This is a genomic window from Agromyces sp. NPDC058484 (assembly GCF_042720415.1).
Classification (GTDB): domain Bacteria; phylum Actinomycetota; class Actinomycetes; order Actinomycetales; family Microbacteriaceae; genus Agromyces.
The window spans coordinates 64,853-121,953 of the sequence record NZ_JBHXMP010000008.1 but is presented as its reverse complement, the minus strand read 5'-3'; the positions used below and the strand labels follow the sequence as shown (position 1 = coordinate 121,953).

Here is a 57,101-nt window from a genome sequence, read left to right as displayed (position 1 = left end):
CGCGAATCTTGCATGGTGCATGGGCGGGACGGAGGAATATTTACCGATCTGCAACCTTCGGCGCAACCGATGCGCGCAAAACGGAGCAGCGGGCGACGGATGCCGCTCAATCGCCCCTCAGGGCACGCCGCTCGGTCTCGAGCTCGACGAGGGCGCGCTGCAGGGTGCCGTACGTCGCCGTATCGGCCCGATCGGTGCGCTGCAGTCGACCGAGGAGCTCGGATTTCTGCCGCAGGAGCTCGCGGTCGATGAGGGCGCCCACGATGCCCTTGACGTACGCGGCGAGCTCCGCCTCGCTGCGCTGCGGCACGGGGGCGACGGCGAGCTGATGTACGACGCCGGCGAACGGCGCGGGCACCTCTTCGACGACGCGGTCGATGCGGATCGCCGCGTCGGTCGACGCCAGCACGGACGCGATGCCGTCGCGCACGACGGCGAGCGACCCATTGCCGAACCGGCAGTCGACGGCATGACGGAGCAATTCGGGGCCGATGGCGTCGGGGTACTGGAGCATCGCCTGAAGGGCGTCCCGCTCGAGCCGCGTCGACGGGTCGTTCGGCAGGTCGGCGATGGAGAACGGCCGCGTCGGGGCATGCGCTCCGGTCGCCTCGATCGCACCCCTTCCGCCGTCGGACCCGGGGCCGGCGTGCGTGCCGGACGACGACGGCGTGCCGCGATCGCCCGAGACCTTCGGCCGTGCCGCCGCCGATCGCACCGCTCGCGCGACCTCGCCGAGCTCCATGCCCAGCATCCGCGCGAGCTCGCGCGTGTAGCCCGGGCGCAGTGCCGGGTCGCGGATCTCGGCGACGACCGGTGCCGCGGAGCGCAACGCCGCGACCCGCCCCTCGACCGTCTCGAGGTCGAACCTGGCGAGCGAGGTGCGGATGACGAACTCGAACATCGGTGTGCGCGTCTCGACGAGCGATCGCACGGCGGCGTCTCCGCGCGCGAGCCGCAGGTCGCACGGGTCGAGGCCGTCGGGTGCGACGGCGACGAACGTCTGCGCGGCGAAGCGGTGCTCCTCGCCGAACGCCCGCATTGCGGCCTGCTGGCCGGCGGCATCGCCGTCGAACGTGAACACGACCTCGCCCACGCCGGAGTCGTCGCCGAGCACGCGACGCAGCACCTTGATGTGCTCGACGCCGAACGAGGTGCCGCACGTCGCGATCGCCGTGGTCACGCCGGCGAGGTGGCACGCCATGACGTCGGTGTACCCCTCGACCACCACCACGCGATGGGTCTTCGAGATGTCGCGCTTGGCGACGTCGAGCCCGTAGAGCACCTGGGCCTTGTGGTAGATCGCCGTCTCGGGGGTGTTCAGGTACTTCGGTCCCGTGTCGTCGTCGAGGAGTCGCCGGGCGCCGAACCCGACGGTCTGACCGGTGACGTCGCGGATCGGCCAGACGAGCCGGCCCCTGAACCGGTCGTACACGCCGCGATCGCCCTGCGAGACGAGGCCGGATGCCGCGAGCTCCTCGGTCGTGAACCCACGCCCCTCGAGGTGGTTCGTGAGCGCGTCCCAGCTCTTCGGCGCGAAGCCGACGCCGAATCGTGCCGCCGCGGCCGCATCGAATCCGCGCTCGCCGAGGAAACGCCGGCCGATCTCGGCGTCGGGCGAGCCGAGGCGCCCGACGAAGAACTCGGCCGCGGCCTGGTTCGCCGCGAGGAGTCGCGCCCGGTTGCCGTGGTCGGAGGCCTGCCCGCCGTCTTCGTAGTGGAGCTCGAACCCTATGCGCCCGGCGAGGCGCTCGACCGCCTCGGTGAACGAGACGTGGTCCATGCGCTGGAGAAACGTGTACACGTCGCCCGACTCGCCGCAACCGAAGCAGTGGTAGTAGCCGACGGCGGGACGCACGTTGAAGCTCGGGCTGCGCTCGTCGTGGAAGGGGCAGAGGCCCTTCATCGAGCCGACGCCGGCCGACTTGAGGCTCACGTGTTCACCGACGATGTCGGCGATGTTGGTGCGGGCCTTCACCTCATCGACATCGCTCTGTCGAATGCGGCCCGCCATGGCTCTCATCCTAGTTCTCGGATTCGGTCCCTGAGCCTGCCGAAGGGCCGCTTCGACGAGCTCAGCGAGCGGGCTGTCGAGCTCAGCGAGCGGGCTGTCGAGCTCAGCGAGCGGGCTGTCGAGCTCAGCGAGCGGGCCGTCGTCACCGCTGCACCAGGCGCTCGTGCCACGCCAGGGCGGACTGGTCGGTGAGGCTCGCGACCTGGTCGACGACGACGCGCTTGCGGGTCGCGTCGTCGCCCGCGGCTCTCCAGTCCTCGGCGAAGCCGGGATCGAGATGCCGCTCGCCGGACTCGTGCAGCACCTCGGCGAGCTGGGTGATCACCTCGCGCTGCTGCGCGTAGATCGGCTGCCTCGTGTTCTTCGACATGACGAACGCGGCGACGATGCCCTTCAGCACCGCGATCTCGGCCTGGATCTCGCGCGGCACCACGACGTCGGCGTCGAAGCGGATGAGACTCGCCAGTGGGAACGCCGAGCGCGTCGCATCCGTCGCGGCGTGCGCGAAGCGACCGATGAGCTGGCTCGTGAGGTTCTTCAGTCGTGCCTGTTCGCGGCGGCTGCCGCTCCACGAGTCCATCCATCCGTCGAGCGAGTCGAGGCGGTCGAACGCGGCGATGAGCTCGTCGTGCGTGATCGCGCCGCCGATCCATTCGTACATCGAGGAGACGAGCGCGTCATGGTCGACCCGTGCGCCGAGCGCTGCGACGTCGACGTAGCCTCCCACGATGGCGTCTTCGAAGTCGTGCACCGAGTAGGCGATGTCGTCGGAGAGGTCCATGACCTGCGCCTCGATGCAGAGACGACGCTCGGGGGCGCCGGCCCGCATCCATCGGAAGACGGCGAGGTCGTCGCGGTAGAACCCGAACTTGGCGCGGCCGCTCGGGTCGGCGACCGACGTCGCCTCGGGCCACGGGTACTTGCAGCTCGCGTCGAGGCTCGCGCGGGTGAGGTTGAGTCCGTAGGTGCGGCCGTCGCCGCCCAGCACCTTGGGCTCGAGCCGCGTGAGGATGCGCAGGGTCTGCGCGTTGCCCTCGAAGCCGCCGATGTCGGCAGCCCAGATGTTGAGCGCGCGCTCGCCGTTGTGACCGAACGGCGGGTGCCCGAGATCGTGCGCGAGGCACGCCGTGTCGACCACGTCGGGATCGAGCCCGAGGCTCGCCGCGAGCTCCCGGCCGACCTGCGCGACCTCGAGCGAATGGGTGAGCCGATTGCGGGCGAAGTCGAGCCCCGCCGTGGGACTCAGCACCTGCGTCTTCGCCGCGAGCCGCCGGAGGGCGCTCGAGTGCAGCAGCCGCGCCCGATCGCGGGCGAAGTCGCTGCGCCGTGACGTGTGCTTCTCGGGCAGCCGGCGCTCGGTGTCGGCCTCGCCGTACCCGCCGAAGAGCCGATCGCGCACGTCAGCCGCCGCTCGTGTCGAGTTCGGCGTCGACGAGGGTGGTGCGATCGTGCCCGACGAGCTCCTGCGAGTCGAGCCAGCCCTCGGGCAATGCCGGGTTCTTCGGAGTGCCGGCCCGGCCGCGCGGGCCTTCGGCGCCCTCGCCGGGATACGGCATCGACCAGTCGAGCGTGCCGAGCAGGTCGTCGAGCTGCGCGAGCGACTCCACGGTCGCGAGCCTGGCCCGCAGGTCGCCGCCGACCGGGTACCCCTTGAAGTACCACGCGACATGCTTTCGGATGTCGCGGCATCCGCGCTCCTCGCTGTCGAAGAAGTCGGTGAGGAGCTCCGCGTGACGCCGGAACGTCTGCGCGACCTCGCCGAGGCTCGGCTCGAACGTGCTGGTCCCTGAGCCTGTCGAAGGCTCGCCGCGGAATGCCGCGGCGAGGTCGCCGAAGAGCCACGGCCGGCCGAGGCATCCGCGACCTACGACGACGCCGTCGCAGCCGGTCTCGGCGACCATGCGCAGGGCGTCGTCGGCCGACCAGATGTCGCCGTTGCCGAGCACCGGCACGCTCGTGACGGTTTCTTTCAGCTTCGAGATGGCCGCCCAGTCGGCCTCGCCGGAGTAGAACTCGGCCGCAGTCCGCGCGTGCAGTGCGACGGATGCCACGCCCGCTCCCTCGGCGATGCGCCCGGCCTCGAGGTAGGTGAGGTGATCGGCGTCGATTCCCTTGCGCATCTTCACGGTGAGCGGGATGTCGCCCGCGGCGCGCACGGCGCCCTCGACGATGCCGCGGAACAGCTCGCGCTTCCACGGCAGCGCCGCTCCCCCGCCCTTGCGGGTGACCTTCGGCACGGGGCATCCGAAGTTCAGGTCGATGTGGTCGGCGCGGTCTTCGGCGACGAGCATCGTGACCGCCTCGGCCACCGTCTTCGGGTCGACGCCGTACAACTGGATGGACCGCGGCGTCTCGGACTCGTGGTGCGTGATCAGCCGCATCGACTCGGGCGTGCGCTCGACGAGCGCGCGCGAGGTGATCATCTCGGAGACGTAGAGGCCCGCGCCGAACTCGCGGCACAGCCGCCGGAACGCCGTGTTCGTGATTCCGGCCATCGGGGCCAGCACGACGGGGACATCGAGTTCGATCCCGCCGATCGAGAGCGGGCCCGCGGGGAGCGTGGAAGTGGAGGACATCACCGTCGATTCTCCCAGAGATCCGGCCGCGCTCGCCGCGCCGGGCGCGTGCGCGCCTAGGATTCCTTCGAGGACGAGGTGTGGAGGACGAGATGGCGGGCGACCGGCTCACTGGCGCTGATCGGGTGCGAGCGGATGCCGCGGCGCGCGGCCTGGACATCGAGATCATCGAACGCCCCGCTGCCCGAAGCCTCGAGGAGGCCGCCGAGCTGATGGGCATCACGCCCGGCGACATCGTGAAGTCGCTCGTGGTGAAGCGGAGCGACGACACCTACGTCTTCGCCCTCGTGCCCGGCGGGCGCAAGATCTCGTGGCCGAAGCTCCGGGCGCTGCTCGGCGTGAACAAGCTGCAGCTGCCGGATGCCTCGCTCGCGCTCGCCGCGACGGGCTACGAGCGTGGCACGATCACTCCGCTCGGTTCGACGACGGAGTGGCCCGTGGTCGTCGACGCCACGATCGCCGGGCGTCGTGTCTCGATGGGTGCGGGCGAGCACGGACGCAGCCTCTTCGTCGTCGCCGACCGGCTGATCGAGGCGTTCGACGCGACCGTCGCCGACATCAGCGACCCCGAGTAGGTCCTACTCCGCCGCCTCCGGCACGGCGCACACGTCGCCGTCGCAGACCGGCGCGGTCACGTCGCCCGGGAGCATCGTGAAGGGCGCGGGCGCGGCGGCATCCGTCATCTCGTCGGCCTCGCTCACGCTGCCGCCCCGTCCCGTTCGCCGGCGACCTGGGTGAGTACCTGGGCGAACACCTCGGCGGGCTGCGCGCCCGACACGCCGTACTTGCCGTCGAACACGAAGAACGGCACGCCGTTGATGCCGTAGGCGCCGGCCTGGGCGATGTCGGCCTGCACCGCCTCGGCGTAGCGGCCCGACTCGAGCGCCTCGCGCGCGGCATCCGCTTCGATCCCGATCTCGGCGGCGAGCTCCACGAGCTGATCGATGCGACCCACGTGCCGGCCCTCGGTGAAGTACGCGCGGAAGAGGCGCTCGGAGAGCTCGAGCTGGCGTCCCTGCTCCTTCGCGAAGTGCAGCAGCTCGTGCGCCTTCAGCGTCTTCGTGTGCTGGAGCGCGTCGAAGTCGTAGTCGAGTCCGGCGTTCGAGGCCACGCCGGTCACGTGCTGCAGCATCTGCTGCACGCGCTCCGCCGGCATGCGCTTGTGCCCGGCGAGGAAGTCGACCTCCGACCCCTCGAAGTCGACCGGCGTGTCGGGCGCCAGCTCGAACGAGTGGTACTCGATCTCGACCTCCGGCGCATCGTCGCCGAGTGCGGCGAGGCCGCCCTCGAGGTGCCGCTTGCCGATGTAGCACCAGGGGCAGGCGATGTCGGACCAGATGTCGATCTTGATGGGTTCGCTCACGATGTATGCAAACGGATGCTTCAGCCTCGGTATTCCCGGGCGGGTACTCCCCGGTCGGTCGATCCATACCAGCACCAGCTCGCGAATCCCGGTTTCCTGCGGGTGAACCCGCAAAAGTCCGGGATTCGAAGGGTGGCGAACGACCGGCGGGCCCCTGAACACGGTTGGGCGCGCTAGGACGCTGTCGGCGTGTCGATCGCGCCACCGAAGCGGCGGTTGCGGCCCGCGTAGAGCTCGATCGCCTGCCAGAGGTCGGTGCGCGAGAAGTCGGGCCAGAGCGTGTCGAGGAACACCATCTCGGCATATGCCGACTGCCAGAGCAGGAAGTTCGAGGTGCGCTGCTCCCCCGAGCTGCGCACGAAGAGGTCGACGTCTGGCAGCTCCGACACGTAGAGCCGCTTCGCGATGAGCTTCTCCGACACCGCCGACGGCCTGAGGCGACCGGATGCCACATCGTCGGCGATCGTGCGCACGGCGTCGACGATCTCGTTGCGGCCGCCGTAGTTCACGCACATCGTGAGCGTGAGCACGTCGTTACCCGCGGTCAGCCGCTCGGCGTACTGGAGTTCCTCGATGACGGACTTCCAGAGGCGCGGCGTTCGTCCCGCCCACCGGATGCGCACGCCCCACTCGTTGAGCTGGTCGCGGCGGCGGTGCAGCACGTCGCGGTTGTAGCCCATGAGGAAGCGCACCTCGTCGGGCGACCGCTTCCAGTTCTCGGTCGAGAACGCGTAGACCGAGAGATGTTTCACGCCCGCCTGGATCGCGCCCGCGACCACGTCGAGCAGCGCCGCCTCCCCCGCCTTGTGGCCCTCGATGCGCGTGAGCCCGCGGCGGTTCGCCCACCGGCCGTTGCCGTCCATCACGATCGCGACGTGGTTCGGCACGGCGCCCTTCGGCAGCTCGGGCGGGTACAGTCCGGTCCAGTCGATCGGCCGGTAGGGCACGGCGTCGCGATGCGTGTAGGGCTTCGGGGTCACGGAGTCGCCGTTTCTCTCGAGACGTGGAGCAGCGATCGCAGGCCGCGTTCGAGATGCCACTGCGCGTAGGCAGCGATGATGCCGCTCGCCTGGTTGCGATCGACCTGAGCGGATGCCTCTGCGAACGCCCAGTCGCCCGCGAGCAGCGCGCCGAGCAGCGCCACCGTCGACGGCGCGATGCGCGGCGTGCCGGGCGGGGCGTCGTCGTCGCAGACCACGCCGCCGAGCTGCACGACCACCGCGGTGTGCTCGCCGGCCTTGCCGCAGCGCGCGCAGTCCTGGAAGCTCGGCGCCCACCCGGCCAGCGCGAGCGAGCGCAACAGGTAGGAGTCGAGCGTGAGGCTCGCGCCGTGCTCGGCTCGCGCGAGGGAACGGAGCGCGCCGACGAGCAGCAGGTACTGCTGGAGGGAGCCTTCGGCCTCGGTGAGCTTGTCGGCCGCCTCGACCATCGCGTTCGCAGCCGTGTACGACGCGTAGTCCTGCGTGATCTCGGCGCCGTACGAGCCGAGCGACTCGGCCTGGGTCACGACGTCAAGGCTTCGGCCCTCGTAGAGCTGCAGGTCGGCGACCATGAACGGCTCGAGCCTGGCGCCGAACTTCGAGCCGGTTCGCCGCACCCCCTTCGCGACCGCGCGCACCTTTCCGTGCCGCCTCGTGAGGAGCGTGACGATGCGGTCGGCCTCGCCCAGCTTGTGGGTGCGCAGCACGACGGCTTCATCTCGGTAGACGGGCACCCTTCATCATCCCACCTCGCTCGGCCGCGTCGACCGGGACTGGCGGATGTCGCGGCCCGCGCCCCGACGACGAGGTGGTTCACTGGTGCCGTGGCATCCGCGCTCTTCGTCATCCCCCTCTGGCTCGACCTCACCGCCGTCGCCATCGGCGCCATCCAGGGCGCCATGTTCGCGGCCCGCCTCACCGAGCGGCGCATCGACCTGCTCGGGGTCGCGCTCATCGGCGTCATCGTCGGGCTCGGCGGCGGTCTCATGCGAGACCTGCTGTTGAACCAGCTCCCGGCGGCCATCTCCGACAACTGGTACCTGCCCGTCGCGACCGCGGCGGCCCTGCTCGGGATGCTGCTGCTGCGCGTCTTCGCCCGGCTCAACGGCCTCATCATCGCGCTCGACGCGGTGACGATCGGGCTGTTCGGAGCGATCGGCACGTCGAAGGCGCTCGCCTTCGGGGTGCCCGTCGTGCCCGCGGTGTTCGTCGGAGTGCTCTCGGCGGTGGGCGGCTCGATGATCCGCGACGTGGCGCTGAACCTGCCGATCGCGCTGATGCACGTGGGGTCGCTCTACGCCGTCGCGGCCACCGCCGGCACGGTGCTGCTCGTCGTGCTGGTCGCGTTCGACGTGAACATCGTCGTCGCCGGCACGGTGTGCGTGATCGTCACGACGCTCATCCGCCTGGGCTCGGTGCGGTTCGGCTGGAGCCTGCCCGAACAGCGGGCGCTCGGCAGCTGGAAGGTGTGGCGGCGCGCCTGATCGCACCATCCACCCTCACCGAGTTGCCCAACTGTGTGCAGAATCGGGCAACTCGATGAGGGTGAGGTCGCCGGGACGGATGCCGCTCGCACACGCGCGGCGTGCGGCACCCGACGCCGTCAGACGGTGACGGTCGCGGTCGCGAGCTCGGGCTCCGCGGCTGCCGTGACGCGCAGGGCGCGGTTCACGGCGGACACCACGGCCTTCAGCGACGCGGTGGAGATATCGGCGTCGATGCCCACGCCCCACAGCACCCGGCCGCCGACCTCGAGCTCCACGTACGCCGCCGCCTGCGAGTCGCCGCTCGCCGCCAGCGTGTGCTCCACGTAGTCGCGCAGCTTCACATCGACGCCCTCGGCGCCGAGCACCGCCAGGAACGCGGAGATCGGTCCGTTGCCGCTCGCATCGGCCTCGACGCGCTCGTCGCCGTCGCGCAGGCCGACGCGCACGCGCACCTCGCCCGTGAGCTCGCTCGCGGTGCGCAGCGACAGCAGCTCGAACCGTCCCCACTTCTCGTCGGGCCGGTCGGCGGGCGCCGGCAGGTACTCGTCGGTGAAGACACGCCAGATCTCGTCGCTCGTGACCTCCCCGCCCTCGGCGTCGGTCTTGGCCTGCACGACGCCCGAGAACTCGATCTGCAGCTTGCGCGGCAGGTCGAGCGCGTGGTCGGTCTTCAGCAGGTAGGCGACCCCACCCTTGCCCGACTGCGAATTGACCCTGATGACGGCCTCGTAGCTGCGGCCCAGATCCTTGGGGTCGACCGGCAGGTACGGCACGGCCCAGTGCAGCTGGTCGACCGGGATGCCACGGCGCCCGGCCTCGGCATCCATGGCCTCGAAGCCCTTCTTGATGGCGTCCTGGTGCGAGCCGCTGAAGGCGGTGTAGACCAGGTCGCCGGCCCACGGACTGCGCTCGCCGACCCGCAGCTGATTGCAGTACTCCGCAGTGCGCTTGACCTCGTCGACGTCGGAGAAGTCGATCTGCGGGTCGATGCCCTGCGTGAACAGGTTGATGCCGAGCGCCACCAGGTCGACGTTGCCGGTGCGCTCGCCGTTGCCGAAGAGGCAACCCTCGATGCGGTCGGCACCGGCCATGTAGCCGAGCTCGGCCGCCGCGATCGCCGTGCCGCGATCGTTGTGCGGGTGCAGCGACAGGATGACGTTCTCGCGGTGCAGCAGGTGCCGGCTCATCCACTCGATCGAGTCGGCGTAGACGTTCGGCGTGGCCATCTCCACCGTCGCAGGCAGGTTGACGATGACCTTGCGCTCGGGCGTGGGCTCGAAGACCTCGATCACCTGGTTGCAGACGTCGACCGCGAACTCGAGCTCGGTGCCGGTGTAGCTCTCGGGCGAGTACTCGTAGTAGACGGTGGTGCCGGGAACGGTCGCCTCCATCTCGCGGCACTTTCGCGCGCCGTGCAGGGCGATGTCGATGATGCCCTGCTTGTCGGTGCGGAACACGACCTCGCGCTGCAGCACGCTCGTGGAGTTGTAGAGGTGCACGATCGCCTGCTTGGCGCCTGCGATCGACTCGTAGGTGCGCTCGATGAGATGGTCGCGCGCCTGCGTGAGCACCTGGATGGTGACGTCGTCGGGGATCGCGCCCCCGTCGATGAGGCTGCGCACGAAGTCGAAGTCGGTCTGGCTGGCGCTCGGGAATCCGACCTCGATCTCCTTGTAGCCCATGCGCACGAGCAGGTCGAACATGATGCGCTTGCGCTCGGGGCTCATCGGGTCGATGAGGGCCTGGTTGCCGTCGCGCAGGTCGACGGCGCACCAGCGCGGCGCCTTCTCGATGCGCATCGACGGCCACGTGCGGTCTGGCAGGTCGACGCGGATCTGCTCGTGGAACGGACGGTACCGATGCACGGGCATCGGAGACGGCTTCTGCTGGTTCTGCATTGGGTGCTCTTCTCGCTTCTCGAGGGTTTCAGCCGACGACGAACTCCGCAGCGAGGGAGGCCTGTGAACTAGGACTCGCTGCGGCAGGTAAGGAGAAGCAGGCCGCGAAGCACCTGATAAGGCTAGCATCGCCCGCGCGAAAGGGGCGCATCCAATACGAGAACGAGCGGATGCCGCGTGGCTGCGGCATCCGCTCGTCGTCGGGTGTCGGCGTGGCTACTCCACCGCGAGGGCGACGACCGGCGACACGCGCGCGGCGCGACGCATCGGTGCGACGGATGCGACGAGCGTGAGCAGTGCCGCAGCCGCGACCACGATCGCGATGATCGGCCACGGAATCGACGGCGCCACGATCGACGGCGAAGCGCCGACGGATCCGAGCATGGACTGCGCCCCGGCCCACCCGTAGACGATGCCGAGCGCGAGCCCGGTGGCGGTCGCGGCGACGGTGAGCGCCGCGGCCTCGACGAGCACCATCGTGCGGATCTGCCGGCGGTCGAAGCCGAGCGCGCGCAGCAGGCCGAGCTCGCGGGTGCGCTGCATGACGCTGATCGACAGCGTGTTCACGAGCCCCACGGCGGCGATCACGGCGCTGAAGCCGATGAGCGCCGAGAACACCGCGACCGTCCCGTCGATCATCGGCCCGACCTCGCGCGCGAGCTCGGGCTGATCGGCGAAGGCGGCTGCGAGCATCGTGCGATACGACTCCATGGTCACGGCGAACGTCGTGACGAGCGTCACCCCGATCACGATGCCGATCGTCATTCGTGCCGACCGCTCAGGGTGGCGCACGGCGTTCTCGGCGGCGAGCCGCTCGGCGGGACGAGCGCCGAACACCCCGCCGACGGCACGCAACACGGGCGGCATCACGCGGTGCGCCGCGAGCACGATGCCGGTGAACGACAGGATGCCGCCGACCAGGCCGATGAGCACGCCCTCGGGCCGCACCAGCCCGACGAGCACGCCGAGCACGAGCAGCAGCGTTCCGAGAATGACGAACACCCATCCCGCGACGGCGCGTCCGACGCGCGAGGAGACTTCGTCGAGGTCGGCCTCGGCCGAGTTGCCGAGCGCCTGCACGGGACGCACGGCGAGCACCCGGCGCGACCCCGTCCACGCCGCGAGCCAGGTCGTGACGACGACCGCGCCCATCGGCAGCAGCACGACCGGGTCGAGCAGGGAGCGCTCGACGGGCGGGATGACGCCCTGCGCGACACCGATCTCACCGAGCACCCATGCCGCACCCGAGCCGAGCACACCGCCGAGCACCGCGCCGATCGCGCCGATCGCGAGGCCCTCGCGCGCGATCGCCCCCCGCTGGGCGCGCGCGCTCGACCCGATGAGGCGCAGCAACGCGATGTGCCGGGTGCGCCCGGCGACGATCGTCGCGACGGTGTTGGCCGTGACCACGGCGCTCACGTACACGGCGATCGTGATGAAGACACTCGCGACGATGCCGAGCATGAGACGCACGGTGCCGCTCGATCCGGTGACGTCGTTCTCGGTGAACACGGCCGCGAGGATTCCGGTCACCTGCAGGAGCGCGACGCCGAACGCCGCGGCGAGGGTCGCGACCAGCAGCGTCGGCGCCTGGTCGCGCATCCGGCCGTTCACGCCGCCGCCTCCATGCCGAGCATGAACGATGAGATCTCCTCGGGGCTGGAACGGCCGGCGTCGCGCACGATGCGCCCGTCGGCGAGGAACAGGATGCGGTCGGCATGACTCGCGGCGATCGGGTCGTGTGTGACCATGGCGATCGACTGGCCGGCGTTCGCACTCGCGTTTGCGAGGAGGCCGAGCACCTCCCTCCCCGTGCGGGAGTCGAGGTTGCCGGTCGGTTCGTCGGCGAAGACGAGGTCGGGGCGTGTCGCGAGCGCCCGTGCGATGGCCACGCGCTGCTGCTGCCCGCCCGAGAGTTCGTGCGGGCGGTGGCGCAGTCGCGCGCCGAGGCCGAGGGTCTCGACGAGTTCGTCGATCCACGCCTGCTCGTCGCGACTCGGGCGACGCCCGTCGAGCTCGAACGGCAGCAGCACGTTTCCCATCACGTCGAGGGTCGGCACGAGGTTGAACGACTGGAACACGAACCCGATCCGGCGTCGCCGCAGCACGGTGAGGGCGGAGTCGGAGAGATCGGTGATGTCGGTGTCGCCGAGCCAGACACGACCCGCCGTCGGCGAGTCGAGGCCCGCCATGATGTGCATGAGGGTGGACTTGCCCGAGCCGGACGGGCCCATGATGGCGGTGAACTCGCCGCGGCGAAGGCCGAGCGAGACGTCGTCGAGCGCCGTGACGGCGCTGGAGCCGTGCCCGTAGCGCTTGCCGAGGGCCGTGACGCGGGCGATGAGACCGAGGTCGGAGGGTTGGATCTGCATGCCTTCGACGCTACGGATGCCTCGGGGCCCGGGCATCCGGCGAACGGATGGTCCGCCGTCATCCTCTGGGATGACGCGGCATCGCGCTACTCGGCCAGCGGCAGGTCGTGCTCGTAGGCGAAGACGACGAGCTGAACGCGGTCTCGAAGGCGGAGCTTCGAGAGGATCCGGCTCACGTGGGTCTTGACCGTGGCTTCGGAGAGGTATTCGGATGCCGCGATCTCGGAGTTCGAGAGGCCGCGCGCCGCGAGCCCGAAGATCTCGCGCTCGCGCGGGGTGAGCTCCGACCACGCTGGGGGCGCCGGTCGACGCCCACTCGCCCGGCCCACATGGGCGAACAGCTCCCGCGTCGCCGTCGCGGCGATCACCTGGTTCCCCTGGTGCACCGTGCGGATCGCGGCGAGCAGGAACTCGGGGTCGGCGTCCTTCAGCACGAACCCGCTCGCGCCCGCGCGGATCGCACGCGCGGCGTTCTCGTCGAGGTCGAACGTCGTGAGCACCAGGATCCGCGGCGGCGTGCGGCCCACGGCGTCGGCCTCGGCGAGGATGTGCTCGGTCGCGACGATGCCGTCGGCCCGCGGCATCCGCACGTCCATGAGCATGACGTCGGGACGCCGCCGTGCGAGCTCCACCGCGGCGACGCCGTCGCCGGCCTCGCCCGCCACGGCAAGGTCGGGCTGCGACTCGACGAGCATGCGCACACCGGCGCGGAACAGGGCCTGGTCGTCGACGAGGGCAACGCGGATGACGCTCATATCGTCCTTGCCGGCTCGGCGGGGATGTGTGCGCGCAGACGGAACATCCCGTCGTCGCCGGTCTCGGCGGTGAGGCGTCCACCCGCGAGCTGGGCGCGCTCGCGCATGCCCGGGATGCCGTGGCGGATGCCGTGGGACTCGCCGGTCGCGGCATCCGCTCGCATGGCATTGATCATCTGGAGGTCGACGCCGTCGGCGTCCCAGCCCAGGCGCAGATCGACCGGGCACGACGTGTCGCCGTGTCGGAGCGCGTTCGTCAGGCCCTCCTGGGCGATGCGGTACACGGCGATCTGGTGCCCGGTGCCGAGCTGCAGGCGCTCGCCGGTCTCGGCGAACCGGACGTCGAGACCCGCGTCGCGCACCTGGTCGATGAGCCCGCCGAGATCGTCGAGCGCCGGCTGGGGCGAGTCGCCCTCGTGGTGCCGGAGCTCGGCGAGTAGCAGACGCACATCGCCGAGCGCGCCGCGGGCGACGCCCGAGATCGTCTCGAGCGCGCTGACCGCCGACTCGGGCCGGGTGCGTGCGGCGAACCTGGCTCCGTCGGCCTGCGCGATGACCACGGCGAGGGAGTGTGCGACGACGTCGTGCATGTCGCGGGCGATGCGGTTGCGCTCCTGTTCGACGGCGTAGCGGTATTCGACGAGGGCGCGCTCGCGGTTCGCGACCTCCTCACGACGGCGCACCTCACGGGTGTCGCGCACCGACCGCATGAGCAGGCCCGCGGTCCACGCGAGCACCAGCACGGCGATGGATGCGACGAACAGGAAGCCGGCGATGAGCAGCGTGCTCCAGACATCGTCGCCGAAGGGCGTCGCCCCGTCGAAGAGCGGCTTCACGAGCGCGAGATACCCGGTGGCGAGGATCGCACCGGCGCCGGCCGACGCGAGCCCGAGCCACTTGACGATGCGACCGCCGTGCGCGGCGGCCGAGTAGAGCACGCCGAGCACGGCCGCGTCGTACAGCTGGAGGTCGCGAAGCATCGACATCTGCAGGATCGCGGCGCCCCAGGCGATGCCGAGCGACCATGCCGGCATGAGCCTCCGCACCGCGAGGGCGCCGGCGAACACCACGAGCACGACGAGGTCGGGCGCGCCGCCGAGCCAGGCGAACGGGAGGCAGAAGACCGCGAACAGGCCGGCGAGCACGACGTCGGTCGTCATCCTGCCGCGGCCCGGGGTCGTCGTGATCACCGATCCACGGTACCCGGTGCCGGCTGCCGACGAGCGCCCGGGCGGGCGGAATCATCCTCGAGTCGTACGCGCGCCGCCGACGGATGCCGACGGATGCCGCCGCAGACGAACAACGCCGTCGTCGTGATCTCGAACCTCACGCCGGTCGCCGATGCGTGAGCCGCGAGGAGCCGGTTCGATCAGAACCCGAGCCGACCGAGCTGCTTCGGGTCGCGCTGCCAGTCCTTCGCGACCTTCACGTGCAGGGCGAGGTGCACCTTGCGGCCGAGCAGCGCCTCGATCTGGGCGCGCGCGGTCGAGCCCACGTCGCGCAACCGGGTGCCGCCCTTGCCGATGATGATGCCCTTCTGGCTGTCGCGCTCGACGAAGAGGTTGGCGTAGATCTCGAGCAGATCCTTGTCGTCGCGCTCGATCAGGTCGTCGACGGTGACCGCGATCGAGTGCGGCAGCTCGTCGGAGACGCCCTCGAGCGCCGCCTCTCGGATGAGCTCGGCGATGCGCTCGGTCACGTCTTCGTCGGTCGAGGTCTCGGCCGGATAGAGCGGATGCTCCGAGGCGGGCATGAGTGCGAGCAGCTCGTCGACGAGCACGTCGAGCTGCTCGCCGCGCGGCGCCGACACCGGGATGATCGCCGCCCACTCGCGCAGCTCGGAGACGGCGAGCAGCTGCTCGGCGATGCGCGTCTTGCCCGCGGCATCCGTCTTCGTCACGATCGCGACCTTCTTCGCCCGCGGATACTGGTCGAGCTGCTCGTTGATGAACCGGTCGCCCGGGCCGATCGCCTCGTTCGCGGGCACGCAGAACGCGATCACGTCGACGTCGCCGAGGGTGGACTGCACGAGCGTGTTGAGCCGTTCGCCGAGCAGGGTGCGCGGGCGGTGCAGTCCCGGTGTGTCGACGAGGATCAGCTGTCCGTGCTCGCGGTGCACGATGCCCCGGATGGCGCGACGCGTCGTCTGCGGCTTCGAGCTCGTGATCGCCACCTTCTCGCCGACGAGGGCATTCGTGAGGGTCGACTTGCCGACGTTCGGGCGCCCGACGATCGAGACGAACCCGGCACGGTACTCAGCCACGGTGGTTCCTTCCTTCGGTCTCGCCCGTGTCGAACGCCGACTGGACGTCGATGAGCGCCTGGTCGCGCTCGACGAGGATCGTCGAGATGCGCTTGCGCCGGCCTTCGGTGCGTTCGGCCTCGAGGATCAGCCCGGAGACGGTCACCTGCTCGCCGGGGAGCGGGAGATGGCCGAGCTCCTTCGCGAGCAGTCCGCCGGCGGAGTCGACGTCTTCGTCTTCGAGGTCGAGGCCGAACAGCTCGCCGAGCTCGTCGACGGGCAGGCGCGCGTTCACGCGGAACCGGCCGTCGCCCAGGTCTTCGACGTGTGCCGCCTCACGGTCGTACTCGTCGGAGATATCGCCGACGAGCTCCTCGATGAGGTCCTCGAGCGTCACGAGTCCTGCGACGCCGCCGTACTCGTCGACGACCATCGCGAGGTGGTTCGACTCGAGCTGCATCTGGCGCAGCAGCGCGTCGGCCTTCATCGACTCGGGAACGAACACCGCCGGTCGCACGAGCTCGCCGACGGTGAGGCGCTCGGCGCCGAGGGGCTGCTCGAAGCTGAGGCGCGCGAGGTCGCGGAGGTAGAGGATGCCGGTGACGTCGTCGGCGTCGTGCTCGATCACGGGGATGCGCGAGTACCCCGCCTTCAGGAACAGCGCCATCGCCTGCGGCAGGTGCGCCGTCGCGTCGATCGTGATCATGTCGGTGCGGGGCACCATCACCTCCCGCACCACCGTGTCGCTGAACTCGAAGATCGAGTGGATCAGCTCGCGGTCGCCCTCCTCGAGCACGTCGAGCTCGGTGGCCTCGTCGACCATGCTGAGCAGCTGCTCCTCGCTCGCCACGCCGGCGAACCTGATGCGGCCCGGGGTCACCCGGTTGCCGAGCGCGACGAGCGCATTCGCGAGGGGCCCGAGGAGCACCCGCAGGAAGTGCACGAGGGGCGCCGCCAGCCGCAGCACCGTCTCGGCGTTGGCATGGCCGACGCTCCGAGGGCTCGCGCCCACGAGCACGAACGAGACGGCGGTCATGATGAGCGCCGCGTAGAGCAGCACGAGCCAGACGTTGTCGAGGAAGCTCGCGAAGGCGAGGGTCACGAGCACCGCCGCCGTGGTCTCCGCGATGATGCGCATGAAGTTGACGGCGTTCACGTGCGCGCCGGTGTCGTCGGCGATCGCGAGGAGCGAGCGGCGCGCACGCGAGCCGAGCGCGAGCTCGGTGACATCCGCTCGGCTCGTCACGCCGATCGCCGCGTCGACGGCGGCCATGAGGCCGCCGAACGCGACGAGCACGAATGCCGCTCCGATGAAGAGCCAGGGCTGCATGGTCAGCGGCGTCGCTCCTGCATCGCGAACCCCACGAGCAGGTCGCGCTGGATGCCGAACATCTCCTTCTCCTCGGCGGGCTCGGTGTGATCGAAGCCCAGGAGGTGCAGGATGCCGTGGGTCGTGAGCAGCTGCAGTTCGTCGATGAGCGGATGCCCCGCGGTGCGCGCCTGCGCCTCCGCCACCTGCGGGCAGAGCACGACGTCGCCGAGGAGCCCTGGCGGCGTGGGCTGGTCTTCGGTGCCGGGCCGGAGCTCATCCATGGGGAAGCTCAGCACGTCGGTGGGGCCGGGCTCGTCCATCCACTGCACATGGAGCTGTTCCATGGCGCCCTCGTCGACGAGCACGATCGCGAGTTCGGCGTCGGGATGCACGTGCATCGCGTCGAGCGCGTACACGGCGAGCCGCTGCAGCGCCGCTTCGTCGACCTCGATCGCGGACTCGTTGTTGACCTCGATGCTCACGACTTGCCCTTCCTCGGCAGGTGGTCGCGCGGCGCGTTGCCGCGGCGGCGTTCGGCGCGGTTCGCGAACTCGCGCGCCTGGTCGCGCTCGAAACGCTGGGCCTGCTGGCGCTGCTCGTACTCGGTGTAGGCGTCGACGATGCGGGCGACCAGGGTGTGCCGCACGACGTCGTCGCTCGTGAGCCGCACGAACTCGATGTCGTCGACATGGTCGAGGATTCGGGTCACGAGCCGGAGCCCGCTCGCTCCGCCGGGCAGGTCGATCTGCGTGATGTCGCCGGTCACGACCATCTTCGAGCCGAATCCGAGTCGGGTGAGGAACATCTTGATCTGCTCGGGCGTGGTGTTCTGCGCCTCGTCGAGCACGACGAACGAGTCATTCAAGGTCCTTCCGCGCATATACGCCAGCGGGGCGACCTCGACGGTGCCCGAGGCGAGGAGCTTCGGCACCATGTCGGGGTCCATCATCTCGTTGAGCGCGTCGTAGAGCGGCCGCAGGTAGGGGTCGATCTTGTCGGTGAGCGTTCCTGGGAGGAATCCGAGCCGCTCGCCCGCCTCGACGGCGGGGCGCGTGAGGATGATGCGGCTCACCTCCTTGCGCTGCAGCGCCTGCACGGCCTTCGCCATGGCGAGGTAGGTCTTGCCCGTGCCTGCCGGCCCGATGCCGAAGACGATCGTGTGCTCGTCGATGGCGTCGACGTAGCCGCGCTGCCCCTCGGTCTTGGGCCTGATCGTCTTGCCCCTGGCCGAGACGATCACCTGCCCGAGCAGTTCGGACGGCTTGGCATTCGGGTCGGCTTCGAGCATGCGGGCCGAGCTCCTCACTTCGGTGGGCGTCGGGTCCTGGCCGTTGCGCACGAGTTCCAGGAGTTCTTCGATGAGGCGGCGCACGCGGATACGCTCCTCGACCTCGCCTCGAATGGCGATCTCGTTGCCACGCACGTGCACCTCGACGCCGGGATACTCGCGCTGGATCGACGTGAGCAGGCGATCCTGCGGGCCGAGGAGGCGCACCATGGCGATGCCGTCGACGCTCAGCCGCTCTTCGTCATCACGCACGTGCCGTGCGCTCGTCTCGTCACTCTGCGGATCAGCCGGCAAGCGATCCCTCCTCGAGGCCGCCCGCGAGGAGGTGGGCGTGCACGTGGAACACGGTCTGCCCGGCGCCGCCGCCGGTGTTGAACACGAGGCGGAAGTCGCCGTCGGAGAGGTCGTCGGCGATGCCGCGGGCCACGGCGACCAGTTCGGCGAGCAGCGCCGGATCGCCCTGTGCGAGCTCGACGACGTCGCGGTAGTCGCCGCGCTTGGTGGTGACCACGACGTGCACGGGTGCTTTCGGTGCCACATCGTGGAACGCGATCACCCGGTCGGTCTCGGCGACGATCTTCGCGGGGATCTCACGCGCGGCGATCCGTTCGAAGACGGTCGGTTCGGCGGCCTGTTCGGTCATCTTCCCATCGTAGCGACGGATGCCTCACCAACGCCCGAGCGCGGCGTTCAGCACGGCGATGGCGGCAGGGCCGGCGGTCGAGGTGCGGAGCACGGATGCCCCGAGCCGCACGGGTTCGGCGCCGGCGGCCACGAGGCGCTCGAGCTCGGCGGGCGCGATGCCTCCCTCGGGCCCGACGACGAGCGCGAGGTCACGGCCGTCGGGCCGGATGTCGGTGAGCGCCAGCGCTGCCGTCGGCTCGAGCAGCAGCATCCGGCACCCCTCGAGTGCGGCAGGCAAGCCCGCGGTCGCGGAGACCGGCCCGACCGGCGGAAGCCAGGAGCGGAGCGACTGCTTCACGGCCTCGCGCACGATCGCCGCCCAGCGCTGCCGGCCCTTCTCGGCCTTCGGTCCCTCCCAGCGCGAGACCGACCGCGCCGCAGCCCACGGCACGATGGCGTCGACGCCGAGCTCGGTCGCTGCTTGCACCGCGAGCTCGTCGCGATCACCCTTCGCGAGTGCCTGCACGAGCGTGATGCGCGGCGACGAGGCCTCCTCGACGATCACCTCGCCGGCCTCGAGGGTGAGCTCACGAGTGCCGGTCGACGTGACCGAGCCGTGCACCATCGTGCCGCGCCCGTCGCCGATCGCGATCCGCTCTCCGACGCGAACCCGCGCGACCGTCACGGCATGGCGCGCCTCGTCACCCGACAGGGCGATCGTCTCTCCCGGCGCGACGCGGGCGAGGTCGAGCGACTCGTCGAGGTAGAGGTGGCTCATCGCGGCATCCGCCTACCCGAGGAAACGGTCGCGAAGGCGTGCGAAGAGTCCCTGCTGGAAGTGCGTGAGCTCAGGCGCGGGCGCCTTCTTCGACGCGGCGAACTGCTGCATGAGGTCGCGTTCCTTCGACGACAGCTTGGTCGGCGTCACCACCTGCACGCCGACCTTCAGGTCGCCGCGCCCGGTGCCGCGGAGCCTCGTGACGCCACGGTCCTTCACGGTGAGCACCTCGCCGCTCTGCAGCCCCGCCCTCAGCTCGAGTTCGACGTCGCCGTCGAGCGCCGGGATCGTGGTGGTGGCGCCGAGGATCGCGTCGGTCATCGCGACCTCGAGGGTGCAGAGCAGGTCGTCGCCGTTGCGGCTGAAGACGTCGTGACTGCGAACCTTGATCTCGAGGTAGAGGTCGCCGTTGGGGCCGCCCGCGGGGCCCGCCTCGCCGGAGCCCGGCATCTGCAGCCGCAGGCCGGTGTCGACGCCCGCGGGGATGTCGACCGGCACCGTGCGCCGGGCACGGATGCGGCCCTGCCCCTGGCAGGTCACGCACGGGGTCGCGATGATCGTGCCGTAGCCGCGGCACGTGCCGCATGGGCTCGAGGTCATCACGTTGCCGAGCAGCGACCGCACTGAACGCTGGATCGAACCGGTGCCGCCGCAGATGTCGCACGTCACGGGCGACGTGCCCGGCTGGCAGCATGAGCCGTGGCAGGTCTGACAGGTGATCGCGGTGTCGACCTCGATGTCGCGGTGGGTGCCGAAGATCACCTCGTCGAGCCCCACCTCCACGCGGATGAGCGCGTCCTGGCCGCGCTCGCGACGCGAACGCGGACCACGCGTCTGCTGGCCCGCCCCGAAGAACGTCTCGAAGATGTCGCCGAACCCGCCGAAGCCCTGGCCGCCGAACCCGCCCTGGCCGCCGAGATCGTACTGCTGGCGCTGCTTCGGGTCGGAGAGCACGTCGTACGCGTGCGTGACCTGCTTGAATCGCTCGGATGCCTCGGCGCCCGGGTTGACGTCGGGGTGGAGCTCGCGGGCGAGCCGGCGGTACGCCTTCTTGATCTCGTCGGGGGTGGCGTCGCGCGCGACGCCGAGGACCTCGTAATGGTCGGCCACGGAGGGCATGTCCTTTCGATTGCCGGATGCCGGTCGGAGTCGACGGGCGGCGGAGTTCAGCTCTCGCCGAGCGTGCGGGAGAGGTAACGGGCGACGGCGCGGACGGCCGCCATGCTGGTTGAGTAGTCCATGCGGGTGGGGCCCACGATGCCGAGCCGAGAGACGTCACGACCGGGGATCTCGAAGGCGCTCGACACCACCGACGTCTCGCCGAGGCCGAACGACGCGTTCTCGCGCCCGATGCGAACCGCGACGGCGTGCTCGTCGGTGGCCATCTCGCCGAACAGCCTCAGCAGCACGACCTGCTCCTCGATCGCCTCGATGACGCCGAGGATGGAGCCGGCGAAGTCCAGCTCGTCACGAACGAGGTTGGCGGCGCCCGCGACGACGAGGCGGTCTTGGCGCTGCACCCGGGCCTGCTCGGCGAGGGTCACCGCGAGGGTGTGCAGTACGGCGGCATGTCGGCGGTCGACGCTTCCGATCTCGCCCGACAGCGCCTCGGCGGCATCCGCCATCGTGCGACCGCCGGCGATCTCGTTGAGCCGCCCGCGCAGCGCACCCAGCGTCTCGTCGTCGACGGGCTGCTCGAGTTCGACGAGGCGCTGCTCGACCTGCCCCGAGTCGGCGATGAGCACGCAGAGCGCGCGATCGGGGGCGAGCGAGACGAGCTCGACATGGCGCACGCGCGCGCTGCCGAAGCTCGGGTACTGCACCACGGCGAGCTGCTTCGTGAGCTGTGCGATGAGCCGCACCGTGCGTGCGAGCAGCTCGTCGAGGTCGCTCGATTCGCCGAGGAACGTCTCGATGGCCTGCCGTTGCGCCTGGCTGAGCGGTCGGATGTCGGTGAGCTGGTCGACGAAGACGCGATACCCCTTGTCGGTGGGGATGCGCCCCGAGGAGGTGTGCGGAGCCGCGATGAGCTCCTCCTCTTCGAGAAGGGCCATGTCGTTGCGGATGGTCGCGGCGGACACGCCGAACGCGTGGCGCTCGACGATCGTCTTCGAGCCCACCGGTTCGCGGGACGCGACGTAGTCCTGCACGATCGCCCGGAGCACGGCGAGACTGCGTTCGGAGACCATGGCCCTCGCTTCCACTCCTTAGCACTCGATCTGACTGAGTGCCAATCCTATCGCGACATCCTGCGAACCCGGCCGTTGCCACCCGTCGACGCCCGGCGATACCGTATGGGTACCCCGCGAGTCACACTGGCTGCGATCCCCCTGTCGCGAAGTCGCGGTTCACCCCTCCGAAACCCCCTGAGAGGCACGCAATGACCGACCCCGACGCCCAGCCGGCCGATCCGAGCATTCCCCCGGCCCAGCAGCCGAGCGCACCGCAGCCGGCAGCCGCAGCTCCCCTGTCACCCGAGCAGGACGTGCAGTGGGGCTCGTTCGCCCACCTCGGCGGCGTGCTCGGCTTCCTGCCCTCGCTCATCATCTGGCTCGTCTTCAAGGACCGCGGCTCGTTCACCGACACCGAGGCCAAGGAGGCGCTGAACTTCCAGATCACACTGATCTTCGGCTACCTCATCTCGGCGGTCCTCATCGTCGTCTTCATCGGCGCACTCCTGATGTGGGCCGTCTGGATCCTCGGCGTGGTCTTCTCGATCATCGCGTTCCTCCAGGCCAAGGACGGCAGGCACTACCGGTACCCGTTCGCGATCCGGCTCATCAAGTAGCCGGCCGGCATCGTTTCGCCCGCCGTGGGAGCGTCATACTCCCGTGGCGGGCGTTGCTGTGCCAGCATGAGTTCGACCGAGTCTCGGCCGAGAGGACGAGCCCGAACAAGGAGATCCCATGTCCGACACGCCGCCGCCTCCCCCGCCGCCCCAGAACCCCTACCAGCAGAGCCCTTCGCTCAGCCCGAACGACGAGAAGCTCTGGGCCACGTTGGTGCACATCGGCGGCATCTTCTTCAGTTTCATCCCGGCCCTCATCGGGTATCTGATCCTGAAGGACAAGGGCCCCTTCGTGCGCGAACACACCGCGACGGCGCTGAACTTCCAGATCACGATGGCGATCGCCTACGTGATCAGCTACATCCTCTGGCTCATCGTCATCGGCTGGCTTCTCACCATCGCGATCGGCATCGTCGTCATCGTGTTCAGCATCATCGCCGCGGTGAAGGCGAACCAGGGCCAGCCCTACACCTACCCCCTCGCGATCAAGTTCGTGAGCTAGGCACAGGTCCCGATCACTCGAGCAGGCGCCTGACCACGGCGTCCGCGAGCAGCCGCCCTCGTCTGGTGAGCGTCAGCACACCGGCGAGGGCGGCTTTCGCGTCGACGAGGCCGTCGGCGATCAGCCCCGCCACGGCGTGACGCCCGCCGGCGGGCAGCGACGGGATGTCGATCCCCTCCCGGATCCTGGCGAGCAGCAGCACTCGCTCGGTGTCGCGCGCCGGCGGGTCGAGCACCTCGCGCCCGACCGCCGGCGACAGTCCCGCGTTCACGCGCTCGGCGTAGGCGGCCGGATGCTTCGCGTTCCACCACCGGGTGCCGCCGACATGGCTGTGCGCACCGGGCCCCACGCCCCACCAGTCGTCGCCGCGCCAGTACCCGAGGTTGTGCCGTGAGCGGTGCGAGGCATCCGTCGCCCAATTGCTCACCTCGTACCACTCGAAGCCGGCTCCCGCGAGCAGCTCGTCGGCGAGCTCGTACATGTCGGCCTCGAGGTCGTCGCTCGGCTCGGCGAGCTCGCCGCGGCGGATCTGCCGTGCGAGCTTCGTACCCTGCTCCACGATGAGCGCGTACGCGCTGAGATGGTCGGGCCGCTCGGCGATCGCCGACTCCAGGCTGCGTCGCCAGTCGCCGAGCGACTCCCCCGGCGTGCCGTAGATGAGGTCGAGGCTCACGTCGAGCCCGGCGTCGCGCGCCCAGCGCACGACGAGCGGAACGCGGGCGGGATCATGCGTGCGGTCGAGCGCGGCGAGCACGTGCGGCACCGCCGACTGCATTCCGAACGAGACCCGCGTGAAGCCGCCGTCCGCGAGCCGGGCGAGGTCGTCGGGGCCGACCGAGTCGGGGTTCGCCTCGGTGGTCACCTCTGCGCCCGGCGCCAGGCCGAACTCGTCGCGCACCGCGCCGAGCATGCGCACGAGGTCATCGGCGGGCAGCAGCGTGGGAGTGCCGCCGCCGAAGAAGGCGGTCGCGGCGGGGCGGTCGGGCACGCCGGATGCCTCGAGCGCGCGCCGCGACATCCGGATCTCTGCGATCACGTGGTCGGCGTAGTCGACCTGGCGGGCGCCGCGGAGCTCGCTCGCCGTGTAGGTGTTGAAGTCGCAGTATCCGCAACGAACCCGGCAGAAGGGGACGTGCACGTACACACCGAAGGCCCGGTCGTTCGCGCCGATCGCGGCCGAGGCCGGCAGCAGGCCGTCGAGCGGGGCGGGCTCGCCGAGCGGAAGGGCGGATGCCACGCCTACACGCCGCCCGCGGGGTGGAGTGCTCGAAGCTCGAGGCGGGTGAGCTCGCGGCGCTTCCGGCGCTGCCGCGACGCGAGAATGCTGCCTCGCGTGCGGAGGAGCGATCGGATCGTGAGCCACACGGTGTCGTCGTCGCGGTGCTCGAGGATGAACGACTCCTCACCGCTCTCCGGCCCATCGGCGGTGGTGCCGTACGCGAAGCCGATGCGGCGCGGTTCGTCGATCACGTAGACGACGAGGACGGGCGTGTCCCGGGTTCGGAAGCGACCCTTGCGACGGAGCGTCGCGGTCATCCCGGCCGCGATGTACGGCGTGCCGTCGGCACCGAGGCGTTCTTCGGTGCGCGGGCCCGGCTGCTCGGCGAGCGGCGCCCCCTCCACGTCGTAGACGATGCCCGGATACTGGGCGCCCGTGCCGGCCGCGACATCCGCGACCTCGAAGCCGGTGCCCTTCTGGATGCCCCACGTCATGAGGGCTTCGGCGGCCCGGTCGAACCGGTCGACGCCGCTGCCGAGCCGCACCGAGTCCTCCGCGGGGCGGTAACCCGCCGGCGGGTAGCGCAGCAGGTCGGGGGCGAGGGTCGCCCCGATCGCCCCGTACGTGACCGACTGATCGGTGAATGTGCTTCGGCGGGTCATCCGTCGCCCCTTACTTCTTCGCGTCCTTCTTCTCGGTGTCGCCCGACAGCGCCGCGATGAACGCTTCCTGCGGCACCTCGACGCGGCCGACCATCTTCATGCGCTTCTTGCCCTCCTTCTGCTTCTCGAGGAGCTTGCGCTTTCGGCTGATGTCACCGCCGTAGCACTTGGCGAGCACGTCCTTTCGCATGGCCCGGATCGACTCTCGTGCGATGATGCGCGCGCCGATGGCGGCCTGGATCGGCACCTCGAACTGCTGGCGCGGAATCAGCTCGCGCAGGCGACCGGTCATCAGCACGCCGTACGCGTACGCCTTGTCGCGGTGCACGATCGCGCTGAACGCGTCGACCTGCTCGCCCTGCAGCAGGATGTCGACCTTCACGAGGTCGGCGGCCTGGTCGCCGACGGGCTCGTAGTCGAGTGACGCGTATCCGGCGGTCTTCGACTTCAGCTGGTCGAAGAAGTCGAACACGATCTCGCCGAGCGGGATGTTGTAGCGGATCTCGACGCGGTCTTCGCCGAGGTACTCCATGCCGAGGAGCGATCCGCGACGCGACTGGCAGAGCTCCATGATGGTGCCCACATAGTCCTTCGGTGCGAGGATGGCCGCCTTCACCATCGGCTCGCGCACCTCGGCGATCTTCGCACCGGTCGGGAACTCGCTGGGATTCGTGACCGTGACCGTCTTCGTGTCTTCGGTCGTGACCTCGTAGACGACGGATGGCGCAGTCGCGATGATGTCGAGGTCGAACTCGCGACGCAGGCGCTCGGTGACGATCTCGAGGTGCAGCAGCCCCAGGAATCCGCAGCGGAACCCGAAGCCGAGGGCGACCGAGGTCTCGGGCTCGTAGACCAGCGCGGCATCCGACAGCTTCAGCTTGTCGAGGGCCTCGCGGAGCTCGGGGTAGTCGCTGCCGTCGATCGGGTAGAGGCCCGAGAACACCATCGGCAGCGGCTCGGTGTAGCCGGCGAGCGCCTCGGTGGCCGATTTCGCGGCCGTCGTCACGGTGTCGCCGACCTTCGACTGACGCACGTCCTTCACCCCGGTGATGAGGTAGCCCACCTCGCCGACGCCGAGCCCCTGCGTGGGGGTCGGCTCGGGCGCGCTCACGCCGATCTCGAGGATCTCGTGGGTCGCGCGGGTCGACATCATCTGGATTCGCTCGCGGGGGTTCAGCTGCCCGTCGACCATGCGCACGTAGGTGACGACGCCGCGGTAGCTGTCGTACACGGAGTCGAAGATCATCGCCCGCGCCGGGGCATCCGCGTTCCCGACGGGAGCCGGGATGCGCTCGACGACCCGGTCGAGCAGGTCTTCGACGCCGACGCCGGTCTTGCCCGACACGCGCAGCACGTCGTCGGGCGAGCCGCCGATGAGGTCGGCGAGCTCCCTCGCGTACTTCTCGGGCTCGGCCGCAGGCAGGTCGATCTTGTTCAGTACGGGGATGACCTCGAGGTCGTTCTCGAGCGCGAGGTAGAGGTTCGCGAGCGTCTGCGCCTCGATGCCCTGCGCAGCGTCGACGAGGAGGATCGCGCCCTCGCACGCCGCGAGCGAGCGCGAGACCTCGTAGCTGAAATCGACGTGCCCGGGGGTGTCGATCATGTTGAGCGCGTACGAGACATCCGGTCCCTGCGCTTCGGCAGGCTCAGCAACCGACCGGACGGCCCACGGCATGCGCACCGCCTGGCTCTTGATGGTGATACCGCGCTCACGCTCGATGTCCATGCGGTCGAGGTATTGGGCGCGCATGTCGCGATCGGACACGATGCCGGTGATCTGCAGCATGCGGTCGGCCAGCGTCGACTTGCCGTGGTCGATGTGCGCGATGATGCAGAAGTTGCGGATCAGCGCGGGGTCGGTGGCGGCGGGCACCGGCGGGTTGGCGGCTCGTGGGGACATCCTGTCGATTCTCCCATGAGTTCGCATCGCCCATTCGACCGATGCCCCGCCGCGGGCCGCGGATTACGCTGGGAACACCATGAGCACGACCTTCGCCGAGCCTTGCGCCGGCCTACGCACGGCCGCCGTCGCGCCTGCCCGCGGGCTGGGCGCGACCAGGGCGGGCTGACGGATGCCCCGCGCCCGCGTCGTGCTCGTGCACGGACTCCGCACCTCGGCGACGATGTGGCGGCGGCAGCTCCGCCTGCTCGCCCGTCACGACATCGAGGCGGTGGCGGTCGACCTGCCCGGTCATGGCACGCGCCTCGACGAGCCGTTCAGCCTCGACGCGGCGATGGAGGTGTTCGACGAAGCCCTTCCCGCGCTCGGCGCTTCCGCGGCACGGCCGCCCACGCTCCTCGTCGGGCTGAGTCTCGGCGGCTACCTCGCCGTGGAGTTCGCCGCGCGGCATCCGGGCCGCATCGACGGGCTCGTGGCGGCGTCGTGCGGCACCCGGCCGAGGGGCGCCGGGCTCGCGGGTTATCGGCGACTCGCCGAGCTCATCGGCCTGCTGCCCGACCGCGGACGCGCCATGAACGATGCGGTGGTGCGGGTCTTCCTCCGGGCCGAGGCCGTCGACGACGTGCTGGCCGGCGGCGTGGCGCTCGACGTCATGGCGCCGGCGCTCGCCGCGGTCGGCGGACTGGATCCCGAGGCGGCGCTCGCGCGGATCGAGGTCCCGGTCTGGTTCGTGAACGGACGATTCGACCACTTCAGATTCGAGGAGCAGCGGATGCTCCGCGCCGCAGCCGACGGCCGGCTCGTCGTCGTTCCCGGGGCCACACACCTGGTGAGCCTCGTTCGGCCCGACGAATTCGCCGCCGTCGTGCTCGGGGCGGTCGCGGAGCTCGAGGCTCGTGCGGGGCGCCGCCATCGCCGTCGATCCGTCGCAGCTGCCGGGTAATCGCACCGCGCTCTCCGCCACCCCCTTGCGGCGCTGCGCGGATCGGACGATCGTCGTTGTCGACGAAGGGACAGGTGATGACGGGGACCAGGACGTACCCGGAGGGGGTGCCCTCGTGGATCGACCTCGAGCAGCCCGACCTCTCGGCAACCCAGGAGTTCTACGGCGGGCTGTTCGGTTGGACGTTCGTGTCCGCGGCTGGTCCCGATGCCCTTGCCCGGTACGTGATCGCCCGGCTGGACGGGCGAGACGCCGCCGGACTCGGCGAGGCACCGGAGGGTGGCATCCGCCGGGTCGCACCGACGTGGAACACCTATGTGGCTGCAGCGGACGCCGACGCGGTCGGCCGACGAATCGTCGAGTCGGGCGGGCGGATCATCTCTGCGCCCGCCGACGTCGACGGGGCCGGACGTGCTGCCGAGGCCGTCGACCCCTCGGGCGCGAGGTTCCGCCTCTGGCAGGCCGGACAGCGGCCGGGGGTGCAGGCGGTGAACGTGCCCGGGGGGTGGAACTTCGCGGACCTGCACACGTCGGACGCCGAGGAGCCGCGGTTCTACGTCGCCGTGTTCGGATGGGAGTTCGCCGACCTCGGCTTCGGGACCCTCATCCGCTGCCCGGGCTATGGCAACCACCTGGCGGCGACGGTCGACCCCGACATCAGGGAACGGCAGGCGAGCGACGTCACCCCGCCCCGCTTCGAGGACGCGATCGGCTGGCTGGCCCCCGCACACGACGACGAGCCCCCGCATTGGCACGTGGCCTTCACCGTCGCCGACCGCGACGACAGCGCCGCGTCGGCCGAGCGGCTCGGCGGCACCGTCCTGGCGACGACCGACTCCGACTGGACGCGCGACGCGCTCGTGCGCGATCCGCAGGGAGGCGTCTTCACGGCGAGCCAGTTCATCCCGCCCGCGCGGTGAGTCGCCGACGGCGTTCGACGCGCGGAGCCGCATGGCGCGTGGTCGCTCTCGGTGGCCGCGTTGGTGCGGCCGTCGCGTAGCTGGTATCGTTGCCTGTTGGCTTGCGTGCGGGTCCCACCCCGCACGATTCGCCGGCGAGGCCCCTCTGCCTTCGCCCGGCACGTCCGGTACCCGCACGAGAACGAAAGACGAACCACGTGGCAAACATCAAGTCGCAGATCAAGCGCATCCGCACCAACCTGAAGGCGCAGGAGCGCAACAAGGCCGTGAAGAGCGAGGTCAAGAGCGCCGTCCGCGCGACGCGCGACGCCATCGCCTCGGGCGACAAGGAGAAGGCGACCACCGCCCTCCGGGTCGCGACCCGCAAGCTCGACAAGGCCGCCGGCAAGGGCGTGATCCACAAGAACCAGGCCGCGAACCGCAAGTCGGCCATCGCGAAGCAGGTCGCCGCGCTCTGACGCGAACCAGACTGCCCGAGGCCCCGCACGCGAGTGCGGGGCTTCGTCGTTCTCAGCGTCGGATGCCACAGCGCCCCCGTCAGGCGAAGTCGCGACCGCGCGCCGCGATGATGCCGACGAGTCGTTCGAGGGCGAACACCGGGTCGCGTTCGGCACCCTTGACCGCCGCGTCGGCCTCGGCGAGCGATTCGATGGCACGCCGGAGACCTTCGTCGCTCCAGCCGGCGAGGTCACGCCGGGCCCGGTCGACCTGCCACGGGGCGAGCCCGAGCGACGAAGCGACCTGCGGCCCGCCGCCGCGCACCCCCGACACCTTCGCCATCGTGCGCACCTTCATCGCGAACGCGGCCACCATCGGCACCGGATCGGCACCGCTGTCGAGCGCATGACGCAGCGCGATGAGCGCTTCACCGTGACGACCGGCGATCGCGGCGTCGGCGACGGCGAAGGCGTTCGTCTCGACACGACCGCCGTAGTACCTGGCCACGACGGCCTCGGTCACCTCGGCCGGTGCATCGGCGATGAGCTGGCGGCAGGCCGCTGCCAGCTCGGCGAGATCTTCGGAGAACGCCGCGACGAGCGCCCGGAGTGCGCGGGGGTCGATGCTCCGACCGGCCGCCCGGAACTCGGCCGCCACGAAGTCCTGCTTCTCGACATCCCGCTTGAGTTCGGCGCAGACGACCTCGACCCCGCTGCCGACGCCCGCCCGGATCGCGTCGAGGAGCTTCTTTCCCCGCACGCCGCCGCCGTGGCGAAGCACGAGCGTCGTGGATTCGGCGGTCTGCTCGAGGTACTCGAGGGCGTCGATGAGGAAGTCGTCGCTCGCCTTCTCGACCGCGCCCACCCGGATGAGCCGTGGTTCACCGAACAGCGACGGGCTCGCGAGGGTGAGCAGCTCGCCGCGCCGGTAGCCGTCGGCTTCGAGATCGCTCACCTCGAGCGCGGGATCCTCGGAGCGGAGGAACTCGCGGAGGATCCCACTCGCGCGCTCGGCGAGCACCGTCTCGGAACCTGAGATGAGCACGACCGGAGCTTGGCGCACCTCATTCCACGACAACTGCGGGATCGCCGCCGGCTTCGCTCGCGCCGACGTGCCTGATCGTGCCACCGCACCCTCCCCGTTCCGCTCAAGTCTACGGGCCGCCTCCGACGCTGTCCGCGGCAGAGCCTCCGGTGCCGCCCGATCGCTCGGACCACCACCGGAAGCTGCCGTCGTCATCGGCCGTGAGCACGGCCGTGCCCGACCGGTCGGTGCGCACGACGGCAGTTCCGGATGCAGCCAGCAGGTCGAGGAGGCGATCGGTCGGGTGCCCGTATCCGTTGTCGGCGCCGACGCCGACGACGCCGACGGTCGCGGCGAGCTCCCGGTAGAGCGCCTCGCTCTGATCGGCCGACCCGTGGTGCGCCACCTTCACGAGGTCGGCGCGGCCGACATCCGTCGACCGTAGGAGGCGTGCCTGCGACTCCTCGCCGAGGTCGCCGAGGAACAGCGCCCGGTAGGCCGGGGCATCCAGGTCGAGTACGACGCTCGCGTCGTTCCCCGGCACGGCGCCGGGCCTCGGCCAGAGCACACGCCAGCGCGCCTCGCCGAGCGCACCCCGGTGACCGGCCGTCACCTCGACCGCCTCGGCGCCGGCGCGGGTCAGCGGACCGAGGACGCGAGCGGACCGATCGCCGTCGAGCGGGCCGTGGATCACGGTCTCCACACGGCCGATGACGGCGCTCGCTCCCCCGGCATGGTCGGCATCCCAGTGGGTGACGACGAGAACGTCGATGCGCCCGATACCGAGGAGCGTGAGGCAGCGCGCCAGGGCAGCCGGGTCGGGACCGGTGTCGATGAGTGCGGTGGCGTCGGCCGAACGCACGAGCACCGCATCGCCCTGGCCGATGTCGCAGGCCGCCACATCCCACGACCTCGGCCTGGTCGCGGTTCCGACGAGCGGCCCGCCGACGCCGACGCCGAGCGGCACCGCCAGGGCGACCAGGAGGAGCGCCGCGACGACGGCGCGAAGGCGCGGTCGCCGGCGACGCGAGAACGCGAGCCAGAGGCCGAGTGCCGTGCACGCGACGAGGAGCAGCACGCCAGGGGCATCCGCGATCCAGGGAAGCCGACCGCCCGGCAGGCCGGCCGTTCCGTGCGCCACGAGCGCGATCCACGACGCGGGAACCCACGCGACCTGCAGGAGCGCGACGCCGACCGACGGCAGGAACGGCAGCACGAGGCATCCCACGAGTCCGACGACGGTGCCGAGCGGAGCGGCGGGCGCCGCGAGCAGGTTCGCGGCCACGCCGTAGAGCGCGATCGCCGGATCGAGGAGCACGAGGATCGGCTGGCACGCGAGCTGCGCGGCGAGCGGCACGGCGAGCACCGTCGCGAGCGGCACCGGCATGATGCGGGCGAGGCGGGCGGCGAGCGGCACTGCGAGCAGGAGCAGGCCCGCGGTGGCCGCGGCCGACAGTGCGAACCCGTAGTCGCGCGCGAGCCATGGGTCGAACGCGAGCAGCGCCACCACCGCCACGGAGAGCGCGGAGACACCTCCGCCGGGTCGGCCCGCTGCGATCGCGATGAGCACGACGATCGCCATGGCCCCGGCCCGCACGACGCTCGGCTGCGGCGTGACGAGCAGGATGAACCCCACGAGTGCCGCCGCGGCGACCACGACACGACTGGTCCGCCGAAGCCCGCAGAGCGCCGCGAGAGCGAACGCCGCCGCCGTCACGATGGCGCAGTTCGCACCCGACACGGCCGTGAGATGGCTGAGCGAACTCGCCTTCATCGCCGCATCGAGCTCTTCGCCGACCGCGCTCGTGTCGCCGGTCGCCAGCCCGGGCACGAGGGCGGCGCCGTCGCCGCCGAGGCCGCGTGCAGCCTCCGCGAACCCCTCGCGGAGGCCGGTCGCCCACCCGAGCCAGGGCGGAGGCGGATCCTCGACGTCGACCGCTCCGATCGCACGCAAGCGGAACCCCGCCTGCTCCGCCGCCGGAAGGGCTGTGACGCCGGCATCGAAGACGAGGCGCGTGCCGAGCTGCGCCTGGTGCGCCGGGATCGAGAGGGTCGAGCTCACCGCGACCGGCGCCGCGTTGCGCCCGTCGACCGAGACGATGCGTCCATCGACGCGCAGCATCGGGTCGTCGGATGTCTCCGCCCACACGGGTGCGCGCATCGCGCGCGGAGCCGCGGCGATGTCGACGACCACGCGCGCGGTGCGATGCGCCGTGGCCGCGTCGAGGAGCGGTGAGTCCGAGCGATGCACGAGGCCCATCGCAGCGGCCGACGCGACGAGCCCGGCCGAGGCGAGCACCACCACGAGGATCGGCCCGAGCCCGACGAGACGGGCTCCGATCGCGGTCACGGCACGACCGTCGGAGCGATGGCGCACGACCCACCCGGCGATCGCCACGGCTGCGGCCGCGGCGATGCCGCCGACCCACAGGGTCCAGGCGATCGCGACCGGGTCGACGTCCGCATCGGGAGCGGCGACCACGAGCCAGGCCACGGCCCACGCCGACACAGCGGGCAGGAGCATCCGCACGTCGCGCACTCAGAGCGCCACCCGGTCGGTCAGGCCCGAGAACACCGCGTCGCCGATGCCGGCCACGTCGAGGAGCTGGTCGACGCTCGTGAACGGTCCGTTGGCCTCGCGCCAGTCGATGATGCGCTGCGCGAGCGCCGGCCCGATACGCGGCAGCGTGTCGAGCGCCGCGAGGTCGGCCGTGTTGAGGTGCACGACGCCGTCGCCACCTGCTCCGTCCGTGCTCGGCGACCCGCCGACCGCGGGTGGCGGCACCTGCCCCACGGCGAGCACCACGAGCTGCTCGCCGTCGACGACCGGACGCGCGAGGTTGACCCCGGCCGGATCGGCGTCGGCGGTGAACCCGCCCGCCGCGGCCACGGCGTCGACGACGCGGGCGCCCGACGTGAGCTCGACGAGCCCGGGCCTCGCGACCGCACCGAGCACGTGCACGAGCAGGGGGGCGGTGCCGACCCCTCCCCCGGAACCGCCGGCGTTCCCGGCGTCGCCGGAGGCATCCGACCCGGATGCCTCGATCACGCGTTGCTCGCCACCTCCGCCCGCCGCGAACGAGAGCATCGCCGCAGCAGCCACGGCGGCGATGAAGAGCACGAGGGCGGCGCCCACCGCGATGCGAACGCGCGGGGTCGCCCGCCGAGCCGCCGGGTCCAGCGCGTCGAACGGGTCGGGTTCGGGGCTCGCGGGCATGCCCGCACGCTACGGGCGAACGGCGCCCCTCGACGACGCTGCGAGCGCAACCGTGCGACGATCACGCCGCCCCGCACCTGTCGAGGAGGAGTCAGCCCCGCGTGGCGATGTTCACGAGCCGCGGCGGCCGCACGATCACGTTGACGATCTCACGCTCGCCGATGGCACGCGCGACGCCCGACGAGGCGCGCGCGAGCGCTTCCAGCTCGTCGCCCGACACCTTCGGCGACACCTCGAGCCGGTCGCGCACCTTGCCGTCGACCTGCACGATCGCGGTCACCGAATCCTCGACGAGGAGCGCAGGGTCGGCCTTGCGCCACTGCACCAGGGCGACGCTCGGCTCATATCCGAGACGCTCCCACATGTCTTCTGCGGTGAACGGCGCGAAGAGGTCGAGGATCATCGCGGTGGCCTCCGACGCCTCCCTCACCGCGGCATCCGCCGGGCCCGCGCCGGAGTCGATCACCTTGCGCGTCGCATTGACGAGCTCCATGAGTCGCGCGACCACGACGTTGAACTTGAACGCCTCGACGAGCGACGGCGCATCGGCGAGCAGCCGGTGCGTGATGCGGCGAAGCGCAAGGTCGCCCGTCTTCCATTCGACGTCGGGACTCGACGCCACCTCGCCCGAGATGCGCCAGGCGCGCGCGAGGAACTTCGCCGCACCGACGGGCGAGACATCCGCCCAGTCGATGTCGTCCTCGGGCGGGCCGGCGAACGCGAGCGTCACGCGCAGGGCGTCGGCACCGTGCGCGCGCAGCTCGGCGGCGAACTCGACGAGGTTGCCCTTCGACTTCGACATCTTGGCGCCGTCCATGATGACCATGCCCTGGTTCAGGAGCGACGTGAACGGCTCGGTGAAGCTCAGGTAACCGAGGTCGAACAGCACCTTCGTGATGAAGCGCGAGTAGAGCAGGTGCAGGATCGCGTGCTCGACGCCGCCGACGTACTGGTCGGCGGGCAGCCACTTCTCGGCCTCTGCCGGGTCGAAGGCCCGCGAGTCGTCGTTCGGGTTCAGGTAACGCAGGTAGTACCAGGAGCTGTCGACGAATGTGTCCATCGTGTCGGAGTCACGGCGTGCCGCTCCTCCGCAGTTCGGGCAGGCGACCTTCGCCCACTCCTCGGCGGCGCCGAGCGGGCTCGAGCCCTTCGGCTTGAGGTCGAGGCCCGCGGCATCCGGAAGGCGAACCGGAAGGTCACTCTCGGGCACCGGCACCTCGCCGCATTCGTTGCAGTGGATGATCGGGATTGGCGTGCCCCAGTACCGCTGGCGGGAGATGAGCCAGTCACGCAGGCGGAAGTTCTTGGAGGCGCGCCCGAGGCCGGGCTGCTCGAGCAACTCGATGACCCGGCGGATCGCGTTCGATTTCGAGAGCCCGTCGAGCGGCCCCGAGTTCACGAGTCGTCCCTCGCCCGCGAGGGCGATGCCCGTGGCGGCGGGATCGCTGAGCGGCACGTCGTCGGGAAGCACCGGCTCGCCCTGCTCGTCGAGGGGGATCACCGGGATGACGCCGGTCGCCGGAGCGTTCGTGTCGACGACCACGCGCACGGGCAGGTCGAATGCGCGTGCGAAGTCGAGGTCACGCTGGTCGTGCGCCGGCACGGCCATGATGGCCCCGTGGCCGTAGTCGGCCAGGACGTAGTCGGCCGTCCACACGGGCAGGCGCTCGCCGTTGACGGGGTTGATCGCGTAGCGCTCGAGGAAGACTCCCGTCTTCGGGCGCTCGGTCGACAGCCGGTCGATGTCGCTCTCGGCGCGCACGGAGTCGAGGTAGTCCTGGAAGCGGGCCTGCACCTCGGCGGATGCCCCGGCCGCCAGCTCGGCGGCGAGCTCGGAGTCGGGCGCGACCACCATGAACGTGGCTCCGAACAGCGTGTCGGGTCGGGTCGTGAAGACCGGAACGCGCTCATCGCGGCCCTCGATCTCGAATTCGACATCGGCACCCGATGAGCGGCCGATCCAGTTGCGCTGCATCGTGAGCACCTTCGGCGGCCACTTGCCCTCGAGCTGATTCAGGTCGTCGAGCAGCCGGTCGGCGTAGTCCGTGACCCGGAAGTACCACTGGGTCAGCGCCTTCTTCGTCACCACGTAGCCGCATCGCTCGCAGTGCCCGTCGACGACCTGCTCGTTCGCGAGCACGGTCTGGTCGTTGGGGCACCAGTTCACGAGGCCCGCTTTGCGGTACGCGATGCCCTTCTCGTACAGCTTCAGGAACAGCCACTGGTTCCATTTGTAGTACTCGGGATCGCTCGTGTGCAGCTCACGGGACCAGTCGAACGACGGCGCATACCGGCGGAACGAGCGCTTCTGCTGCTCGATGTTCGCGTAGGTCCAGCCCCGTGGATCGATGCCCCGTTTGATGGCGGCGTTCTCGGCCGGGAGGCCGAACGAGTCCCAGCCGACCGGGTGCAGCACGTCGAACCCCTGGTGCCGCCAATAGCGGGCGACCGTGTCGCCGTAGCCGAACGCCTCGGCGTGCCCCATGTGCAGGTCGCCCGACGGGTACGGGAACATGTCGAGGATGTACTTGCGCGGCTTGGTGTCGCCCGGGCGGCCCGCGCGGAAGGGTTCGAGCTCGTCCCACACGGGCAGCCACTTCGCCTGCAGGGCGGCGAAGTCGTACGCGCCGCTCTCGGCGTGGGCCTGGTCGTGATCGTGTGCCACGTGACTCTCAATCGTGTATCGCTGCGGGGCTCGGCGGGTTCACCCGCACGTCTTCGGGCACGCCGGATCGCGGCGCACTCGGACAACCAGCCTACTCACTCGACGGCGGCGGATGCCGCGCCGAGCACCGCGAGGAGGGCCCTCGCCTTCACGCGGGTCTCCTCGATCTCCTCGTCGGCCACCGACAGCGCGGTGATGCCGCCGCCCGTGCCGACGCTCGCTCCCGATGGCGTGAGCACGATCGAGCGGATCACCATCGCGAGGTCTGCGCTCCCGTCCACCCCGAGATATCCGAATGCCCCCGAGTACACGCCCCGCGGGCCGTCCTCGAGCGCGTGCAGGATCGTCATCGCGCTCCGCTTCGGCGCGCCGGTCATCGAGCCGGCCGGGAATGCCGCCTGCACGACGTCGAGCGCGGTGAGCGGATGCCGCAGCCGCGCCTGCACGGTCGAGACGAGTTGGTAGACGTGCGCGTACTCCTCCACGTCGAGGAGACTCGGGACCGTGACGCTCCCGAGCTCCGCGATGCGACCGAGGTCGTTGCGCATGAGATCCACGATCATGAGGTTCTCGGCGCGTTCCTTCTCGCTCTCGAGGAGCTCCCGGCGGAGCGCGGCGTCGAGCGCGGGGCCCACGCCACGCGGCCTCGTGCCCTTCATCGGCTTCGTCGAGACGAGGCCGTCGGCCCCCACGTGCAGGAACTGCTCGGGCGAGGCGCTGAGCAGGGCGAGATCTCCGAACCGCAGGTAGCCGCCGTGGTGGCTCGGACTCGACCCGCGGAGCGCGACGTACGTGGCGGCCGGGTCGGGGCGCACGTCGACATCGACGCGGTTCGTGAGGCAGAGCTGGTAGGCGTCGCCGCGGACGATCGCAGCCTGGCACTCGCCGATGAGCTCGGCGTAGCGGGCGGGGCCGTGTCGCCAGCGCACGGTCGGAGGTGGGCTCGGCGGCGCTGCGGAGCGGTCCGGCTCGTCCGCCGGTTCGCCCAGTTCGCCGACTGCGGCTTCGAGGTCGTCGGCCCACGCCTCGCCCGTGCGTCTCGGCTCGGACTCGAGCCAGACGAGACGCACCGACCGTTCGCCATGGTCGAACACGATCGCGCGATCCACGAGGAGGAATGCGGCATCGGGTGTCTCGGCCCGCTCGGTCGGCACGTCGATCAGGCCTGCGCCGAGCTCATACCCGAACCATCCGAACCACCCGAGGGGCCCTGCGGCATCCGTCGCACGAGTCCGTTCGGTTCTCAGGTCGCGGAGCGCCTCGGCAAGGACGTCGAAGACGGATGCCTCGCGCGTCACCTCGCCCGTGTCCACAGCGGCCGGCGTGGTGGTCGTGACCGTGCCGAGGGCCGCGTCGGCGGTGACGAACACGCTCGCGGCATGCGCGGCGGCGAGGACGCTGACGCCCGACGCGGCATCCGCACCGCCGTCGAGCCAGACGGCGTACTGCGCACCGGCGAACAGGCCGCTGAAGACCGACTCGGGGTCGCGCCACGCGGCGAGCTTGCGGGAGCGGATGCGACGCGGCACTCCCTCAGCCTAGAGCGCGGCCGGCACGACCCCGCATGGACGAGGGCCGGGCGAACGCTCGCACCGCACTCTCGGGTCGTCCCAGCAAGAGGGGAGCGTCGAGTGCGCGATCGGACGGGGATCGCGGGATTCGATCCGTCCGGCGTCGATGGCGACGACGCGGTCGATGAGCGACTCGTCGACGGCGGTGTGCGAGATGAGCAGGACGGTGCTCCCCGATCGGCTCGCAGCACCCATCAGGTCCCGAAGGAGCGCACCGGCACGCGCGGGGTCGACGTTCGCCGTCGGTTCGTCGAGCACGAGCACGGGGAACTCGGCGAGCATGGCCCTCGCGAGCGAGATGCGCTGGGCCTGCCCGCCTGACACGAGCGCGCCGCGTTCGCCGACCTTCGCGTCGAGTCCGCCGCGCTCCTCGACCCAGCCGCGAAGGCCGACCCGGTCGAGCACGTCGCGAAGCTCCTCGTCGGTCGCGGTGTCGCGGGCGAAGAGGAGGTTCTGGCGCACATCCTCGTCGAAGAGCCACGGACGCTGCTCGACGAGCCCCACGAGGCGGCGCACCGCCGCCGGTTCCAGCGTGTCGGCCTCGACGCCGCCGATCCGGTAGGAGCCGTCGTAGTCGAGGAAGCGCACGAGCACGTGCGCGAGCGTCGTCTTGCCGGCGCCGGATGCACCGCGAACGAGCACCCGCTCTCCCGGTGCGAGCTCGAGATCGACGCCGACGAGCGACGAGGGCCGCGGCTCGGCTCCCGGTGCGTCCGATTCACCGCCGGATGCATCCGGTTCGCCGCCGATCGTCGGCCACTTCGCCCGGATGCCGCGCAGCTCGATCGCGGGCGGGGAATCGCCTGCGGGTGGGCTCGCGGGGTCGGCGGGCCTCGTGGGAATGCCCGACGGCACCTCCGCCGGGACCGCGTGGGCGACGCGTTCGGCGCTCGTACGCGCGAGCCGGCGGGCGCTCGCCGCGAGCGGGATCGCCGCCGCCGCCTCCGCGATCGCGAGCGGCACGAGGCAGAGCACCGCGAACGCGGGGGCGTCGATGCGACCCGAGTCGAGTAGCGGCACCGCGGCCGCGAGGCTCCCTGCGACCGCGAACCCGCCGACGGAGGTCATGGCGGCCAATGCCGCACCCGTCGCTGCGGCCCTCGCCCGCGCCGCCCGCGCGAGCCTCCCCCCGATCGCCTCGATCCTGCGGCGGCCGGCAGCCGCCGCGTCGAATGCAACCAGCACGTCGAGCGCCTCCACATGCTCGACGATCGCCGCCTGCAGTTCACCGCGGAGCGGCGCGAGCGTGCGTTCGGCTCGCACGGCGGCCCATCGCTGCACCAGGAGCGTCGCGCCGATGCCGACCACGAGGCACGTGAGCACCGCCAACGCCGATTCCGGCGCGAGCAGGGCGACCGCGGCGACCGACAGCGCGAGCACGACGAGCGCGCTGACCACGGGTTGCACGACCCGCAGCGGGACGTTCTGCAGTTCGTCCACATCGCCGACGAACCGCGCGAGGAGGTCGCCGCGCCGGGCCGTCGTGAGCCCGTCCGGCGCGACCGGGACCATCCGCTCGAACACTCCCGCTCGGATGGTCGCGAGCTGCCGGAAGGAGGCGTCGTGACCGGTGAGCCGTTCGAGGTAGCGGAACGCCGCTCGGCCGAGTGCGAACGCGCGCACACCGACGATGCCGAGCGACAGGTACAGCACGGGAGGTTGCTCAGCGGCGCGGGCGATGAGCCACGCCGAAGCGGCGAGCAGGGCCACGCTCGATGCGGCCGAGGCGATGCCGAGGAGCACGGCGGGCAGCAGTCGCCCGAAGCTCGGGATGGCGCTCCGGAGCATCGCCCGAGTGGGGTCAGGCATGCGCCACCGCCAGGTCGACCACCGCGTCGGCAGTCACGACGAGCGCGGTCCGGTGCGTCGCGACGACGACGGTGCGCCCCTCAGCGGCGAGCTCATGGAGGGCACGTCCGAGTTCGGCCTCGCGCACGGGGTCGAGCGCTGAGCTCGGCTCGTCGAGGAGCAGCAGCCGGCCGTGGCGCGCGAGCAGCCGGTGGATCGCCCTCGCGGTCGCGACGCGCTGCGCCTGACCTCCCGACAGGCCGGCGCCGCCCGGGCCGAGGCGTCGTTCGGGGTCGAGGTCGACGCCCGCGAGTCGCAGGGCGCGCTCGAGCACGTCGGGCGCGGCCGATTCGTCACCGAGTCGGACGTTGTCGGCGATCGAGCCGGCGAGGAGGGTCGTCGTCTGTCCCGCCCAGGCGATCGACGCCCGGTCGCCCGTCGCGATCCGCCGCCCGTCGAGACGAATCTCCCCCTCGGCCGGGGCGAAGCCCAGGATCGCCGCGAACAGGGTCGACTTGCCCGCCCCGCTCTCACCCGTGACGGCAACGACCTGCCCCGCGGCCGCGGCGAGCTGCACGCCGTCGACGACGACCCGGGCACCGCGGCGCACTCGCACGTCGACGAGTTCGAGCCCCTTGTCGGCCCCGCAGCCCGGGTCGACGACGGCGCTCGACCGAGACATCTCGTGAGGCTCCGTGGCACCGAGCAGGTCGAACGCATCCGCGGAGGCGGTCACCCCTTCGGCCGACGCGTGGAACGCCGCGCCGACGTTGCGGAGCGGGAGGAACACCTCGGGTGCCAGCACGAGCACGAGGAGTCCGGGCGCGAACGACATGTCGCCCGCGACGAGGCGGAGTCCGATGGAGACGGCGACGAGGGCGACCGACAGGCTCGCCGCGAACTCGAGCGTGAAGCCAGAGAGGAACGTGATGCGCAGCACCTTCATCGTGCGCAAGCGGTACTCGTCGGTCACGGCCCGGATCCGCGTCGACTGCCGTTCGGCGCGACCGAACACGGCAAGGGTCGAGAGCCCGCCGACGATCTCGAGGAAGCCGCGCGAGAGCGACGAGAGGCTCTCCCACTGGCGCCGCTGCACCGCGCCGGTCGCCAGGCCGATGAGCGCCATGAACACCGGGATGAGGGGCAGCACGACGACGAGCACGAGTCCCGAGAGCGGGTCGGCGATCCACACGGCGACGATGAGGATCGGGGTCGCGACGACGCTCAGCACCAGCTGGGGCAGGTACCGGCCGAAGTACTCGTCGAGAGCGTCGAGCCCCGCGCCGAGGAGGGTCGCGATGCGTGCGGTCGAGAACCCGGGAACGCCGGCAGGACGCCGTTCCAGCGTCGTGAGGATGTCGGCACCCAGCTCGGCCTTCACGCGCATCGCGCCCGCGGAGCCCACGACGTCCCAGAGCCAGGCCGCTACTGCCCGAGCGGATGCCGCCACGACGAGCACGATGAGCAGGAGTCCCGCCTGCGGCATCCGCATGCCGTCGACGAAACCGGCCACCAGCGTCGCGAGCGACCACGCGAAGGCGAGCACCGCCGCGGATTGCACGAGCGCGAGCGCAGCGCCGGCGACGAGGAACCAGCGCGCTGCGCCGGATCGCCGTACGAGTCGTGGGTCGAGTGGCTTCACGGTCAGTGCGCCGAGGCCTCGATCGACGCGCGAGTGACGCGCTTGCGGAAGATCCAGTACGTCCAGCCCTGGTAGGCCAGCACGAGTGGCAGGGTGAACAGGGCGAGCCAGCTCATGACGGTGAGCGTGTAGGCGGAGCTCGAGGCGTTCGCGATCGTCAGGCTGTTCGCCGGGTCGTTGGAAGCGGGCATGACCTCGGGGAAGAGCGCGGAGAACAGGGCGAGCACCGCCGTCGCCACCGTGATCGCGAGGCAGGTGAACGCCACGCCCTCCGCACCGCGCGTGCTCGCCAGCCATCCCGCGATGAGGGCGACTGCGGCCACCGCGGCGAGGATCCAGAACCAGGGCGTGCCGAACGCGAGCCCCGTCCACGTGAGGAACCCGGCTGCGACGATGATCGTGACGAACCCGGCCCGAGCGGCGAGCCGGCGCGCGCGCTCCCGCATCCGGCCATCGGTCTTCAGGGACACGAACACCACGCCGTGCGTGAAGAAGAGCAGCAGAGTCGTGAGGCCCCCCAGCAGCGCGTAGGGGTTCAGCAGGTCGAACAGGGTGCCCGTGTAGTTGTGGTCGGCGTCGAGCGGCACGCCCTGCACGATGTTCGCGAACGCCACGCCCCAGAGCAGCGCCGGCACGGCGGATCCCACCACGATCATGCCGTCGAACCACCTCTTCCACTGCGATTCAGGGCGCTGGTGGCGGTACTCGAACGAGACGCCGCGGGCGATGAGCGCGAGGAGGATGAGCAGGAGCGCGAGGTAGAACCCAGAGAACAAGGTCGCGTACCACTCGGGGAACGCGGCGAAGAGCGACGCTCCCGCGACGATGACCCAGGTCTCGTTGAGATCCCACACGGGGCCGATCGTGTTGATCAGCACCCGGCGATCGGTGTCGTCGCGCCCGAGGAACGGCAGCGACATCCCGACGCCGAAGTCGAACCCGTCGAGCACGAAGTAGCCGACGAAGAGGAACGCGACGATCCAGAACCAGAGCACCGACAGATCCATTGCGTTTCCTCCTAGTACACCGTCGTGGCGGGTTCGACCCGGCCCGTCTCGGGATCGGGCTCGCCCACTTCAGGCGGGCCCTTCTTGACGGCTCGGATGACGAGGCGCACCTCGACGACCGCGAGGGCGCCGTAGACGAGCGTGAAGGCGACGAGCGAGATGAGCACGTTGAGGCCGGTCACGTTCGGCGACACCGCCGATTCGGTCGGCAGGAGGCTGAACACGATCCAGGGCTGCCGGCCCATCTCCGTGAAGATCCACCCGACGCTCATCGCGGCGAGCGACAGCGGGAAGCTCCAGATCGCGACCGTCCAGATCCACCGCTGCCTCGGGAGCCGGCCCCTGCGGGTCAGCCACAGGCCGACGACGGCGACGAGCACGTGGGCGAAGCCGAGGCCGATCATCCACCGGAACGCCCAGTACGTCACCCAGATGATGGGCGTGTAGTCGCCGGGACCCCACAGGTCTCGGTATTGCGCCTGCAGGTCGTTGATGCCCTCGACGCATCCGTCGAACGTGTGCGTGGAGAGGAACGAGAGCAGGTACGGCACGCGGATCGAGAACAGCTCGGTCGAACCATCGGGCGTGCCGAGGGTGAACAGCGAGAACGAGGCATCCGCCCCGCATACCGTGTCGTACGTGGCCTCGGCGGCAGCCATCTTCATCGGCTGCGTCGCGACCATCGCGAGGCTCAACTGGTCGCCGAACAGGGTCGTGAGGATGCCGGCGCCGACCATCGTCCAGAGCCCGAACCTCAGGGCCGGCCGCATGGTGTCGAGGTGCTGATGGCGTGCGAGGTGCCAGGCCGCGGCGCTGATGACGAGTCCCGCGGCGACCATGAAGCTCGCGGAGATCGTATGCGGGAAGGCGGCGAGCACGACCGGATTCGAGAGCACCGCCCAGATGTCGACGAGTTCCGCTCGGCCCTTCGCAGGGTTCATCTCGTAGCCGACGGGGTTCTGCATGAAGGCGTTCGCCGCGAGGATGAAGTACGCCGAGAGGATGGTGCCGACCGCGACTGCCCAGATGCAGGCGAGGTGGAGGCCACGGGGCAGCTTGTCCCAGCCGAAGATCCAGAGTCCGATGAACGTCGCTTCGAAGAAGAAGGCGAGCAGGCCCTCCATCGCGAGCGGCGCGCCGAACACATCGCCCACGAAGCGGGAGTACTCCGACCAGTTCATGCCGAACTGGAACTCCTGCACGATTCCGGTGACGACGCCCATCGCGAAGTTGATGAGGAAGATCGTGCCGAAGAACCGCGTGATACGCAGGTACTCGGCCTTGCCTGTTCGGTACCACGCGGTCTGGAAGACCGCCGCGGTGGTCGCGAGGCCGATCGTGATCGGCACGAAGAGGAAATGGTAGACGGTCGTGATGCCGAACTGCCACCTGGCGAGGAGCAGCGGGTCCAGGAGTTCGTTCACGGATGCCCCTTCCAGCAGTGGCGTCGTACCGCCCCGTTCTTCTACTGAACGTAGAAAACTGTCTTCTACAGAGCGTAGAACATTCTTCGTCGGGAGGGTAATCTGGTGGCATGGCGAGTCTCGGCGATCTGGAACGCTCCGTGATGGAGCTCCTCTGGTCGACCGAGGGCGCCCACACCGCGAACGAACTGCGCGACGCACTCCCGGTCGGCGACGAGTCGGGGCGCGGCGTCGCGACGACCACCGTGCTGACCGTCCTCTCACGACTCGAGCGAAAGGGCTTCGTCGCCCGCGCGCGCGAGAAGCGTCCGCACCGCTACCGGGCCCTCCTCAGCCGCGAGGAGCACACCGCGGAACTCATGCGTGAGGTGCTCGACCAGTCGAGCGATCGCGATGCCGCCCTCGCGCGGTTCGTCGGCACCGTGAGCACTGGCGAGGCCGCCACGCTCCGGCGCGTCCTCGACGAACTCGCGCAGCGCTGACGTGCTCGCGATCGCCGTCCTGCTCGGAGCACTCGCGTTCGCGCTCGCGTGGCCGATCCCGGTGCTGCTCTCACGGGCGGACTGGCCGTCGCGCGCACCCGCGGTCGCTCTCGCACTCTGGCAGGCGATCGCACTCGCCGGGGGGCTCTCGATGATCGGATGCCTCCTCGCGTTCGGTGCCGCACCGGCCGGCTCCCTGCCCGCGGCCGTCGCCCAGCTGGCGCCGACGCTCGCCGCCGGACCGATCCCCCCGGTCTTCGGCGCACTGCAGATCGCCGCACTCACGCTCGCCGCGGCGGTGGCCCTCCTCCTCACGGCCAACCTCGCCCTCATCGCCGTGCGCGCCGAACGCGAACGCCGCCGCCAGCACCAGCTGGTCGACATCCTGAGCGACCCCCTGCCCGGTGACCCGCGCACCCGCGTTCTCGCGCACCCGGTGCCCCTCGCATACTGCGTGCCCGGGATCCGCACCGCGACCGTGCTCACCGACGGGCTCATCGAGGCACTCGATCCCGACGAGCTCGCCGCCGTCATCGCCCACGAGCGCGCCCACCTCGACCAGCTCCACCATCTCGTGCGCCTCGCATTCCGGGCGTGGCACAGCGCGATCCCCTGGTTCCCGATCGCCAACCGCGCCGAACGCTCGGTCGCCGCCCTCACCGAGATGCTGGCCGACGACGGTGCACGCCGATCGGTCGGCGCCGACGCGCTGCGGCGTGCGCTCGAACGCGTGGGCACCGCCGGCGAGCCGGGCTCCTACCCGGGTGGCGCGTCAGGCGCGAGCCCCGACACCGCCATGCTCGCGGCCCGCCTCGACCGGCTCGACCGTCCCGGCATCCGCACGACGGACGCCCACGGACTCCCGCGAGCCGCTCGCGGCGCGGTGCTCGCGGCATCCGTCGCCCTCGTCGTCGTTGCCCTGGTCGCGTTCGCCGCGATCCTCGGAATCCTCCCCTAGTGTGACGCGAACCGCACGCCGCGTCGATACGCTCGAACGGTGAACGAGCTCCTCGACTGGATCCTCGACACGGTGCAGTCCGTGGACCCTCTCGCGCGAACGTTGCTCGCGGGCCTCGGCATCATGCTCGAGACCTCGATCCTCATCGGGCTCGTCGTACCGGGCGACACCATCGTGCTCATCGCGGCGACGGCGGTCGGGGGCGTCGGCGAGTACTTCGCACTCGCGTTCACGGTGATCGTCGGGGCGCTCCTCGGCGAGAGCATCGGCTTCGCGCTCGGCCACTGGTTCGGGCCGCACATCCAGCGATCCCGGCTCGGCCGGAGGCTCGGCGAGGAGAACTGGGCGCGCGCGCAACGCTACCTCGAGCGACGCGGCGGTCCTGCGGTCTTCATCTCCCGGTTCCTTCCCGTGCTGCATTCGCTCGTCCCGCTCGTCGTGGGCATGAGCACGATGCGCTACCGCAAGTTCATCGCGTGGACGCTCCCGGCGTGCGTCATCTGGGCGTTCGCCTATGTCACCGTCGGCTGGCTCGCGGCCGGGAGCTACCAGGAACTGAGCCGCAGCCTGCACTGGGCGGGCTACCTGTTCGTCGCGATCATCGCGGCCTTCCTCCTCGCCATGTGGGGTGTCAAGAAGCTCCTCTTGCACTCCGAGGCGAAGCACATGGCAGAGGCAGCAGAGGGGCCGGATGCCGCGGCATCCGACCCCTCGAATCGCGACCTGAACCCCTAGAAGAGCGACTGCTCGGCGAGCCAGTCGCTCGCGATCTGGTCGGCCGACTGCTGCTCGTTCACGCTCAGCGCGTTGAGGGCGACGAGGTCTTCGGCCGTGAGCGCGGCGCTCACGGTGTTGATGATCTCGGCGATCTCGTCGGTGACCTTCTCGCTCACGACGGGGACCACGTGCGAGGCGAGGAAGAGCCCCTCGGGGTCCTCGAGCGTCACGAGGTCGTTCGCGGCGATGTTCGGGTCGGCGCTGAAGATGTTCACCATCTGCACCTGGTTGTCGACGAGCGCCTTGAGCGTGAGCGGACCGCCGCTGTCTTCGATCGGGGTGAACCCGACCTCGACGCCGTACACCGATGCGAGCCCCTCGGGCCCGTACGGACGCGTCGCGAGCTCGGAGTTGCCGCCGAGCGTGATCGGCGTGGCGACATCCTTCAGGTCGGCGAGGCTCGTGACGCCGTTCTCCTCGGAGAACTTCGTCGTGACGTTGTACGAGTCCTGGTCGGTCGCGGGCGCCTGATCGAGGACCCGCAGCCCGTCGGGCAGCGACGTCTCGAGCTCCGCATAGACCTCCTCGCTCGCGGTGGCCGTCGTGTCGGGCACGTAGTACTGGAGGAGGTTGCCCGTGTACTCGGGGAAGACGTCGATCGCGCCGTCCTCGATCTCGGGGATGTAGACCTCGCGCTGCCCGATGCGGAACTGCCGGTCGACGGTGTAGCCGTTCTCCTCGAGCGCCTGGGCGTAGATCTCGGCGATGATCTCGTTGGAGTAGTAGTCCTGGGATCCGACGACGATGGTCTCGGACGTCTCGCCGCCGCCGTTCGATCCCTCGTCGAGCGGATCGCCGGATGCACACCCTGCCAGGGCCACTGTCGCCCCGACCGCGACCGCCGCGAGCGCAACGAGCCGGCCTCTTCCTGCTGTGGTCATTTCTGATTCCCTTCGGTGATGGGTCGCCCCACGACCGCTCGGGGCCGGGCCGGCCTCGAGCGGAGCTCTCTGGATCGCGTGGCCCGCACTCCGGCGGGCACCACGAGCCGCTGCGTGATCGCGAATGCTCCGTCGACGACGAGGGCGAGCAGGATCACGAGGATTGACCCGCCGAGCATCTCGGCGTAGTCGCGGGTCTTGAGCCCCTGGAAGAGGAACCGGCCGAGCCCGAAGTCCGAGACGTAGGCCGCGAGGGTCGCGGTGGCGATGATCTGGAGGGTGGCCGAACGGATGCCGCCGACGATGATCGGCAGGCCGAGCGGCAATTCGACCTTTGCGACGACCTGCCTCTCGCGCATGCCGACCGAACGTGCTGCGTCGACGGTGCGCCGGTCGACGGACTCGACGCCTGCATAGGCGCCGGCGAGCAGCGGCGGAATCGCAAGGATGACCAGGGCGGGGATCGGCGCCCGCAAGCCGATGCCGAGCGAGAGCCCGAAGAGGGCGAGGAGGCCGAGTGTGGGCAGCGCGCGCAGACCGCCCGAGACCATCACTGCCGGATCGCGCCCACGCCCGGTGTGCCCGATGAGCACGCCGGTCGGGAGCGCGATGGTCGAGGCGATCACCAACACGATCGCCGACAGCACGAGGTGCTGGAGCGTGCGGTCGGGAATGCTGCCCGCGCCGGTCCAGTTGGCCGGGTCGAGAATCCAGGCGATGCCCTCGAGGAAGAGGTTCATACGGACTCCAGCTGCCCCGAAGCGCCCGCGATGAGCAGACGCCGCCGCCTGCGACGGCGCCCCGTCCACGGCATGAGCACTCGGCCGAGCAGCACGGCGGCCCAGTCGAGCAGCAGCGCGAGTGCGATCGTGGCGACGATGCCCGTGATGATCTCGGCTTCGATGCCTCGCTGCAGTCCATCGGTGAACAGGCTGCCGAGACTCTGCACGCCCGTGACCGCACCGATCGTCGCCAGGCTCACCGTGCTCACGATCACCACGCGCAGGCCCGACAACAGCACCGGCCCCGCGAGCGGGAGCTCGACGCCCCAGAAGCGGCCGACCGCGGAGTAGCCGATGGCGGTCGCCGACTGGCGCACGTCGCGTTCGACCGCGTCGAAGGCGTCGGCCGAGGTACGAATGATGACCGCGATGCCGTACAGCGTGAGCGCAACGACGAGGTTCACGGGCGAGAGCACGCTGAAGCCGGTCACGACGGGTAACGCGATGAGCAGCGCGAGCGAGGGGACCGCGTAGAGCAGCCCGCAGAGCGACAGCAGCACGCCTCGCGACCACCGATACCGGTGGGCGAGCCATCCGATCGGCACCGACACCACGAAGCTCAGTATGATCGCGGGCACCGACAATGCCAGGTGCACGAGGATCAGCTCGCCGACCAGGTCGAGGTTCGACCAGAGCCAGTTCACGAGGCGAGCACTCCCGCCGGGCGGCCGTCGGCGTCGACGACGACGCTGCGGCCGCCGACGTCGGTGAGGTGCAGCGCACGCTTGCCTCGATTCGCACCGACGAAGTCCGCGACGAAGTCGTCTGCGGGATCCGCGAGGATCTCCGCCGGCGACGCGGCCTGCGAGATCTTGCCGCCCTGCTGCATGATGACCACCTGGTCGCCGAGGAGGAACGCCTCGTCGATGTCGTGGGTGACGAACACCACCGTCTTGCCGAGCTCACCCTGCAGACGGAGCAGCTCCTGCTGCAGTTCGGCCCGCACGATCGGGTCGACGGCGCCGAACGGCTCATCCATGAGCAGGATGTTCGGATCCACGGCGAGGCCGCGCGCCACGCCCACGCGCTGCTGCTGCCCGCCCGAGAGCTGGCTCGGATACTTGTCGGCGAGCGACCGATCCAGGCCCACCGTGTCGAGGAGTTCGAGCGCCCGCGCTCGTGCCTCCCGCTTGCTCGTGCCGCGGAGCAGGGGGACGGTGGCGACGTTGTCGACGACCTTGCGGTGCGGCAGGAGCCCGGAGTTCTGCATGACGTAGCCGATGCCGCGTCGCAACTGCACCGGGTCGACCGTCGCGACATCCGTGCCGTCGATGAGAACCTGGCCCGACGTCGGGTCGACCATGCGATTGATCATACGCAGAAGGGTGGTCTTGCCGGAGCCTGATGAACCGACGAGCACCGTCGTCTTGTGCGGCGGGATGACGATGCCGACGCCTTCGACCGCCACGGTGCCATCGGGGAACTGCTTGGTGACGCCGCGGAACTCGATCATCTGGCTGCCTCATCCCCGTCTCGGGTGGTCACGCGGAACAACGGATTCCAGCCAAACACCATTCCCTTCGCGTGGCAATGCGAGGGGTGGTGCGTCGTCAGGCCGCCGTGCTCGCGGCCCGCGCCTCGCCGAGATGCTCGGCGAGGTAGGCGTGCACGAGTCGCTTCGACTCGGTGAGGTATCGCGCGTCTCCGTCGGCGTCGCGCTCGAACGCGCGGCTGATGAGGGCATCGCCGAGCTCGATGGCCACGCCGAGCCGGAACCGGAGTTCGGCCGCGTCGGAATCGACGTCGAACTCCGCCTCGATGAGCTGCGCCATGCGGTGCGCGAACTCGGGCTCGACATCTTCCTCGGCGGTCTCGCGTCCGCCGAAGTGCACGACGGTGAATCCGGGTTCGTCGCGGTACATGGCTGCGCCCGCGTCGAGTGCGATGTCGATGACGTCCCACCACGTGGAGAGGTCGGCGCCCTCCATGTCGTCGGCCACGCGCTCTCGAAAGCGCCGGATCGAGCGCTCGCGAAGCGCGTTCAGCACCGCGACGCGGTCGGGGAAGTAACGGTACACCGTGCCGATCGATGCGCCCGCCCGCTCTGCGACCATCTGCGTCGTGAGTCGCTCGAAGCCCTTGTCGTCGACGATGTCGGCCGCGGCGTCGAGCAGCGCGTCGAGGCGCTGCGTGCTGCGGCGCTGCGTCGGCTCGGTACGGATCGAGCGACTCCGGCTCTGATCGGCCCCCAGGATCAGGTCGACATTCGGCACGGAACCCTCCCTCGTTTGCCGGGTCCACTCTACCCGGCGGCCCAGCCGTTTCCGACCACGACGGGCCGTGACCCGGCGCGTCCGGTGATGCGCGCATGACAGACTGGGGGGATGCCGGCGAGCTCCCCCACCCCGACCGGATCCCGAGAGCGCCAGGTCCGGCATCGCGCCGCGCGTATCGAAGACTGGGTCCACGACGTCCGCGAACGCTGGGCGAGACGCCGCGGACACGTGCCGACCGTGGTGCCGTACACCGGCTACGGGTCGACGGAGTGGGTTCGTGTGTTCTGCCGCGTGCTGCTCAGCCGTCCGATCGCCGCCGACGAGCCGTCGAAGCGTCGACGCCGCCGTCGCGAGCAGGGAATCCGCGGATGGCGGAGCTTCACGAGCGTGCCCGTCGGCGACGTTCCCGTCGTCATCGAGATCGGCGACGAGCGCATCGAGGTGCTCGCCGACCGCGGCGGCGTCGTCGACACGAAGATCCCGGTCGCCCTCGCACCCGGGTGGCATCGGGTGACGCTGCGAACGGCTGGTTCCGAGACCGTCGAGGCCCCCATCTGGATCGTGGGGCCCGACGTGCATTTCGGAATCATCTCCGACGTCGATGACACGGTGATGGTGACCGCCCTTCCCCGACCGTTCGTCGCCTTCTGGAACACGTTCGTGCTCGACGAGCATGCGCGCATCCCCACGCCGGGCATGGCGGTGCTCTTCGAGCGCCTGGTACGGGCGAACCCCGGGGCCGCGGTCATCTACCTCTCCACGGGAGCGTGGAACGTCGCGCCGACGCTGACCCGTTTCCTCTCCCGCAACCTCTACCCGGCCGGCCCGCTGCTCCTCACCGACTGGGGTCCCACGCACGACCGCTGGTTCCGCAGCGGTCGCGACCACAAGGAGGAGAACCTCCGCCGCGTCGCCGGTGAGTTCCCCAACGTGCGCTGGCTGCTGGTCGGCGACGACGGGCAGCACGACGAGGAGATCTACGCCCGCTTCGCCGCGGAGCATCCCGATCGAGTCGCCGCCGTTGCCATCCGCCGACTCTCCACCGGTGAGGCGGTGCTCGCGGGCGGTCGCACCAAGGCCGAGCAGCACGGCGCAGACGTGCCGTGGGTCTCGGCCAGTGACGGGGCGACCCTCGCCGATCGACTCGGCGACGTCGGCGTGCTCTGACCGCCCGCCGCGGCCGACCGGTCGACCGAGCCGACGGGTCAGGTTGGGACCCGCGCCGCCTCGCCCGTCGCCTCACGTGACCGGCGGATGCGCGCGAGCCCTCGATTGACCTGCCGCGCCCAGAGCGGCCCCCGGTAGATGAACGCCGAGTAGCCCTGCACGAGCGTCGCACCATGGTCGAGGCGATCCTGCACATCGACGGCCGTCTCGACACCGCCCACCGAGATCACGCAGAGCCCGGCGGGAACGTGGGCCCGCACGATGCGAAGCACGTCGAGCGACCGACCGGCGAGGGGGGCGCCCGAAAGACCGCCGGCGCCGATCGCCTCGATGACGGATGCCGGCGCCGCCAGGCCCTCACGCGAGACGGTCGTGTTCGTCGCGATGATGCCGTCGAGGCCGAGCCGGGTGGCGAGCTCGCAGATCCGAACGATCTCGTCGTCGGCGAGGTCGGGGGCGATCTTCACGAGCAGGGGCGTCGCGCCCGCCTGGGCGCGGACGGCCTCGAGCAGCGGTGCGAGCGCATCGAGCTCCTGCAGCCCGCGAAGGCCGGGCGTGTTCGGCGAGCTCACGTTCACCACGAGGTAGTCGGCGTACGGCGAGAGCACGCGCGCGCTGCGCTCGTAGTCGGCGATGGCCTCCTCCACCGGGGTCGCCCGGCTCTTGCCGATGTTGACGCCGAGGACCGGCCGGCGGGTACGGCGGGCGAGTCGCGAGAGACGGCCGACCGCGGCATCCGCGCCGCCGTTGTTGAAGCCCATGCGGTTCACGAGCGCACGGTCGCGGACGAGCCGGAACAGTCTCGGGCGTTCGTTGCCCGGCTGCGCGTTCGCGGTGATCGTGCCGACCTCGACGTGGCCGAAACCGAGCTGACCCAGCCCGCGGACCACGAACGCGTCCTTGTCGAAGCCCGCTGCGACGCCGAACGGCGACGGGAAGCGGAGCCCGAGCGCCTGCACCTCGAGCGATCGGTCGGGCGCGGTGAAACGCTCGACGAGACGCCCGAACCCCAGTGCCGGCAGCATCCGGATGACGCGGAACGCGAGGTGATGGGCGTCCTCGGGGTCCATGTGCGAGAAGACGAGGGAGAAGAGAAGTCGATACATGCAGGACTCAGGCTATCGGAGCGCGGCGCGGTGCCGGGTCGCTCACTCGACGGGACGGACGGGCAGCCTTCCGTGCTCGGCCCGGAGAAGCCCGATCGCGGACTCGAAGTCGTCGAGCGACTCGAACGCCTGGTACACGCTCGCGAAGCGGAGGTACGCGACCTCGTCGAGCTCGCGCAGCGGCGGCAGGATCGCGAGGCCGATGTCGTTCGCCTCGATCTGCGACGCGCCCGTCGAGCGGATGGTCTCCTCCACCTTCTGCGCGAGCACCGCGAGGTCGGAATCGGTCACCGGGCGACCCTGGCAGGCCTTCTTCACGCCGGCGACGACCTTCTCGCGGCTGAACGGCTCGATGACGCCGCTGCGCTTGATCACGGCGAGGCTCGCCGTCTCGGTGGTGGAGAAGCGCCGCAGGCACTCGGGGCACTGCCGGCGACGCCGGATCGAGAGCCCGTCGTCGCTCGTGCGGGAGTCGATGACGCGGGAATCCGGGTGACGACAGAACGGACAGTGCATGGTGCTCTCAGCCTAGCGGGGCGTCGAGCGCGGCCGTCGGCGCGGCGTGGGCGTGCTCAGCGGTCGAAACGCGCCGTGATCGCCTCGCCGTGGGCGGGAAGGTCTTCGGCGGCCGAGAGCGCGGCGATCACCGGCGCGACCTCACGGAGCGCCTCGGCGTCGTAGCGCACCACCTGCTGCGGACGCAGGAACGTGGCAGCCGAGAGGCCCGACGCGTGGCGCGCCTGCCCCCCGGTGGGCAGCACGTGGTTGGACCCCGCGGCGTAGTCGCCGAGACTCACGGGCGAGTAGTCGCCGACGAAGATCGCGCCGGCGTTCTCGATGCGTGCCAGCGCGGCGTCGGCGTCGCGCAGCTGGATCTCGAGGTGCTCCGGCCCGAACGCGTTGGCGAAGTCCGTGGCCTGCTCGAGGTCGTCGACGAGCACGAGCGCCGACTGCGGCCCCCCGACGGCCGCGCGGACGCGAACCGTGTGCTTGGTCGCGGCGACGCGGGCCTCGAGGCGCTCGAGGACCCTCGCGGCGAGCTCGGGTGAGTCGGTGACAAGCACGGATGCCGCGAGCTCGTCGTGCTCGGCCTGACTCACCAGGTCGGCCGCGATGAAGTCCGCGTCGGCCGAGTCGTCGGCGATCACGAGGATGTCGGTGGGGCCCGCCTCGGCGTCGATGCCGGTCACCCCCTGTACGAGCCGTTTGGCGGCCGCCACGTGGACGTTGCCGGGCCCGGTGACTCGCTGCACGGGGTCGAGGCCGATGCCCGGCACGCCGTACGCGAAGGCGCCGATCGCGCCGGCGCCGCCCATCGCGTAGACCTCGGTGACGCCCAGCAGGGCGGCGACGCCCGCCACGACCGGGTGCACACGCCCGCCGAACGCCGCCTGCGGCGGCGAGGCGAGGGCGATCGAGCGCACGCCGGCGACCTGCGCAGGCACGACGTTCATGACCACGCTCGACGGGTAGACGGCCTTGCCGCCCGGCACGTACAGGCCGACGCGCGCGACCGGCTGCCAACGCTGTTCGACCACGGCCCCGTCGGCGAGCACGGTGCGCTCTGGTGCGGGAACTTGGGCACTGCTGGCCGCGCGCACCCGGGCGATCGTGGCCTCGATCGCAGCGCGGATGTCGGGTGCGAGATCTTCGAGCGCATCTGCGAGTTCGGCCGCAGGCACGCGCACCGCGGCCGGACGCACCCGGTCGAACCGCTCGGCCTGGTCGAGCAGGGCAGCCTCACCACGCTCGCGCACATCGTCGACGAGGGTGCGGGCGCCGTCGAGGGCGGCGGAGACGTCCGTCGCGGCGCGCGGGACGAGGGCGAGCAGCTCGGTCGAAGCCGGGCGGGTTCCGCGGAGGTCGATGGTTCGCAGCATGGCCGTTACAGCCTACCGAGGCGTCGCCGCGTCATCCCGTCGCTTGTCACACGAGGCAGTTCGGTCCGAGCAGGCTCTTCAGCTCGCCGTAGAGATCGGCGGTCACCCGCACGGGATACGGCAACTCGAAGACGCGGGCCGTGCGCCCCTTCACGAGCCGCAGCCGCACCTCGGTGTCGCCGCGATGGCGGATGAGCACGTCGCCGAGTTCCGAGATGGTGTCGGTCGTCGCACGCACGTCGGGCAGCGAGATGACCACGGGCCCCGACTCGTCGCCCTGGCCGAGCTCGGGCGCGAACACGCTGTAGGCGTGCAGGTTCATGCCGTCGTCGCGCAGGCTGACGCGGCCCCGTACGACGACGATGGAGTCGCCCTTCAGGCCGGGCGCGAACTCCTGGTACGCCTTGCCCATGAACATGACCGTGATCTCGCCCGAGAAGTCCTCGACCTGGATCATGCCGTACTGGTTGCCGCTCTGGCGGGCGACGCGGTGCTGCACGCTCGTGACGAGCCCGGCGATCGTGACGGTGTCGCCGTCTTGCGTGGCATCCGACGACATGAGTTCGGTGATCGACGTCGACGCGTGCTTCGCCAGCGGCACCTCGAGGCCGGCGAGCGGATGGTCTGAGACGTAGAGGCCGAGCATCTCGCGTTCGAACGCGAGCTTGTCGCGCTTGGCCCACTCGGGCCGGTCGGGCACGAGCGACGGTGCCGCGTGCCGCTCGTGGTCTTCGAAGAGGCTGTCGAAGTCGAACCCGACGTCGCCGACCTCCTCGGCCCGCTTCTCCTTCACGGCCGACTCGACGGCGCCCTCGTGGATCTCGACGAGGGAGCGACGGGTGTGCCCGAGCGAGTCGAACGCGCCGGCCTTGACGAGCGACTCGACGGTGCGCTTGTTCGCGACCTGGATCGGCGCCTTCTTCAGGAAGTCGTGGAACGACTCGAACCGGCCCTTCGCCTCGCGCGCGGCCCGGATCGCGTCGACGACGTTGAAGCCGACGTTGCGCACCGCGCCGAGTCCGAATCGGATGTCGTCGCCGACGGCAGCGAAGAACCCGATCGACTCGTTCACGTCGGGCGGCAGCACCTTGATGCCCATGCGCCGGCACTCGTTGAGGTAGAGCGCGAGCTTGTCGCGGGCGTCGCCCACGCTCGTGAGGAGCGCCGCCATGTACTCGGCCGGATAATGCGCCTTCAGGTACGCCGTCCAGTAGCTGAGCACCCCGTACGCGGCGGAGTGCGCCTTGTTGAACGCGTAGTCGGAGAACGGCAGCAGGATGTCCCAGAGGGTCTTGACCGCGGCATCCGAGAAGCCGTTCGCCTTCATGCCGCCCGAGAAGCCCGCGTACTGCTTGTCGAGCTCGGACTTCTTCTTCTTGCCCATCGCGCGACGCAGGATGTCGGCCTGACCGAGCGAGAATCCGGCGACCCGCTGGGCGATCGCCATGACCTGCTCCTGATAGATGATCAGGCCGTAGCTCGTGTCGAGGATGTCGCGCAGCGGCTCCTCGAGCTCGGGGTGGATCGGAGTGATCGGCTGCAAGCCGTTCTTGCGAAGGGCGTAATTGATGTGCGAGTTCGCGCCCATCGGCCCCGGACGGTACAGCGCGATGACGGCCGAGATGTCCTCGAAGTTGTCTGGCTTCATCTGCCGCAGGAGCGACCGCATCGGCCCGCCGTCGAGCTGGAACACCCCGAGCGTGTCGCCTTTGCCGAGGAGTTCGTACGCGCCGGCGTCGTCGAGCGCGAGGTCTTCGAGCACCGGCCGGAACCCGCGGTTCGCCTCGATGTTGTCGAGCGCGTCGTCGATGATCGTGAGGTTGCGCAACCCCAGGAAGTCCATCTTGATGAGTCCGAGCGACTCGCACGCCGGGTAGTCGAACTGAGTGACGATCTGGCCGTCTTGTTCCCGCTTCATGATCGGGATGATGTCGATGAGGGGGTCGCTCGACATGATGACGCCCGCGGCGTGCACGCCCCACTGCCGTTTCAGGTTCTCGAGCCCGAGCGCCGTATCGAAGACCGTCTTCGCCTCGGCGTCGGTCTCGATGAGGGCGCGGATGTCGCCCGCCTCCTTGTAGCGCGGGTGTGCCGAATCGAGGATGCCCGAGAGCGGGATGTCCTTGCCCATGATGGCGGGCGGCATCGCCTTCGTGAGCTTCTCCCCCATGCCGAACGGGAAGCCGAGCACGCGGCTCGAGTCCTTGAGCGCCTGCTTCGCCTTGATGGTGCCGTACGTCACGATCTGGGCGACGCGCTCGTCGCCGTACTTCTCGGTCACGTACCGGATGACCTCGCCGCGGCGACGCTCGTCGAAGTCGACGTCGAAGTCGGGCATCGAGACGCGGTCGGGGTTCAGGAACCGCTCGAAGATGAGGCCGTGCTGCAGCGGATCGAGGTCGGTGATCTTCATCGCGTAGGCCGCCATCGAGCCGGCGCCCGACCCGCGACCCGGACCCACGCGGATGCCGTTGTCCTTCGACCAGTTGATGAAGTCGGCGACGACGAGGAAGTACCCGGGGAAGCCCATCTGCGAGATGACGCCGACCTCGTACTCGGCCTGCCTGCGCACGTCGTCGGGGATGCCGTTCGGGTATCGCACGTGCAGGCCCCGTTCGACCTCCTTGACGAACCAGCTCTCCTCGCTCTCGCCCTCGGGCACCGGGAAGCGGGGCATGTAGTTCGCGCTCGTGTTGAACCGGACGTCGGCGCGCTCGGCGATGAGGAGGGTGTTGTCGCAGGCCTCGGGGTGGTCGCGGAAGACGTGCCGCATCTCCGCGGCCGACTTCAGGTAGAAATCGTCGGAGTCGAACTTGAAGCGGTTCGGGTCGTCGAGCGTCGACGCCGACTGCACGCAGAGGAGCGCCGCGTGGCTCTTCGCGTCGTGCGCGTGCGTGTAATGCAGGTCGTTGGTTGCGACGAGGGGCAGGTCGAGGTGCTTGGCGAGGCGCAGCAGGTCGTCCATGATGCGGCGTTCGATGCCGAGCCCGTGATCCATGATCTCGGCGAAGTAGTTCTCCTTGCCGAAGAGGTCGCGGAACTCGGATGCGGCCTTCACGGCCTCGTCGTACTGGCCCAGCCGGAGGCGCGTCTGCACCTCGCCCGAGGGGCATCCGGTCGTGGCGATGAGGCCCTTCGAATAGGTCTGGAGCAGCTCCCGGTCCATGCGCGGCTTGAAGTAGTACCCCTCGATCGAGGCGCGGCTCGAGAGGCGGAACAGGTTGTGCATGCCCTCGGTCGTCTCGGAGAGCAGCGTCATGTGGGTGTAGGCACCCGAGCCCGAGACATCGTCGCCGCCGCCGTCGCCCCAGCGCACGCGGGTCTTGTCGCTGCGGTGGGTGCCCGGTGTGATGTACGCCTCGGTGCCGATGATCGGCTTGATCCCGGCATCCGTCGCCTGCTTCCAGAAGTCGTAGGCGCCGAACACGTTGCCGTGGTCGGTCACCGCGACCGCGGG

The 57,101-nt window shown here is 70.4% G+C and carries 52 protein-coding genes (1 of these 52 cut by a window edge); 11 read left to right on the top strand and 41 right to left on the bottom strand.

Going from position 1 to position 57,101, the window contains the following annotated elements; genetic code table 11:
- Nucleotides 1-106: 106 nt before the first annotated feature.
- The 3 genes from dnaG to dusB all read right to left on the bottom strand — a co-directional run bounded on the left by dnaG (nt 107) and on the right by dusB (nt 4,587).
- Nucleotides 107-2,011: a DNA primase gene (gene dnaG / locus ACFWN7_RS08720; protein WP_376938412.1), complete on the bottom strand. Its 1,905-nt coding sequence runs from the start codon at nt 2,009-2,011 to the stop codon at nt 107-109.
- Nucleotides 2,012-2,153: 142 nt separating this feature from the next.
- Nucleotides 2,154-3,410 carry a deoxyguanosinetriphosphate triphosphohydrolase gene (locus tag ACFWN7_RS08715; RefSeq protein WP_376938411.1) on the bottom strand — a complete coding sequence of 419 codons (1,257 nt, stop codon included), beginning with the start codon at nt 3,408-3,410 and terminating at the stop codon, nt 2,154-2,156.
- 1 nt (nt 3,411) lies between these two features.
- A complete protein-coding gene (dusB, locus tag ACFWN7_RS08710; RefSeq protein ID WP_376938410.1) occupies nt 3,412-4,587 on the bottom strand; it encodes a tRNA dihydrouridine synthase DusB in 1,176 nt (391 codons plus the stop codon).
- A gap of 92 nt (nt 4,588-4,679) precedes the next feature.
- Between dusB and ACFWN7_RS08705 the strand changes: the two genes are divergently transcribed.
- The gene (locus ACFWN7_RS08705) at nt 4,680-5,162 is read left to right on the top strand and encodes an aminoacyl-tRNA deacylase (RefSeq protein WP_376938451.1); all 483 of its coding nucleotides are present in this window, start codon (nt 4,680-4,682) and stop codon (nt 5,160-5,162) included.
- A 3-nt stretch (nt 5,163-5,165) separates the two neighbouring features.
- Here ACFWN7_RS08705 and ACFWN7_RS08700 read toward each other — a convergent pair whose 3' ends face one another.
- The 4 genes from ACFWN7_RS08700 to recO all read right to left on the bottom strand — a co-directional run bounded on the left by ACFWN7_RS08700 (nt 5,166) and on the right by recO (nt 7,664).
- Nucleotides 5,166-5,288, bottom strand: coding sequence for a hypothetical protein (locus ACFWN7_RS08700; protein WP_376938409.1), 123 nt, complete (start codon nt 5,286-5,288; stop codon nt 5,166-5,168).
- A complete protein-coding gene (locus ACFWN7_RS08695; protein WP_376938408.1) occupies nt 5,285-5,950 on the bottom strand; it encodes a DsbA family protein in 666 nt (221 codons plus the stop codon). The genes ACFWN7_RS08700 and ACFWN7_RS08695 overlap by 4 nt, the downstream gene beginning before the upstream one ends.
- A gap of 173 nt (nt 5,951-6,123) precedes the next feature.
- Complete coding sequence (locus tag ACFWN7_RS08690; RefSeq protein ID WP_376938407.1) at nt 6,124-6,930, bottom strand: isoprenyl transferase; 807 nt, start codon at nt 6,928-6,930, stop codon at nt 6,124-6,126.
- Nucleotides 6,927-7,664 carry a DNA repair protein RecO gene (gene recO / locus ACFWN7_RS08685; protein WP_376938406.1) on the bottom strand — a complete coding sequence of 246 codons (738 nt, stop codon included), beginning with the start codon at nt 7,662-7,664 and terminating at the stop codon, nt 6,927-6,929. Before recO ends, ACFWN7_RS08690 begins: the two co-directional genes overlap by 4 nt.
- Before the next feature lie 90 nt (nt 7,665-7,754).
- Between recO and ACFWN7_RS08680 the strand changes: the two genes are divergently transcribed.
- Nucleotides 7,755-8,414: a trimeric intracellular cation channel family protein gene (locus ACFWN7_RS08680; RefSeq protein WP_376938405.1), complete on the top strand. Its 660-nt coding sequence runs from the start codon at nt 7,755-7,757 to the stop codon at nt 8,412-8,414.
- Between the two features lie 119 nt (nt 8,415-8,533).
- Here ACFWN7_RS08680 and leuA read toward each other — a convergent pair whose 3' ends face one another.
- The 13 genes from leuA to hrcA all read right to left on the bottom strand — a co-directional run bounded on the left by leuA (nt 8,534) and on the right by hrcA (nt 21,875).
- A complete protein-coding gene (leuA, locus tag ACFWN7_RS08675) occupies nt 8,534-10,315 on the bottom strand; it encodes a 2-isopropylmalate synthase (protein WP_376938404.1) in 1,782 nt (593 codons plus the stop codon).
- A gap of 216 nt (nt 10,316-10,531) precedes the next feature.
- Nucleotides 10,532-11,929 (bottom strand): FtsX-like permease family protein, encoded by a 1,398-nt coding sequence (locus ACFWN7_RS08670; RefSeq protein ID WP_376938403.1) that lies wholly within the window; start codon nt 11,927-11,929, stop codon nt 10,532-10,534.
- Entirely contained in the window at nt 11,926-12,687 is a 762-nt protein-coding gene (locus ACFWN7_RS08665; protein ID WP_376938402.1) for an ABC transporter ATP-binding protein, read from the bottom strand. Before ACFWN7_RS08665 ends, ACFWN7_RS08670 begins: the two co-directional genes overlap by 4 nt.
- Nucleotides 12,688-12,773: 86 nt before the next feature.
- Nucleotides 12,774-13,442, bottom strand: coding sequence for a response regulator (locus tag ACFWN7_RS08660; protein WP_376938401.1), 669 nt, complete (start codon nt 13,440-13,442; stop codon nt 12,774-12,776).
- Complete coding sequence (locus ACFWN7_RS08655; RefSeq protein ID WP_376938400.1) at nt 13,439-14,632, bottom strand: sensor histidine kinase; 1,194 nt, start codon at nt 14,630-14,632, stop codon at nt 13,439-13,441. Before ACFWN7_RS08655 ends, ACFWN7_RS08660 begins: the two co-directional genes overlap by 4 nt.
- 179 nt (nt 14,633-14,811) lie before the next feature.
- A complete protein-coding gene (gene era / locus ACFWN7_RS08650; protein ID WP_376938399.1) occupies nt 14,812-15,705 on the bottom strand; it encodes a GTPase Era in 894 nt (297 codons plus the stop codon).
- Nucleotides 15,698-17,014 (bottom strand): hemolysin family protein, encoded by a 1,317-nt coding sequence (locus tag ACFWN7_RS08645; RefSeq protein WP_376938398.1) that lies wholly within the window; start codon nt 17,012-17,014, stop codon nt 15,698-15,700. Before ACFWN7_RS08645 ends, era begins: the two co-directional genes overlap by 8 nt.
- Before the next feature lie 2 nt (nt 17,015-17,016).
- Nucleotides 17,017-17,478, bottom strand: a complete 462-nt coding sequence (gene ybeY / locus ACFWN7_RS08640) for an rRNA maturation RNase YbeY (protein WP_376938397.1) — start codon at nt 17,476-17,478, stop codon at nt 17,017-17,019.
- On the bottom strand, nt 17,475-18,494 hold the full coding sequence (locus ACFWN7_RS08635; RefSeq protein WP_376938450.1) for a PhoH family protein: 1,020 nt from the start codon (nt 18,492-18,494) through the stop codon (nt 17,475-17,477). Before ACFWN7_RS08635 ends, ybeY begins: the two co-directional genes overlap by 4 nt.
- A 73-nt stretch (nt 18,495-18,567) precedes the next feature.
- Nucleotides 18,568-18,927, bottom strand: coding sequence for an HIT domain-containing protein (locus tag ACFWN7_RS08630; protein ID WP_376938396.1), 360 nt, complete (start codon nt 18,925-18,927; stop codon nt 18,568-18,570).
- Between the two features lie 24 nt (nt 18,928-18,951).
- Nucleotides 18,952-19,686, bottom strand: a complete 735-nt coding sequence (locus tag ACFWN7_RS08625) for a 16S rRNA (uracil(1498)-N(3))-methyltransferase (RefSeq protein WP_376938395.1) — start codon at nt 19,684-19,686, stop codon at nt 18,952-18,954.
- Nucleotides 19,687-19,698: 12 nt separating this feature from the next.
- The gene (gene dnaJ / locus ACFWN7_RS08620) at nt 19,699-20,796 is read right to left on the bottom strand and encodes a molecular chaperone DnaJ (RefSeq protein WP_376938394.1); all 1,098 of its coding nucleotides are present in this window, start codon (nt 20,794-20,796) and stop codon (nt 19,699-19,701) included.
- Between the two features lie 56 nt (nt 20,797-20,852).
- Nucleotides 20,853-21,875 (bottom strand): heat-inducible transcriptional repressor HrcA, encoded by a 1,023-nt coding sequence (gene hrcA, locus ACFWN7_RS08615; RefSeq protein ID WP_376938393.1) that lies wholly within the window; start codon nt 21,873-21,875, stop codon nt 20,853-20,855.
- 191 nt (nt 21,876-22,066) lie between these two features.
- Here hrcA and ACFWN7_RS08610 point away from each other — a divergent pair, with 191 nt between their 5' ends.
- Nucleotides 22,067-22,474: a DUF4870 domain-containing protein gene (locus ACFWN7_RS08610; protein ID WP_376938392.1), complete on the top strand. Its 408-nt coding sequence runs from the start codon at nt 22,067-22,069 to the stop codon at nt 22,472-22,474.
- Between the two features lie 118 nt (nt 22,475-22,592).
- Nucleotides 22,593-22,976, top strand: a complete 384-nt coding sequence (locus ACFWN7_RS08605; protein WP_376938390.1) for a DUF4870 domain-containing protein — start codon at nt 22,593-22,595, stop codon at nt 22,974-22,976.
- Between the two features lie 13 nt (nt 22,977-22,989).
- Here ACFWN7_RS08605 and hemW read toward each other — a convergent pair whose 3' ends face one another.
- From hemW to lepA, 3 genes are read right to left on the bottom strand one after another with little or no spacing between them, the layout of a single operon-like run.
- The gene (hemW, locus tag ACFWN7_RS08600) at nt 22,990-24,213 is read right to left on the bottom strand and encodes a radical SAM family heme chaperone HemW (protein WP_376938389.1); all 1,224 of its coding nucleotides are present in this window, start codon (nt 24,211-24,213) and stop codon (nt 22,990-22,992) included.
- A gap of 2 nt (nt 24,214-24,215) precedes the next feature.
- Complete coding sequence (locus ACFWN7_RS08595; RefSeq protein WP_376938388.1) at nt 24,216-24,857, bottom strand: DUF1990 family protein; 642 nt, start codon at nt 24,855-24,857, stop codon at nt 24,216-24,218.
- A 10-nt stretch (nt 24,858-24,867) separates the two neighbouring features.
- Nucleotides 24,868-26,757, bottom strand: a complete 1,890-nt coding sequence (gene lepA, locus ACFWN7_RS08590) for a translation elongation factor 4 (RefSeq protein WP_376938387.1) — start codon at nt 26,755-26,757, stop codon at nt 24,868-24,870.
- A 172-nt stretch (nt 26,758-26,929) separates the two neighbouring features.
- Here lepA and ACFWN7_RS08585 point away from each other — a divergent pair, with 172 nt between their 5' ends.
- The 3 genes from ACFWN7_RS08585 to rpsT all read left to right on the top strand — a co-directional run bounded on the left by ACFWN7_RS08585 (nt 26,930) and on the right by rpsT (nt 29,078).
- Complete coding sequence (locus ACFWN7_RS08585) at nt 26,930-27,700, top strand: alpha/beta fold hydrolase (protein ID WP_376938386.1); 771 nt, start codon at nt 26,930-26,932, stop codon at nt 27,698-27,700.
- Nucleotides 27,701-27,777: 77 nt separating this feature from the next.
- Nucleotides 27,778-28,620, top strand: a complete 843-nt coding sequence (locus ACFWN7_RS08580) for a VOC family protein (protein ID WP_376938385.1) — start codon at nt 27,778-27,780, stop codon at nt 28,618-28,620.
- Nucleotides 28,621-28,817: 197 nt separating this feature from the next.
- A complete protein-coding gene (gene rpsT, locus ACFWN7_RS08575) occupies nt 28,818-29,078 on the top strand; it encodes a 30S ribosomal protein S20 (protein WP_376938384.1) in 261 nt (86 codons plus the stop codon).
- Nucleotides 29,079-29,157: 79 nt separating this feature from the next.
- Here the strand turns inward: rpsT and holA are convergent, their stop codons facing one another.
- The 9 genes from holA to ACFWN7_RS08530 form a co-directional block, all read right to left on the bottom strand.
- Nucleotides 29,158-30,186, bottom strand: coding sequence for a DNA polymerase III subunit delta (gene holA / locus ACFWN7_RS08570; protein ID WP_376938383.1), 1,029 nt, complete (start codon nt 30,184-30,186; stop codon nt 29,158-29,160).
- 25 nt (nt 30,187-30,211) lie between these two features.
- Nucleotides 30,212-32,605 (bottom strand): ComEC/Rec2 family competence protein, encoded by a 2,394-nt coding sequence (locus ACFWN7_RS08565; protein WP_376938382.1) that lies wholly within the window; start codon nt 32,603-32,605, stop codon nt 30,212-30,214.
- A gap of 15 nt (nt 32,606-32,620) precedes the next feature.
- Complete coding sequence (locus ACFWN7_RS08560) at nt 32,621-33,298, bottom strand: ComEA family DNA-binding protein (protein WP_376938381.1); 678 nt, start codon at nt 33,296-33,298, stop codon at nt 32,621-32,623.
- 91 nt (nt 33,299-33,389) lie between these two features.
- Nucleotides 33,390-35,963 carry a leucine--tRNA ligase gene (gene leuS, locus ACFWN7_RS08555; RefSeq protein WP_376938380.1) on the bottom strand — a complete coding sequence of 858 codons (2,574 nt, stop codon included), beginning with the start codon at nt 35,961-35,963 and terminating at the stop codon, nt 33,390-33,392.
- Between the two features lie 95 nt (nt 35,964-36,058).
- A complete protein-coding gene (locus ACFWN7_RS08550; protein WP_376938379.1) occupies nt 36,059-37,492 on the bottom strand; it encodes an anthranilate synthase component I family protein in 1,434 nt (477 codons plus the stop codon).
- A 9-nt stretch (nt 37,493-37,501) separates the two neighbouring features.
- On the bottom strand, nt 37,502-39,322 hold the full coding sequence (gene cydC, locus ACFWN7_RS08545) for a thiol reductant ABC exporter subunit CydC (protein WP_376938378.1): 1,821 nt from the start codon (nt 39,320-39,322) through the stop codon (nt 37,502-37,504).
- Between the two features lie 13 nt (nt 39,323-39,335).
- Nucleotides 39,336-40,964 (bottom strand): thiol reductant ABC exporter subunit CydD, encoded by a 1,629-nt coding sequence (gene cydD, locus ACFWN7_RS08540; protein WP_376938377.1) that lies wholly within the window; start codon nt 40,962-40,964, stop codon nt 39,336-39,338.
- 2 nt (nt 40,965-40,966) lie between these two features.
- Complete coding sequence (cydB, locus tag ACFWN7_RS08535; RefSeq protein WP_376938375.1) at nt 40,967-41,971, bottom strand: cytochrome d ubiquinol oxidase subunit II; 1,005 nt, start codon at nt 41,969-41,971, stop codon at nt 40,967-40,969.
- Nucleotides 41,972-41,982: 11 nt separating this feature from the next.
- Nucleotides 41,983-43,395, bottom strand: a complete 1,413-nt coding sequence (locus tag ACFWN7_RS08530; RefSeq protein ID WP_376938374.1) for a cytochrome ubiquinol oxidase subunit I — start codon at nt 43,393-43,395, stop codon at nt 41,983-41,985.
- Between the two features lie 110 nt (nt 43,396-43,505).
- Here ACFWN7_RS08530 and ACFWN7_RS08525 point away from each other — a divergent pair, with 110 nt between their 5' ends.
- From ACFWN7_RS08525 to ACFWN7_RS08515, 3 genes are read left to right on the top strand one after another with little or no spacing between them, the layout of a single operon-like run.
- A complete protein-coding gene (locus ACFWN7_RS08525; protein ID WP_376938373.1) occupies nt 43,506-43,877 on the top strand; it encodes a BlaI/MecI/CopY family transcriptional regulator in 372 nt (123 codons plus the stop codon).
- Nucleotide 43,878: 1 nt separating this feature from the next.
- Nucleotides 43,879-44,835, top strand: a complete 957-nt coding sequence (locus ACFWN7_RS08520; RefSeq protein ID WP_376938372.1) for a M56 family metallopeptidase — start codon at nt 43,879-43,881, stop codon at nt 44,833-44,835.
- A 39-nt stretch (nt 44,836-44,874) separates the two neighbouring features.
- Complete coding sequence (locus tag ACFWN7_RS08515; protein WP_376938371.1) at nt 44,875-45,570, top strand: DedA family protein; 696 nt, start codon at nt 44,875-44,877, stop codon at nt 45,568-45,570.
- On the opposite strand, the gene ACFWN7_RS08510 is transcribed toward ACFWN7_RS08515, so the two are convergent.
- From ACFWN7_RS08510 to ACFWN7_RS08490, 5 genes are all read right to left on the bottom strand, one after another.
- On the bottom strand, nt 45,567-46,493 hold the full coding sequence (locus ACFWN7_RS08510) for an ABC transporter substrate-binding protein (RefSeq protein ID WP_376938370.1): 927 nt from the start codon (nt 46,491-46,493) through the stop codon (nt 45,567-45,569). The two genes, ACFWN7_RS08515 and ACFWN7_RS08510, sit on opposite strands and share 4 nt — an antisense overlap.
- Entirely contained in the window at nt 46,490-47,233 is a 744-nt protein-coding gene (locus tag ACFWN7_RS08505) for an ABC transporter permease (RefSeq protein ID WP_376938369.1), read from the bottom strand. The genes ACFWN7_RS08510 and ACFWN7_RS08505 overlap by 4 nt, the downstream gene beginning before the upstream one ends.
- Complete coding sequence (locus ACFWN7_RS08500) at nt 47,230-47,919, bottom strand: ABC transporter permease (RefSeq protein ID WP_376938368.1); 690 nt, start codon at nt 47,917-47,919, stop codon at nt 47,230-47,232. The genes ACFWN7_RS08505 and ACFWN7_RS08500 overlap by 4 nt, the downstream gene beginning before the upstream one ends.
- Nucleotides 47,916-48,728, bottom strand: coding sequence for an ABC transporter ATP-binding protein (locus tag ACFWN7_RS08495; RefSeq protein WP_376938367.1), 813 nt, complete (start codon nt 48,726-48,728; stop codon nt 47,916-47,918). Before ACFWN7_RS08495 ends, ACFWN7_RS08500 begins: the two co-directional genes overlap by 4 nt.
- 97 nt (nt 48,729-48,825) lie before the next feature.
- On the bottom strand, nt 48,826-49,488 hold the full coding sequence (locus ACFWN7_RS08490) for a TetR family transcriptional regulator (RefSeq protein WP_376938366.1): 663 nt from the start codon (nt 49,486-49,488) through the stop codon (nt 48,826-48,828).
- A 111-nt stretch (nt 49,489-49,599) separates the two neighbouring features.
- Here ACFWN7_RS08490 and ACFWN7_RS08485 point away from each other — a divergent pair, with 111 nt between their 5' ends.
- The gene (locus tag ACFWN7_RS08485; protein ID WP_376938365.1) at nt 49,600-50,658 is read left to right on the top strand and encodes an App1 family protein; all 1,059 of its coding nucleotides are present in this window, start codon (nt 49,600-49,602) and stop codon (nt 50,656-50,658) included.
- 38 nt (nt 50,659-50,696) lie between these two features.
- On the opposite strand, the gene ACFWN7_RS08480 is transcribed toward ACFWN7_RS08485, so the two are convergent.
- The 4 genes in view from ACFWN7_RS08480 to dnaE are tightly spaced (at most 56 nt apart) and all read right to left on the bottom strand, a layout consistent with a single transcriptional unit that may run on beyond the window.
- On the bottom strand, nt 50,697-51,764 hold the full coding sequence (locus ACFWN7_RS08480; RefSeq protein WP_376938364.1) for a quinone-dependent dihydroorotate dehydrogenase: 1,068 nt from the start codon (nt 51,762-51,764) through the stop codon (nt 50,697-50,699).
- Between the two features lie 42 nt (nt 51,765-51,806).
- On the bottom strand, nt 51,807-52,280 hold the full coding sequence (nrdR, locus tag ACFWN7_RS08475) for a transcriptional regulator NrdR (protein ID WP_376938363.1): 474 nt from the start codon (nt 52,278-52,280) through the stop codon (nt 51,807-51,809).
- Nucleotides 52,281-52,336: 56 nt separating this feature from the next.
- Entirely contained in the window at nt 52,337-53,644 is a 1,308-nt protein-coding gene (gene hisD / locus ACFWN7_RS08470) for a histidinol dehydrogenase (RefSeq protein WP_376938361.1), read from the bottom strand.
- 46 nt (nt 53,645-53,690) lie between these two features.
- On the bottom strand, nt 53,691-57,101 hold the 3' portion of the coding sequence (dnaE, locus tag ACFWN7_RS08465) for a DNA polymerase III subunit alpha (RefSeq protein ID WP_376938360.1). 120 nt of this gene lie beyond the right edge of the window; the window shows 3,411 of its 3,531 coding nt (coding positions 121-3,531); the start codon falls outside the window, past its right edge; its stop codon occupies nt 53,691-53,693.

What these genes read in the sequence shown, in the direction of transcription:
- ACFWN7_RS08585 (WP_376938386.1), top strand. Translation starts at nt 26,930, where the DNA reads ATGCCCCGCGCCCGCGTCGTGCTCGTGCACGGACTCCGCACCTCGGCG.
- ACFWN7_RS08645 (WP_376938398.1), bottom strand. Translation starts at nt 17,014, where the DNA reads ATGCAGCCCTGGCTCTTCATCGGAGCGGCATTCGTGCTCGTCGCGTTC.
- cydC (WP_376938378.1), bottom strand. Translation starts at nt 39,322, where the DNA reads ATGCTCCGGAGCGCCATCCCGAGCTTCGGGCGACTGCTGCCCGCCGTG.
- dnaG (WP_376938412.1), bottom strand. Translation starts at nt 2,011, where the DNA reads ATGGCGGGCCGCATTCGACAGAGCGATGTCGATGAGGTGAAGGCCCGC.
- ACFWN7_RS08660 (WP_376938401.1), bottom strand. Translation starts at nt 13,442, where the DNA reads ATGAGCGTCATCCGCGTTGCCCTCGTCGACGACCAGGCCCTGTTCCGC.
- ACFWN7_RS08510 (WP_376938370.1), bottom strand. Translation starts at nt 46,493, where the DNA reads ATGACCACAGCAGGAAGAGGCCGGCTCGTTGCGCTCGCGGCGGTCGCG.
- hrcA (WP_376938393.1), bottom strand. Translation starts at nt 21,875, where the DNA reads ATGGTCTCCGAACGCAGTCTCGCCGTGCTCCGGGCGATCGTGCAGGAC.
- ACFWN7_RS08495 (WP_376938367.1), bottom strand. Translation starts at nt 48,728, where the DNA reads ATGATCGAGTTCCGCGGCGTCACCAAGCAGTTCCCCGATGGCACCGTG.
- leuA (WP_376938404.1), bottom strand. Translation starts at nt 10,315, where the DNA reads ATGCAGAACCAGCAGAAGCCGTCTCCGATGCCCGTGCATCGGTACCGT.
- ACFWN7_RS08565 (WP_376938382.1), bottom strand. Translation starts at nt 32,605, where the DNA reads ATGCTCCTGCCCGCTGTGTCGGCGTGGGCCGTGGCCTGGCTCGTGGTC.
- ACFWN7_RS08630 (WP_376938396.1), bottom strand. Translation starts at nt 18,927, where the DNA reads ATGACCGAACAGGCCGCCGAACCGACCGTCTTCGAACGGATCGCCGCG.
- ACFWN7_RS08525 (WP_376938373.1), top strand. Translation starts at nt 43,506, where the DNA reads ATGGCGAGTCTCGGCGATCTGGAACGCTCCGTGATGGAGCTCCTCTGG.
- ACFWN7_RS08625 (WP_376938395.1), bottom strand. Translation starts at nt 19,686, where the DNA reads ATGAGCCACCTCTACCTCGACGAGTCGCTCGACCTCGCCCGCGTCGCG.
- lepA (WP_376938387.1), bottom strand. Translation starts at nt 26,757, where the DNA reads ATGTCCCCACGAGCCGCCAACCCGCCGGTGCCCGCCGCCACCGACCCC.
- ACFWN7_RS08485 (WP_376938365.1), top strand. Translation starts at nt 49,600, where the DNA reads ATGCCGGCGAGCTCCCCCACCCCGACCGGATCCCGAGAGCGCCAGGTC.
- ACFWN7_RS08480 (WP_376938364.1), bottom strand. Translation starts at nt 51,764, where the DNA reads ATGTATCGACTTCTCTTCTCCCTCGTCTTCTCGCACATGGACCCCGAG.
- ACFWN7_RS08665 (WP_376938402.1), bottom strand. Translation starts at nt 12,687, where the DNA reads ATGCAGATCCAACCCTCCGACCTCGGTCTCATCGCCCGCGTCACGGCC.
- dusB (WP_376938410.1), bottom strand. Translation starts at nt 4,587, where the DNA reads ATGTCCTCCACTTCCACGCTCCCCGCGGGCCCGCTCTCGATCGGCGGG.
- ACFWN7_RS08595 (WP_376938388.1), bottom strand. Translation starts at nt 24,857, where the DNA reads ATGACCCGCCGAAGCACATTCACCGATCAGTCGGTCACGTACGGGGCG.
- ACFWN7_RS08560 (WP_376938381.1), bottom strand. Translation starts at nt 33,298, where the DNA reads ATGCCCGCGAGCCCCGAACCCGACCCGTTCGACGCGCTGGACCCGGCG.
- ACFWN7_RS08610 (WP_376938392.1), top strand. Translation starts at nt 22,067, where the DNA reads ATGACCGACCCCGACGCCCAGCCGGCCGATCCGAGCATTCCCCCGGCC.
- nrdR (WP_376938363.1), bottom strand. Translation starts at nt 52,280, where the DNA reads ATGCACTGTCCGTTCTGTCGTCACCCGGATTCCCGCGTCATCGACTCC.
- ACFWN7_RS08580 (WP_376938385.1), top strand. Translation starts at nt 27,778, where the DNA reads ATGACGGGGACCAGGACGTACCCGGAGGGGGTGCCCTCGTGGATCGAC.
- hisD (WP_376938361.1), bottom strand. Translation starts at nt 53,644, where the DNA reads ATGCTGCGAACCATCGACCTCCGCGGAACCCGCCCGGCTTCGACCGAG.
- ACFWN7_RS08635 (WP_376938450.1), bottom strand. Translation starts at nt 18,494, where the DNA reads ATGGTGCGCCTCCTCGGCCCGCAGGATCGCCTGCTCACGTCGATCCAG.
- ACFWN7_RS08705 (WP_376938451.1), top strand. Translation starts at nt 4,680, where the DNA reads ATGGCGGGCGACCGGCTCACTGGCGCTGATCGGGTGCGAGCGGATGCC.
- cydB (WP_376938375.1), bottom strand. Translation starts at nt 41,971, where the DNA reads ATGGATCTGTCGGTGCTCTGGTTCTGGATCGTCGCGTTCCTCTTCGTC.
- ACFWN7_RS08605 (WP_376938390.1), top strand. Translation starts at nt 22,593, where the DNA reads ATGTCCGACACGCCGCCGCCTCCCCCGCCGCCCCAGAACCCCTACCAG.
- ACFWN7_RS08505 (WP_376938369.1), bottom strand. Translation starts at nt 47,233, where the DNA reads ATGAACCTCTTCCTCGAGGGCATCGCCTGGATTCTCGACCCGGCCAAC.